Origin of the sequence: Aeromicrobium sp. REDSEA-S38_B2 (assembly GCF_001628525.1) — a bacterium.
Lineage (GTDB): Bacteria > Actinomycetota > Actinomycetes > Propionibacteriales > Nocardioidaceae > Aeromicrobium > Aeromicrobium erythreum.
Map to the genome: position 1 here is coordinate 1 of NZ_LUNH01000016.1, position 42671 is coordinate 42671.

Sequence of the window (42671 nt, forward strand, 5' to 3'; positions counted from 1 at the left end):
CACCCCCACCCCTGTCGGCCTCGGCGCGTGCGTCGAGGCCGTCGAAGCGCTGTTCCACCCGCTGCTGCACAGCCTGCGCGAGAGCGGCGACGCGCTCGCGCCGCTGTTCGACGGCGACGTCTCCGCCGCGCAGGTCCTCGACGCCGTCCGTCCGCACGCGCTCGAGGTGCTCGCCGACGCGCACACCGTCGGCGCCGGGTTCGTCGTCTCCCCCGGCCTGCTGACCGACGAGGAGTACCTGCTGGCCTGGTGGCAGGGCGACGACCAGGGGCGCATCCCCGACTCGATCGCCCTCGTGCAGTCGACCGACTACAGCCGCCAGGAGTGGTTCCGCACGCCGCAGCGCAGCCACGCGTCGCACGTGACGGGCCCCTACATCGACTACGTCTGCACCGACGAGTTCATGCTCACCTCGACCGTCCCCGTCGAGCGCGACGGTCGGATGCTCGGCGTCATGGGGGCCGACGTGCTCGCCGAGACGGTCGAGCGCACGCTGCTGGACACCTTCCGCGCGGCGCACGCCACGCTCGTCAACGACCACGACCGCGTCGTGCTGTCCTCGCAGGTGCACCTGTTCGCGGGCGAGCCCGTCGACCGCGACGCGTTCGGCACGCACGTGCCGTGCGCGGGCCTGCCGTTCACCGTGCTGGCGTGACCCCCGTGGCCCCCGTCTCGTCGGGGTAGGCGGCGACGACGAACGTGCGCAGCCGCTCGGCCAGCGCGGCCAGCGACGCCTCGGCGGGGTGCGTGGACGACCAGGCCACGAACAGCCGCACCGCGAGGTCGGCCCCGCCGGAGCGCACGCGCAGGCCCCGCAGGCCGTACCGGACGTCGTCGGACACGACGGCCACCCCGCGCCCGGCCGCCGCGAGCGCCTGCGCCACCGTGCCGCTGCTCGCCTCCACGAGCGAGGCCGGCCAGCGCTGCTCGCGCTCGACGGCCGTGTCGAGCACCTGACGGGCGGCGAACGTCGGCGGCACGGTGACGACGTCGTGCTCGAGCAGCTCGGCCAGCCCCACGCTGCCGCGGTCGGCCCACGCGTGGTCGGCTCGCACGTACGCCCACACGGGGAGCTCGGGCAGCGCCGCCGAGCGGAGCGGACGACGGGGGCGACGGGTGGTGACGACGAGGTCGGCACCGCGGCGCATCGCGTCGTCGACGTCGAGCGCGGCCGTCTCGACGACGGACGGCGTGGGGTCGTCGTCGCGCAGGCTGGCGAGGAACGGCGAGACGACGTCGGCGAGCGTCGTGGCCGGCGCCGCGATGGTGACCCGGTCGAGGCCGCCCTCGGCCTGCACGCGGGCGGCGGTGCGCAGCGTCTCGGCCGACGCCAGCACGTCGCGGGCCAGCGGCAGGAGGCTGCGTCCCGCGGCGGACAGCACGAGCCGTCCGGCCACGCGCTCGAAGAGGTCGACGCCGAGCTCGCGCTCGAGCTGGCGGAGCTGGCGCGAGAGGGCGGGCTGCGTGACGCGCACCCGCTCGGCGGCCGCGCTCACGGTGCCCGCGTCGACGACGGCGACGAAGGACGCCAGCGTCCGGATCTCCATGGCGCCATCCTATGCACTGGATGCATGGATGTGATCGTCGATCGGCATTGGACGGCATGGGTGGGACGGGTCGAGACTGGGCACGCCGCAGCTACGGCAGCACGCCTGGACCCGTCAGGCCGACCGCGAGAGGACCCGCCATGTCCGTGCCCCAGAGACGTCACCTCACCACCCCGCTCCCCGGACCTCGGTCGCAGGAGCTGATGGCCCGCAAGAGCGCGGCCGTCGCGGGCGGCGTGGGCACGACGATGCCGGTCTTCGCGGCCCAGGCCGGCGGGGGCGTCGTCGTCGACGTCGACGGCAACAGCCTCATCGACCTCGGGTCGGGCATCGCCGTGACGACGGTCGGCAACAGCGCGCCGCGCGTGGTCGCGGCCGTGCAGGAGCAGGTCGCCGCGTTCACCCACACGTGCTTCATGGTGACCCCCTACGAGGGCTACGTCGCCGTCGCCGAGGCCCTCAACCGGCTCACCCCCGGTGACCACGAGAAGCGCACCGCGCTGTTCAACTCCGGCGCCGAGGCCGTCGAGAACGCGGTGAAGATCGCCCGCGCGCACACCGGCCGCCAGGCGGTGGTGGTCTTCGACCACGCCTACCACGGCCGGACGAACCTGACGATGGCCATGACGGCGAAGTCGATGCCGTACAAGCAGGGCTTCGGGCCGTTCGCGTCCGAGGTGTACCGGGCTCCTCTGTCGTACCCGTTCCGCGACGGCGGCCTCGACGGTGCGACTGCCGCGGCCCGCGCACTCGACGTGGTCGAGAAGCAGGTCGGCGCCGTCAACGTGGCCGCGGTCGTCGTCGAGCCCATCCAGGGCGAGGGCGGGTTCATCGAGCCCGCCCCGGGCTTCCTGCCCGCCCTGGCCGCCTGGTGCCGCGAGAACGGCGTCGTGTTCGTGGCCGACGAGGTGCAGACCGGCTTCGCCCGCACGGGCGACCTCTTCGCCTGCGACCGCGAGGGGGTCGTGCCCGACCTCGTCGTGACCGCCAAGGGCATCGCGGGCGGTCTGCCGCTCTCGGCCGTGACCGGCCGCGCCGAGATCATGGACGCACCGCACGCCGGCGGCCTCGGCGGCACGTACGGCGGCAACCCGCTCGCGTGCGCTGCGGCGCTCGCCGCGATCGAGACCGTCGAGCAGGACGGCCTGGTCGAGCGGGCCCGTGCGGTGGAGGCCTTCCTGAAGGAGCGCCTGCACGCCCTGCAGGCGCGCGACGCACGCGTGGGCGACGTGCGTGGACGCGGTGCGATGATCGCCGTCGAGCTCGTCCGCCCGGGCACCACCGACCCCGACCCCGACCTCGCCCGCGCGGTGTCGGCGGCGGCGCACGCCGAGGGCGTCATCGTGCTCACCTGCGGCACCTACGGCAACGTGCTGCGCCTCCTGCCGCCGCTGGCCATCGACGACACGCTCCTCGGCGAGGGTCTCGACGTGCTCGAGGCGGCCTTCGCCTCCACGCTGGTGGGCGCGGCCCAGTGACCACACCGACCGAGGAGCCCCCCGTGACCGGAAACCCGCTCGACGACGCCCGCTCGCAGCTGCGCGAGGCGATCGACCTGCTCGGCCTCGACGAGGGCATGTACGAGCTGCTCGCCGCCCCGCGCCGCGAGATCACCGTGAGCATCCCCCTGCGCCGCGACGACGGCAGCGTCGAGGTCATCACCGGCCACCGCGTGCAGCACAACTACTCCCGCGGCCCCGGCAAGGGCGGCCTGCGGTACGCGCCCGACGTGGACCTCGACGAGGTGCGTGCGCTCGCCATGTGGATGACCTGGAAGTGCGCGCTGCTCGACGTGCCGTACGGCGGCGCGAAGGGCGGTGTGGCCATCGACCCCCGGCACTACTCGGCCGCCGAGCTGGAGCGCGTCACGCGGCGCTACACGTCGGAGATCGCGCCACTGATCGGTCCGGCGCACGACATCCCCGCCCCCGACGTCGGCACCGACGAGCAGACGATGGCCTGGATGATGGACACCTACTCGGTGAACTTCGGCCACACCGTGCTCGGTGTCGTGACCGGCAAGCCGATCAGCCTGGGCGGGTCGCTCGGGCGCGCGTCGGCCACGTCGCGCGGGGTGGTCATCGTCGCGTTGCAGGCCCTCGCCCACGTCGGCCTCGACCCTCGCGCCGCGACGGCCGCCGTGCAGGGCTTCGGCAAGGTCGGGCGCGGCGCTGCCCGCTTCTTGGCCGACGCCGGCGTCACCGTGCGTGCCGTGAGCGACCAGTACGGCGGAGTGCAGCGCGCCGACGGCCTCGACGTCGCCGCGCTCGAGGCGCACGTCGACGCGACCGGCTCCGTCGTCGGGTTCGCCGGCGCCGAGCCGATCGAGAACGCCGACCTCCTGGAGCTCGACGTCGACCTGCTCGTGCCCGCCGCGGTGGAGGGCGTCATCAACGGCTCGAACGCCGAGCGGGTCCGCGCGCGCCTCGTCGTCGAGGGCGCGAACGGCCCGACGACGGCCGAGGCCGACGCGGTGCTCGCCGAGCGCGGCGTCGTGGTCGTGCCCGACATCCTCGCGAACGCGGGCGGCGTGATCGTCTCCTACTTCGAGTGGGTCCAGGCCAACCAGGCGTACTGGTGGACCGAGGACGAGGTCGAGGGACGCCTCGCCGACCGGATGACCGCGGCCTGGCGGCACGTGCTCGCGCACTCGCGCTCCCTCGACCTGACGCTGCGCGCGGCCGCCACCAGCCTGGCCGTCAAGCGTGTCGCCGACGCCCACCTCCAGAGAGGCCTCTACCCGTGAGCACCCGTGCCGCCGCACCCGAGTCCGACCTGTCCGACCTCGACCTGCACCTGATCGATCCCGGCAGCGGCGTGCTGGTCGGCGGGCAGTGGCGCAAGGGCGGCAACGGCACCTTCGACGTCGTCGACCCGGCCGACCTGACGGTCGTGGCGCAGGTGTCCGACGGCGACCTCGCCGACGCTACGGCCGCGGTCGACGCGGCGGAGGCCGCCTTCGCCACCTGGCGCCGGACGGCACCGCGCGAGCGGTCGGTCGTGCTGCGCCGTGCGTTCGAGCTGATGCACCGCGACGCCGACCGCCTCGCCGCGCTGATCGTCCGCGAGAACGGGAAGTCGCTCGCCGACGCACGCGGCGAGGTCGTGTACGCGGCCGAGTTCTTCCGCTGGTTCGCCGAGGAGGCCGTGCGCCCCCACGGCGACTACGGCTCCTCCCCCGCCGGCGGCACGCGCACGATCGTCACGCACCGCCCGGTCGGCGTGGCTGCGCTGGTGACGCCCTGGAACTTCCCCGCGGCGATGGCCACCCGGAAGATCGCGCCCGCGCTCGCCGCCGGGTGCACCGTGGTGCTCAAGCCGGCGGCCGAGACGCCGCTGACCGCGCTGGCGGTCGCCCGCCTGCTCGCGGAGGCCGGCGTGCCCGACGGCGTCGTCAACGTCGTGCCCACCACCGACGCGGCAGGCGTCGTCGGCCACTGGCTCGGCGACCCGCGCGTCCGCAAGATCTCGTTCACCGGGTCCACCCGGGTGGGCTCCATCCTCCTGGGCCAGGCGGCGGAGCGTGTCGTCAACGCCTCGATGGAGCTGGGCGGCAACGCACCGTTCGTCGTGGCCGACGACGCCGACCTCGACGCCGCCGTGGCCGGGGCGATGGTCGCCAAGTTCCGCGGCGGCGGGCAGGCCTGCACGGCCGCCAACCGGTTCTACGTGCACGCCGACGTCGTCGACGCGTTCGTCGAGCGCTTCGGAGCCGAGGTCGAGCAGCTGACGGTCGGTCCGGCACGGTCGGGCGCGGCGGTCGGCCCGCTGATCTCCGCAGCCGCCGTCGAGACGCTCGCCGACGTGGTCGGCGACGCCGTGGTCGCCGGGGCCCGGATCAGCCACCAGGCGCCCGTCCCCGATGCGCCGGGCCACTTCTTCGCGCCGACCGTGCTGGTCGACGTCCCCGCCGACGCCGCGATCCTCGACCACGAGCTGTTCGGGCCGGTCGCGCCGATCGTCACGTGGCGCACCGACGAGGAGCTGCTCGCCCTCGTGAACGCGAGCGAGATGGGGCTGGCCTCCTACGTCTTCTCCGGCGACCTGCAGCGAGCGATCCGCCTCGGGGAGGCGTTCGACGCCGGCATGGTCGGCGTGAACCGCGGGCTCGTCTCCGACCCCTCCGCCCCGTTCGGCGGGGTGAAGCAGAGCGGCCTCGGCCGCGAGGGCGCCCGCGAGGGCCTGGCGGAGTACACCGAGACGCAGTACCTCAGCGTCGACTGGCCGGGCTGACCCGACGATTCACGCGGGCGTGGCGGGGAACGATGCAGGCATGAGCGAACCGCAGACCGTCACCCCACGCCACCTCCGCAACCTCCTCGCCGCGTCACCCGACTGCTTCCTCGGGCTCGTCGAGGGCGAGGTCAGGGTCGTGGACGGGGGTGACGACGAGGGAGCCCTCGAGATCGTCTCCGCCGCCGACCTGCGCGACCGGGTCGGCGACGACCCGGACGACGACGTGCTCGCGGACGAGGCGGAGTCGCTCACCGTCGCCACCCAGCAGCTCGGCGGGTAGCCGTGCTGGCGACGGGGAACGACGAGCCCGAGCGCTAGGCCGGCCCTCGCTCAGAGCTTCTCGAAGACCATCGTCGCCTGGATGCGGTCGCCGCCACCCAGCCCTGAGCTCTTCGCCGACGCCGTGGTGATGGTGTGCAGGCGGTAGCCCTGCGCCGCCTGGGCGTTGATCGCACTCTCCAGCTCGGACAGGTTGCCCGACTTGGTGCCGAGGAACTTCTCCTTGAGCGTCACCTGCAGGACCACGTAGTTCATCGTCGACACCTCTCGTCACGGGAGCGCGACGGTCGCGGTCCTCAGCGGATGTCTACCGCCGCGAAGGGTCCGAGCGTGGGCGAACGGGCGAAGATCCGCCAAATCGTCACGTCAGTTCAGCCCAGCCCCGACCCCGACCCGCGCACGTGCTCGAACACCAGGCTCGTCTCGGTCGACGTGAACTCCCGCGAGGCGCTGAGGTGGTCGATGGGACGGGTGGCTGGCGGAGGCCCGGGGTCTACTTCTGGAACCTTCTCCCTCGCGGGACCCGTGGCAACCCTTACCGTCCAGTCGGCCAGCTGAGCATCGACGATTTTAGCCTCGTACCGTCGTCACGACGTATCCGAAGCGGTTGGTGACGACGGCCCTTCCCGTCCTACCGCCGACGTTGACGTCGAAGGCATACGTCCCTCGCCAGTCGTACTTCGTGTTCTTGCTATGGCTCGAGCAGCTCCAATGGAACTCATAACGCGCTCCTACGCCCCGCTTGTCGTAGGTGCAGTTCACCGGTGTTCTCCTTCCCACGGCGGTCCTACCACCGACAGCCACCGCTCTCAGACCGCTCGAAAGCCTGAAGTGGAACTGGACGGGAAGCTTGGTGTTGGCGTAACGGACCTGCGCCGTGAACCTCCCCTGAGAGTCGCTCGCCGTGAACGTCGGCGAGTCGAGTGTGAAGGTCTTGTATCCCCCGACCGCTTCGCTCGCCATGACGGTTGCACCGTCGGCTGATCGAACGGACATCGTCGCGCACCGGTCGTCGTCCGCCCCGACATCCTCCGCGACCTCAAGCGCATCGCGCGCAGTCCCATGGTCCAGTGCGATGAAAATCGTCGATACGAACGGGCACTCTCCAAGGCCCGGCGGATCGTCCGGCTCTGCTGCCGGGGCAGACCCCGCTGGAAGGAGTGCCAGCATCAACACCAGTGACCCACCCACTGCGGCACACCCCTTGAACACGAGTTCCTCCTACACCTTCTGCCGCAGCGTCGTGACCACTCCGTGCGACTCAGTCCGGTCCACATCGCCAAGGGCAGACCACACTCACGTCGACCGTCAAGATCCAGGAGCTCAGACGGAACGGACGTCCCAGGTCGACGCCGAGCCCCGCACGTGCTCGAACACCAGGCTCGTCTCGGTCGACGTGAACTCCCGCGAGGCGCTGAGGTGGTCGATGACGAAGGCGCGCAGGGCGTCCGGCGACGGGAGCGCGACCTGGATGAGGAAGTCGTCGTCGCCGGCGAGGAAGAAGACGTTGAGCACGCCGGGCAGCGCGGCGAGCCGGGGCGCGACCGAGCCGATGTCGGCGCGGGCCGCCGGCTGCAGCCGCACGGCGATCATCGCCTGGATGGGCCGACCGACGGCGGCAGGGTCGAGGTCGGCGTGGAAGCCGCGGACCACCCCGCTCGACACCAGCCGCCGCAGGCGCAGCGAGCACGTCGACGGCGCGATGCCGACCCGCTCGGCCAGCACGTTGTTCGGCACGCGGGCGTCGTCGGCGAGCACGTCGAGGAGCCGACGGTCGATGTCGTCGAGCGTGATGGCGCGCGAGCCGGTCGCGCTCGTGCCCGAGCCGTTCGACGGACCGCCCGCGACACCAGCCATGGACGAACGATAGTCGGCACCAGCGCCCCATCTCGACGATCGTGCGGACTTTTCTCCGACGGGGGGCCGGAATCTCCAGGATGGTCACCACCAGTCGATCGTCGAAGGAGTGCCATGCGCGTCGGAGTGCCGAAGGAAGTCAAGAACCACGAGTACCGCGTGGCCCTCACGCCCGTGGGCGTCCACGAGCTCGTGGCCCACGGGCACGACGTGCACGTGCAGAGGGGCGCGGGTCTCGGCTCGTCGATCACCGACGAGGAGTACGAGCGGGCGGGCGCACGCCTCCTCGACCGCGCGGAGGACGTCTGGGGCGAGGCCGAGATGGTGCTCAAGGTCAAGGAGCCCATCGCGTCGGAGTACCCGCTGCTGCGCGACGACCTGACCCTCTTCACCTACCTGCACCTCGCGGCCGACCGCCCCCTCACCGAGGCGCTCGTCGACGCCGGCACCACCGGCATCGCCTACGAGACCGTGCAGCTGCCGAGCGGCGGCCTCCCGCTGCTGTACCCGATGTCGGAGGTGGCCGGATGCCTCGCGCCGCAGGTCGGCGCGCACTCGCTGCTCAAGGCGCAGGGCGGACGCGGCGTGCTGCTCGGTGGCGTGGGCGGTGTCACCAACGCCAAGGTGGTGATCATCGGCGCGGGCGTCTCCGGCCAGAACGCCGCCAACATCGCGCTCGGCATGGGCGCCGACGTCACCCTCCTCGACACCGACCTCGAGAAGCTGCGCATGTCGTTCTGGCGCTACAACAACCAGGTGCACGGGCTCGCGTCGTCGACCTACGTCCTGGAGGAGCAGGTCCGCCAGGCCGACCTGGTCATCGGCGCGGTGCTGGTCGCCGGCGCGGCCGCCCCGAAGCTGGTGAGCAACGACCTCGTCGCGCAGATGAAGCCGGGGTCGGTGCTCGTCGACATCGCCGTCGACCAGGGCGGCTGCTTCGAGGACACCCGACCGACCACGCACGACGACCCCACGTTCACGGTGCACGGCTCGACGTTCTACTGCGTGGCGAACATGCCCGGCGCCGTCCCGCACACGTCGACCTACGCGCTGACCAACGCGACGCTGCCGTACACGGTGGCGCTCGCCGACCACGGCTGGCGCGAGGCCCTGCGCGCCGACGCGAGCCTGGCCAAGGGCCTCAACACCCACGCCGGCTCGGTCACCAACACCCCCGTGGCCGAGGCGCACGGACTCACCCCGGCGTCGCTCGAGGAGGCGCTGGCCTAGACCTCCCCCGTTGCGGAACGTCATCGCCCTTTCTTAGGACGAGAACGGGCGATGACGTTCCGAAACGAGGGAACTGCTCACGCGGGCTCGGGCTCGGCCTCCGGCTCGTCGAGCAGGTGCGACGCCTCCACGAAGTCGCGCGAGAGGGTCTTGTAGCCCTCGTGGTCGAACAGCACGGTCACGTGCTCGGCGTCGGCGTCGACGACGGCGCCCGGGCCGAAGGTCGGGTGCTCCAGGTGGGCGCCATGAGTGCCTGCGTCCGCGGACTCGACGACGCCCTCGAGGCAGCGGTCGCACACACCGCAGTCGTCGGCCTGCTGGCCGAAGTACCCGGCGACCCATGACCAGCGGCAGCGGCGGGTCTCGGCGTACTCGCGCACCATCTCCACCCGCGACTCCTCCAGCCGACGCCGTTCCTCCGCGCGCTCGACCAGCTGCTGCGCTGTCACGTCGTCCAGGCTCTCGTCCAGGTCGAGGAGGTTGAGCACGCGCGCCGCCGTGGCCCGACCGACCCCGGCGGACTCCGCGACCTCGCGCGGATCGGTGCCGACGTCGCGCGCCGCCCGCAGCACCTTCGAGACCGTGCCCCGCTTCGGCACCGCGGCCGCGAAGAAGCGTCCGAGGGCGCGGTCCTCCGGACGGTGCACGAGCGTGGCGACGGCGGGCTCCCCGTCGCGGCCCGCGCGTCCGGCCTCCTGCACGTAGGTGTCGACGGACGCCGGCGCACCGGCGTGCACGACCCAGCGGACGTCGGGCTTGTCGATGCCCATGCCGAACGCCGAGGTCGCCACGACCACCTCGACCTCGTCGGCGAAGAAGGCGTCCTGCACCTCCTGACGACGTCTGCGCGACAGGCCCGCGTGGTACGCCACGGCGTCGCGCCCCTCGGCGACCAGCAGGTCCGCCACCTCCTCCGCCGCTCGGCGCGTCCGGGTGTAGACGAGGGCCACGCCCTCGCCGACGCACTCCAGCACCTGGCGGCGCACCGCGTCGTCGTCGGACGCCTGACGCACCCGCAGCTCCAGCGTCGGCCGGACGATCGACGTCGAGACCAGGGTCGGGTCGTGCATGCCGAGCCGCTCGGAGATCGAGTCGAGCACCGGCGGCGCGGCCGTCGCGGTCAGCGCCAGGCGGACGGGCCGCCCCGACCTGTCACCGTCCGACCCGTCACGCCCCGACTCGTCGCCGCCGGAGGCGTCGAGCCGCGTGAGGAGCTCGCCCAGTCGCAGGTAGTCGGGCCGGAAGTCGTGCCCCCACTCCGACACGCAGTGCGCCTCGTCCACCACGACGAGGCCAGGCGGGCAGGCGGCGAGCGCGTCGGCCACCTCGTCGTTGGCGAGCTGCTCGGGCGAGAGGTAGAGGTAGTCGACGGAGCACGCGGCGACGTCGTCGAGCAGCGCCTGGCGCCTGCGACTGCGCACGGAGCCGTCGAGGCACTCGGCCCGGACGCCCTCGGCCTCCTCGGCGTGCGCCTGCTGGTCCGACTGCAGCGCCAGGAGCGGCGAGACGACGAGCGTCCAGCCGCCCGCGCACCGTCCGGCGACGAGGTAGACCAGCGACTTGCCCGACCCCGTCGGCGCGAGCACGACCGTGTCCCGCCCCGAGCACGCCGCGTCGATCGCCTCGGCCTGCCAGTCCTCGAGCCGTTCCACCCCGAACAGCCGAGCGATGTCGTCGTGGCTGCAGCGCGTCGTCCCCGTCATGGATCGACGGTAGGTCGGGTCGGGCGAGGCCGCCCCTCGACGTCGGGTGACGAACTCGCACGCGTGACGAGGGCCGTCGTGGGTACACGGCCGCGCGGCGGTCAGTCGGACGGAAAGGCCGAGCAGCGCTCGCACCGGCTCATCAGGTCGTGCTCGCACGTGAGCACGTGCGTGAGGAAGGCCTCGGCCGCGTCGAGCTCGGCTCTCTGGCGTCGCAGGTGCTCGAGGTGCTGCGCGATGACGTCGTCCCGGCCCTCCGCGTCGCGGTGCAGGACCAGCCGGATCTGCCACAGGCGCAGGCCGACGCGCTGGCACGACCGGACGATCTCGAGACGGTGCAGATGCTCGTCGGTGTAGACGCGGTGCCCGGCAGGCGTGCGGTCGGGCACGACAACGCCCTCGTCCTCCCAGTGCCGCAGGACGTGGGCTGCGACGCCGACCCGCTCGGCGGCTGCTCCGACTCTCACGGGACCATCGTGCCACCTTGACTTCAGGTCGACCTGAAGTCCTAGCGTGCGACGCATGTCCCCTCCCGGCCGTCTTCCTGCACCGCGGTACGTCGACCTCGACGGGGTCCGCGTCGCCACCTACGTCCTCGAGCCGTCGCGGACCGAGCCCGTCGGCGACGTCGTCCTGTGCCACGGCACGCCGTGGTCGGCGGCGGTGTGGGCGCCCGTCGCGCACGCGCTCGCGGCGACCCACCGCGTGCTGCTGTGGGACATGCCCGGCTACGGCGCCTCGATCCCCACCGGTCCCCCCGGACAGGACCCGGCGGTCGACCTCGAGGCGCAGCGACGCCGGCTCGTGACGCTCCTGCAGCACTGGGACCTGAGGGCCCCGCACGTCGTCGCGCACGACGTCGGGGGCGCCGTGGCCCTCGGAGCGCACCTGCTCGAGGGGTCGGCGTTCGCGTCGCTGTACCTGCTCGACGTCGTGACGCTCGACCCGTGGGGCTCGCCGTTCTTCCGGCTGGTCGCGGAGCACGAGGCAGTGTTCGCCGCCTTGCCCGCGCCGCTCCACGCAGCCCTCGTGCGGGAGTACGTGGCTGGCGCCATCCGGGGGTCGCTCGACGCCCACCAGGTCGACGAGCTCGTCGCCCCGTGGACCACCCCGCACGGCCAGCGCGCCTTCTACGCACAGGTCGCACGGCTGGGCCCCGCCCACACGCGGCCGGTCGTCGAGCGGCTCGGGCACACGCGCTGTCCGGTGCGCGTCGGCTGGGGTGAGCAGGACCCGTGGCTCCCGGTGGAGCAGGCGGACGAGCTCGCGGACCGGCTCGCGGGCCCCGTCGACGTGTTCACGCTCCCCGGGGCCGGGCACCTGGTGCCCCTCGAGGCACCGGACCTCCTCGTCGACGACCTCAGGCTCTGGCTCGCCCACGTCCGATGACGGCACTGGCGTCGGAGAACGTCGGGGACAAACCCGACGGCCCCGGCGGGCTCTCGCCCGACGGGGCCGTCGGTTCCAGCGTCTGGCGCTGTGGCAGGTAGAGGATTCGAACCTCTGAAGGCAATGCCGGCTGATTTACAGTCAGCTCCCTTTGGCCGCTCGGGCAACCTGCCAAGGGTGTCGACCACCGAGGTGGGCAACGACGAGAAACCATACCGCAGGCGGCTCGCCAGGGCCCAACCGGATCCGTCCGTCCGCAGGGTTGACAATCTACAACCGTTTGGTTGTAGATTGTGGTCATGAACAGCGAGCAGGACGAGGACCGGGCCGACGCCCTGTTCCACGCCCTGGCCGACCGGACCCGACGCGACATCCTGCGGCGCGTCCTGGCCGGCGAGCACTCGGTGAGCACCCTCGCCGAGCGCTACCCGATGAGCTTCGCGGCCGTGCAGAAGCACGTCGCGGTGCTCGAGCGCGCCGGTCTCGTCACCAAGCGACGGGTCGGCCGCGAGGCGCTCGCGAGCGGCGACGTCGAGGCCGTCCGGTCGGTCGGCACCCTGCTCGACGAGCTCGAGCACGTGTGGCGCGGACGCGTCGCCCGCATCGACGACCTCCTGCTCAGCACGCCCGAGGACCCCCAGCACCACACCGAACCCCCTCCCGAGGAGACCTGACATGCCCGTCACCGACGTCCAGAAGGACCTGGACCAGCGCACCCTGACCATCACCGCCGAGTTCGCCGCACCCGTGGATCGCGTGTTCGCGATCTACGCCGACCCGCGCCAGCTCGAGCGGGTGTGGGGACCGCCCTCCTTCCCCGCCACGTTCGTCGACCACGACCTGCGCGAGGGCGGCCGGGTCACCTACTACATGACCGGCCCCGAGGGGCAGCGCTTCGGCGGCTGGTGGGAGGTCACGGCGGTCGACGCCCCGCACGGCTTCGACTTCCGCGACGGGTTCGCCGACGACGACCTCCAGCCCGTCGAGGGCATGCCGGTCTCGACCAACACCTTCCGCTTCGAGCCCATCGAGGGCGGCACGCGTGCCGTGTACACGTCGACCTACGCGACGCTCGAGGCGCTGCAGCAGGTCATCGACATGGGCGTCGAGGAGGGCAGCCGCTCGGCGATCGACCAGATCGACGTGCTGCTCGCCGCCTGAGCGACGACCGGGCGCGCGCGAGCGCCTAGGCTGAGGGGTGGGACCTGCGGGTCCCACCCCTTCGCCGTCCCGACACCCATCAGGAGAGAACCCGTGGCCGACTCCTCGTTCGACATCGTCAGCAAGCTCGATCGCCAGGAGGCCGACAACGCGCTCAACCAGGCGATGAAGGAGATCTCGACGCGCTACGACTTCAAGAACACCGGCGCGCTGCTGGAGTGGAAGGGCGAGGAGGGCATCGAGATCACGGCGAACGCCGACGAGCGGGCCCTCGCCGTCCTCGAGGTGTTCAAGGAGAAGCTGATCAAGCGCGGCATCAGCCTCAAGGCGCTCGAGACCGGCGACCCGCGCCAGAGCGGCAAGGACGTCAAGATCAACGGCAGCTTCAGCCAGGGCATCAGCACCGAGCAGGCCAAAAAGGTCTCCAAGCTGATCCGCGACGAGGGCCCGAAGGGCGTCAAGGTGCAGGTGCAGGGCGAGGAGCTGCGCGTCACCAGCAAGAAGCGCGACGACCTCCAGGAGGTCATCGCGCTCCTCAAGGGCGCCGACCTCGACTTCCCCCTGCAGTTCGTCAACTACCGCTGACACGCTGCGGCCAGGTCGTCAGGTCACGACGTCCCAGAGCCAGCCGACGCTGACCACCGCGCCGACGACGAGCAGCACCAGGAGGACCGCGGCGAGCAGGAAGCAGCCGAACGCCCCGAGGGCGCCGTCGTGAGACTCGAGCACCTCGCTGTCCGGCCACTCGTCCCGCAGCGGGTGCTCGGCGAGGTGAGCGTTGGCGTGCTCGAGGTGGCAGAACGTCAGCACCTGCTCGTGACGGAAGCAGCGCTCCCCCTCGGCGTCCAGGCGCTCGGACCGGCCCACCACGATCGTGATCGCCAGGTCGGCCGTGGGGTCGACCTCACGACCGCAGCGAGCGCACCCCACGGCGGCGATCGTCCCGGCGGTGTCGGCGTGCTCGTCCATGCGTCGACCCTAGGGACCCGACCGACGATCGACCCAGCGACTTTCCTGGTCTCGGCCCGACACGACGCCCCCGCCGGACTGGTCCGGCGGGGGCGCTCTGCTGCTCGGGGTGCGAGGCGTCAGCGGTCGACGCGCACGACCGACTTGTCCTCGGCGATCTCGACGGTGACGTCGTCGTCGTTGCCGAGGTCGACCTCGACCTCGTAGGCGTGGTCGCGGTCGTCGCTGTACTCCACGTCGGTGACCCGACCCTCGCCGACCTCGTCGAGCGCGATCTTCTCCAGCTCGCTGCGCAGGTCGGCGTCGTCGACCGGGCCGTCGAGCGGCGCGGCCGAGGCCGAGGTGTCGGCCGTGGCTGCCGGGGCCGACGTCGCGGCGGGACGGACGTCGTCGTCATCGTCGTCGTCCGAGCCGCAGGCGCTCACGCCGAGCGCGAGGACGAGGGCGGTGGCGGTCGCGGCGAGGGCGCGCAGGGTCGTCATGGAGAGCTCCTTCGTTCGGTGGATGACCCTCATCGAATCGGTGGACCGTGAGAACCGCATGACGAACGGATGAGAGCGTTCTCACGCAGCGGCCCGAGCGGGCGCCCTCCCTCGCGTCCACGGCCACACCAGCAGCGCCCAGACCGCGGCGACCACGACGATCTCGACCGCCACGTACCAGGGCCATGCCGGGAGCACGTCGAGCAGCGACGCCCGGTTCGGCTTGCCGTTGAGGTAGCCGTAGTTGGTGTCCATCAGCGCGTTGTAGGCCATGACCGCCGCCGCCCACGCGAGCGTGATGACGACCGTGCGGCGGTAGGTCCCCCACGTCGGCAGGACGCGCAGGCCGGCGACGAGGTACACCGCGGCCCAGACGATCAGCACGTGCATGGCCCAGAACATGACGAAGCGCGGTTCGGGCCAGGCGGACGACAGGTCGGGGGTGGCCATGCCCTGCGTCGTCAGCGTCAGGCCCCACAGGTAGGTGACCGTCGACGTGAGGCGCGAGCGCGTCCACAGCGCGTGCACCGCAAACATCCACGCGAGGTCGCAGAGCTGGAACGGCAACGAGGTGCGCGGGTTCCACTCGCCGGGCAGGAGCTGCAGCACCTGCAGCGGGACGGTGACGGCCACGATGCCGAGCGCGAGCACCCGGCTGGTCGTCGCCTCCGCGGTCGTGCCGCGGACCCGACGACCGAGCAGGACCACGGGGACCAGACCGATCGCGAACAGCGCGAGGACGACCAGGTGGCTCGTGCCGTACGCCTGGAAGTCGCCCGAGGCCAGCAGCGTGGTGCCGTCGATGTCCACGCGCGCAGCGTAGCCCGGTCAGGTGGCGCGGCGGGCGATCGTGACCGCGAAGTCGGCGTCGGCGGTCAGGGGTCGCAGGTCCCACGTCGCGAACCGCTGCTCCACCGCGAACCCGGCGGCCGCGAGGTGCTCGTCGAGGTCGGCGAGGCCGTAGTGCCGGTCGAGCCGGAAGCCGAGCACGAGCGCACCGTCGTCGACCACGTGGCGGGCGAGGTTCGCGACCACCTCCTGCTCCGTGCCGGGCGCGAGGAAGACCATCACGTTCCCCGCCGAGACGACGACGTCGAACGTCGCGCCGAGGTCGACGTCGAGCAGGTCGGCGACCAGCCACGTCGGGCCAGGACGCGTCGCGCGGGCCTCCGCGACGAGCACCTCGTCGGCGTCGACGCCGACGACGTCGTGGCCGCGGTGGTGCAGCGCGCCACCGAGGCGACCGGCCCCGCAGCCGGCGTCGAGGATGCGCGCGCCGGGCGGACCAGCCGCCCCCGGCCCGGCACCCCCGCCGGGCCGCTCCGCCGCCCCCGGCCCAGCACCCCCGCCGCGCCTCGGCGCCAGCGCGTCGACGAACCGCGCCTCCCCCTCCAGGTCGGCACCCTCGGCCTCGAGGTCGCGGAAGCGGTCGCGGTACCAGGTCGAGTGGCCCTCGTCGGTGTCGGTGAACCAGCGCGGCGTCGGCATGCGTCCATGGTCGCGCAGGTTGATCCTCGCCGGGCGTGCGCGCTTACGTGGGGCCCCACCCAAACCAGCTCCCCCACCGCAAACACCCGCCCCAACCGCACGTTTACGTGGGGCCCACGCAAACGCGCACCGGGGGCGGGCCTAGGCTGCGCTGGTGGCGGAGGTGGAGGAGCGGACCGGGAGCGGGTTGCCGTACGGGATCGGGGCGTACCTCTGCTGGGGGCTGTTCCCGCTCTACTGGCCGCTGCTGGAGCCGGCCGGGCCGCTCGAGGTGCTCGCGCACCGCATCGTCTGGTCGCTGGCGTTCGTGCTCGTGCTCATCGGCGTCACCCGACGCTGGGGCCGCTTCCGTGACATCGCCCGCGACCGCACGCTCATGCTGTTCCTCGCGCTCGCGTCGGTGACCATCGCCCTGAACTGGGGTGGATTCATCTGGGGCGTCACGAACGGGCACGTCATCGAGACGTCGCTCGGATACTTCATCAACCCGCTCGTCACCGTGCTGCTCGGCGTGCTCGTGCTCAAGGAGACGCTGCGGCCCGCGCAGTGGGTGGCCGTCGGCATCGGGTTCGTCGCCGTCGTCGTCCTCACCGTCGACTACGGACGACTGCCGTGGATCGCACTGCTCGTCGCCGGCTCGTTCGCCACCTACGGATTCCTCAAGAAGCGCGCGTCCCTCGGCGCGTTCGAGGGCCTCGGCATGGAGACGCTGATCCTCGCGCCGTTCGCGCTCGCCTTCCTCGTCGTCCTGCAGCTGCGCGGCGACCTCACGTTCGGGCACGCCGGGGCCGGCAACGCCGCCCTGCTGGCGGGCACGGGCGTCGTGACGGCCATCCCGCTGCTGATGTTCGCCGCCGCCGCCACCCGGCTCTCGCTCACGACGATCGGCCTGCTGCAGTACCTCGGCCCGTTCATCCAGTTCCTGCTCGGGCTCCTCGTGTTCCACGAGGCCATGAGCACGGCGCGCTGGATCGGGTTCGCGCTCGTGTGGGCGGCGCTCGTCATCTTCACCGTCGACGCGATCACGAGCCGACGTAGAGCACCGCGGCCGGTCGTCACCGCCTGAGCAGCACCCCGGCGACGCGACGCTCAGGCGACGCGGTCGGCCAGGCTGTCGCAGAGCGCCTCGAGGGCGCGGCGGGCCGGCACGTCGGGCAGGTCGGCCAGCAGGGCGCGCGCCGCGTCGGCCTCGGCCTGCACGTACGCCCGCGCCTGCGCCATCGCCGGGTGCACCCGCAGCGCGGCCAGCACCTCCGCGACGACCGTCTCGTCCTCGATCGGGCCCGACAGCCGCTCGCGCAGCTGCGCGTCGGCCGGGTCGTCGCCGCGCAGCGCGAGCAGCGTCGGCAGCGTCGGCACGCCCTCGCGCAGGTCGGTGCCCGGCGTCTTGCCCGAGTCGTCGCTGTCGCTCGCGATGTCGAGCACGTCGTCGCTCAGCTGGAACGCGACCCCGATCCGCTCGCCGAACTCGGTGAGCGCCGCCTCCACGTCGTCGCCCGCACGCGACGCCCGCGCGCCGAAGCGCGCCGACGTGGCGATCAGCGACCCGGTCTTGTCGGCCACCACGTCGAGGTAGTGCTGCAGCGCGTCCTCGCCCTCGGCCGGACCCACGGTCTCGCGGATCTGCCCCCGGACGAGACGCGAGAAGGTCTCGGCCTGGATGCGCACGGCCTCGGTGCCGAGGGTCGAGACCAGCTCCGACGCCTGCGCGAACAGGTAGTCACCCACGAGGATCGCCAGCGAGTTGCCCCAGCGGTCGTTCGCGCTCGGAGCGCCCCGGCGCAGCGGAGCCTCGTCCATCACGTCGTCGTGGTACAGCGTGGCCAGGTGGGTCAGCTCGACGACGAGCGCCGACGGGACGACGTCAGGGTGGTCGGCGTCGCCCAGCTGCGCCGCCAGCACGACGAGGAGCGGGCGGAAGCGCTTGCCCCCGGCGTTCACGAGATGGGCGGCGGCCTCCGCGATGAACGCGTCGGGACTGTCGACGGCCGCGGCGAGCCGTGCCTCGACGGCCTCCACGCCACGGCGCACGCGCTCCTCGAGCTCCGGCTCGTCGAACGAGAATCCCAGCGACACGTCCCGGCTCCTGGTCACAGTCGGCTCAGCGCACGAAGGTTCCCGCGTGCTGAGCGAGGTCGAGCACCGGACCTGGGAGGATGCCCAGGACCAGCGTGCCCGCAGCGGCTGCTGCGATGACCACCGTAGTCAAGACGCTGGGAAGCGCCACGGTCGGGCCGTCGCCGACGGGGTCGGTGAAGAACATCAGCACGATCACCCGCACGTAGAAGTAGGCCGCCACGGCACTCGTCAGGACGCCCGCGACCACCAGGGCGCCGTAGCCGCCCGACCATGCCGCGCTGAACACGCTCCACTTGCCGATGAAGCCGCCGGTGAGCGGGATCCCCGCGAACGACAGCATGAACAGCGCGAAGGACCCGGCCAGGAACGGCGACTCCTTGCCCAGTCCCGCCCAGCGCGACAGGTGCGTGGTCTCGCCTCCCGCGTCACGCACGACCGTCACCACCGCGAACGCGCCGATCGAGGAGACACCGTAGACGCCCAGGTAGAACAGCAGGCCGGAGACCGACGTGATGCGCTCGGAGTCGGCCACGTAGGCGCCGGCCAGACCGACCAGGAGGAACCCGGCGTGCGCGACGGAGGAGTAGGCCAGCATGCGCTTGACGTCCGTCTGCGCGATCGCGACCAGCGAGCCCACCACCATCGTCAGCAGCGCCACGACCCACAGCAGCGGCCGCCAGTCCCACGACGCCCCGCCGAACGCGACGAACAGCACGCGCATGAACGCGACGAACGCCGCCGCCTTGGTGCCCGCGGCCATGAAGGCCGTCACCGGCGTCGGCGCACCCTGGTAGACGTCGGGCGTCCACTGGTGGAAGGGCACCGCGCCGACCTTGAACAGCATGCCGACGCTGATCAGGCCGATCGCCGCGAGGAGCAGGTGCTCCCCGCCGGTGCGGCTGGTCACCGCCGTGTCGACGTCGGCCAGGCGGAAGCTGCCCGCGTAGCCGTAGGCGAGCGCCACGCCGTAGAGGAAGAACACGGACGAGAACGCGCCGAGCAGGAAGTACTTGAGCGACGCCTCCTGGCTGATGAGCCGCCGACGCCGGGCCAGCCCGCACAGCAGGTACAGCGGCAGGCTCATGACCTCCAGGCCGACGAACATCGTGACGAGGTCGTTCGCCGACGCGAACAGCATCATGCCCGCGAGCGCGAACAGCAGCAGGGGGAAGGTCTCGGTGTGCTCGAGGCGCAGGCGGGTCGCCTCCGCCTCGCCGCCCGACCCCGGCGGGTCGACCGCGCGACCCGTGAAGGCGCTGAGCCCGCCGTCGAGCCGCCGCTCGGCGAAGAGCGCGAGGCTGAGCAGCGCGAACACCAGCAGCAGCCCCCACGTGAGCACGCCGGGTCCGTCGACCGTCACCGCGCCCTCGGCCACGGGGGTGCCGCGGCCGACGACGTCGCCGTCGACGCGGTCGAGCGACACGTACACGCGGACGGTGTCGAGGAGTGCGGCGAGCAGGCCCAGGCCGGCCAGCACCGCCTGCGCGGTGAACCGGGTGCGCCGCGGCCAGAACGTCTCCACGAGCACGGCGACCATGGCGACCCCCGCGACGACGAGCAGCGGGGACAGCAGCGACCACTCGATCGTGGGCGCGGGGATGTCGGGCCGGTCGGCCAGCAGCAGCGTCGCCATCAGTGACCACCCTCCGTCGCGGGGAGCTCGCTCATCGGCGCGTAGGAGCCGGAGAAGGAGATGCCGTCGAGGTCGGCCGGGGTGCGGGGCGGCGGGTCACCGACCCCCACGTGGCTCACCACCTCGTCGACGGCGGGGTTCACGAGGTCGAGCAGCGGCTGCGGGAAGAAGCCGAGCCCGACGATGAGCACGACCGCGGGGGCCAGCGCCGCCACCTCGCGGTGGTCGAGGTCGCGCAGGTGCTCGACCTCGGGCTGCAGCGGACCGGTCATGGTCCGCTGGTACATGATGAGGATGTACAGCGCCGCGAGCACGATGCCGAGCGTGGCGAGCACCGCCGCCGGCACCGAGCGCGTGAACGTGCCCGCGAGCACCATGAACTCGCTCACGAACGGCGCGAGTCCCGGCAGCGACAGGCTCGACAGGCCGGCCAGCAGGAGGATGCCGGACAGCACCGGCGCGACCTTCTGCACGCCGCCGAAGTCGCTGATGCTGGCGGAGCCACGACGGGCGACCATCATGCCGGTCACGAGGAACAGCGCCGCGGTCGAGAGCCCGTGGTTGAACATGTAGAGCGTCGACCCGGCCGTCGCCGTGTGGGTGAAGGTGAAGATGCCGAGGATGATGAAGCCGAAGTGCGACACCGACGTGAACGCCACCAGCCGGCGGACGTCGTCCTGGCCGATCGCGAGCAGCGCGCCGTAGAGGATGCTGACCACCGCGAGCGTGATGACCACGGGGCTGGCCCACTCCGACGCCCCCGGGAACAGCTCGAGGCACCACCGCAGCATGCCGAACGTGCCGACCTTGTCGATGATGCTGACCATCAGCACCGACGTCGCCGGCGTGGCGGTGCCGGCAGCGTCGGGCAGCCACGTGTGGAACGGGAACAGCGGGGCCTTGATCGCGAACGCCGCCATGAACCCGAGGAACAGCAGCCGCTCCGTGGTCGTGCCGACGTCGAGCCCCGAGAGGTCCGACAGCAGGTAGGTCGGGTCGCCGGCGCGGGCGGTGACGACGTACAGGCCGACGATCGAGGCGAGCATGAGCAGGCCACCGACCAGGTTGTAGATGAGGAACTTCACGGCGGCGTAGGTGCGACCCGCGCCGCCGTAGGAACCGATGAGGAAGTAGATCGGGATCAGCGTCGCCTCGAACAGCACGTAGAACAGGAAGGCGTCGGTCGCGCAGAAGACACCGATCGCGAGCGCCTCCAGGACGAGCATCCAGGCGAGGTAGGAGTTGACGCTGCGGGCCGCGGGCAGGCGGTCCGCCCACGCGGCGAGGAGGACGATCGGCACGAGCACCGTCGTGAGGAGCACGAGCGTGAGGCCGATGCCGTTGACCCCGAGCGCGTAGTGCACGCCGAGCGGACCGATCCACTCGTGCTGCTCGGTCAGCTGGTAGCCGCCGGCCCCGACGTCGAACCGCGACGTGACGTACAGCGCGAGCGCGAGCGCCACGAGCGACGTCGCCAGCGCGACGACCTTGACCGCCCGGGCGGCGGCGGCCGTGCGCGGCATCAGCGTGACGACCAGCGCACCGACGAGCGGGGTGGCGGCGAGGACGGACAGGATCATGCGAGCGTCACCGCCAGGAGTGCGAGCACCACGACGAGCGAGCCGACGAGGATGCTGAGGGCGTAGCTGCGGACGTAGCCCGTCTGGGGCGTGCGCAGGAACTGGGACGTGTCGCCGAGCCGGTCGGCGAGTCCACGGACGAGGCCGTCGACGAGCCGTGCGTCGAGGAAGACCAGCACCCGCGTGAGGTGTCGCACGGGCCGCACCACGAGCGTGTCGTTGACCGCGTTGCCGTAGAGCTCGTGTCGGCCGGCGCGGGTGAGCACCGAGACGTCGGCGTCGGCGGGCGCGGTCGGGGCGATCGGCGAGCGCGTGTACGTGGACCAGGCGAGCGCGACGCCCACCGCGACCACCGCCGTGACGATGATCGACATGCCCCAGGCGGGCACCGCGAGCTCGTGGTGCTCGGTGTGCCCGACCACCGGCTCGAGCCAGTGCTCGATCCACCCGCCCAGCACGAGCACGCCGCCCAGGACCGACAGCGCGGCCAGCACCACCAGCGGCACCGTCATCACGCGCGGCGACTCGTGAGGGTGCACGTCGTCGAGCCAGCGCTTCGGCGACGTGAAGGTCATGACCATGAGCCGCGTCATGTAGAACGCCGTCACCCCGGCGCCGAGCAGGGCGGCCAGGCCGATCCAGAACGACTCCCCGAAGGCCGCCTCGATGATCTTGTCCTTGGAGAAGAAGCCCGAGAAGCCGGGGAAGCCGATGATCGCGAGGTAGCCGAGCCCGAAGGTCGCGAACGTGACAGGCATCGCCCGACGGAGCGCGCCGTAGTGCCGCATGTCGACGTCGTCGCTCATCCCATGCATGACCGAGCCGGCACCGAGGAACATGTTGGCCTTGAAGAAGCCGTGCGTGATGAGGTGGAAGATCGCGAACGCGTAGCCCGCAGGTCCCAGCCCGGCCGCCAGCATCATGTAGCCGATCTGGCTCATCGTGGAGCCGGCGAGCGCCTTCTTGATGTCGTCCTTCGTGCAGCCGATCCATGCACCGGCGAGCAGCGTGACCAGGCCGACCACCACCACCGCCGTCTGCGCGACCGGCGCCGCGTCGAAGATGCCGTTGCTGCGGACCACCAGGTAGACGCCGGCGGTGACCATGGTGGCCGCGTGGATGAGCGCCGACACCGGCGTCGGACCCTCCATCGCGTCCAGGAGCCAGGCCTGCAGCGGCACCTGGGCGGACTTGCCGCACGCGCCCAGCAGCAGGAGCAGCCCCAGCGCCGTCGCGACCGACTCGCTCGCCTGCCCCGCGACCGTCGCGTTCACCACCTGGATCGACGACGTCCCGAGCTGCGCGAACATCAGCATGATCGCCAGCGCCATGCCGACGTCGCCCACGCGGTTGAGCACGAACGCCTTCTTGGCCGCCGCGGCCGCCGACGGCTTGTGCTGCCAGAACCCGATGAGCAGGTACGACGCCAGCCCCACGCCCTCCCAGCCGAGGAACAGCACCAGGTAGTCGTCGGCCAGCACGAGCGTGAGCATGGCCGCGACGAAGAGGTTCAGGTACGCGAAGAAGCGACGACGGCGCACGTCGTGCGCCATGTAGCCGATCGAGTAGACGTGGATGAGCGTGCCCACCCCGGTGACCAGCAGCACGAACAACGCCGACAACGGGTCGAACCGGTACGCCATGTCGACGTGGAACGGCCCCGACGAGATCCAGGTGAACAACGTGCCGGCCACCGACCGGTCGCCCTCGGGACGACCGAGCAGCTGCACGAACGCCACCAGGCCGATGCCGAACGACACCGCCGACGCGACCGTGCCCACCAGATGACCGACCCGGTCACCCTCCTTGCCCCACACGAGCAGGCCGAGACCGCTCACGAGCGGCACCACCACGACCAGCCAGACGAGATCGAGCACGCCCGCCCCCTAGAGCTTCAGCAGGCTCGCGTCGTCGACCGAGGTCGTGCGACGCGTGCTGTAGATGGACACGATGATCGCCAGCCCCACCACGACCTCGGCGGCCGCGACGACCATGACGAAGAACGCCGCGATCTGGCCGTCGAGCGTGCCGTGCTGGCGCGAGAACGTCACGAGCGCGAGGTTCGTCGCGTTCAGCATCAGCTCGACGCACATGAACACGACGATCGCGTTGCGGCGCACCAGCACGCCGACGGCACCGATGGTGAAGAGGATCATCGACAGGGTCAGGTACTCGTTCACTCGTCCCCCTCCCGGCCCACGGCCCCGGACCCCCGCCGAGGCCCACCGTCCCGGCCCACGGCCCCAGCCCCGGCGTCCTCGTCGTCCTCGCGACGGAGCTGGCGCGAGACCACGTGGATATCGTCGTCGAACCCGTCGCGCAGCTGCCCGCGCGCCACGATGCTCGGCGACACCGAGTCCGTCGCCGGGCTGCCGTCGGGCAGCGGGGCGGGGGTGTCGACCGCGTTGTGCCGCGCGAACACGCCAGGCGTCGGCGGGTTGCCGGGGTGGCGGCCCGTCGTCGCGTACTCGGCCATGCGGTCGCGCGCGATGTCGGCCTGGCTGCGCCGCGGCGTCAGCGCCTCGCGGTGCGCCAGCACCATGGCCCCGAGCACCGCCGTCACCAGCAGGGCCGCGGTGAGCTGCATGGCCACCACGTACGGGCCGAACATCAGCGCGGCCAGCCCGTAGACGTTGCCGTCCTCGTTCGCCGAGCGCAGACCCGTCACCGGCCCCAGCGTCGTCTGCCCGACCGCCGTCACCAGCACGAACCCGAAGCCCAGACCGGCCACCGTGGCCGCCAGCCGCTGGCCGCGGATCGTCTCGGTCAACGACTCCCGCGACTCGACGCCCACCAGCATGAGCACGAACAGGAACAGCATCATGATCGCGCCGGTGTAGACGATGATCTGCACCGCGAACAGGAACGGGGCACCCTGCGCCGCGTACAGCACCGCCAGCCCCACCATCACGACGGCCACGCTGAGCGCGGCGTGCACGGCCTTGCGGGCGAACAGCAGCCCCAGGGCCGCCACCACCACGACGGGCGCGACGATCCAGAACGCGGTCACTCGGTCGCCTCCCCGTGCGTGACCTCGACGACCGGCAGCGTCTTGCCCGCGTAGTAGTCGTGGTGGTCGTCGCTGATCAGCATCGCGTGCGGCGGCTCGACCATGCCGGGCAGCAGCGGCGCCAGCAGGTCGGACTTCTCGTAGATGAGGTCGGCGCGGTTGTCGTCGGCCAGCTCGTACTCGTTGGTCATCGTCAGGGCGCGCGTCGGGCACGCCTCGATGCACAGCCCGCAGAGGATGCAGCGCAGGTAGTTGATCTGGTAGACGCGGCCGTACCGCTCCCCCGGGCTGAAGCGCTCCCCTCCCCCGTCGGTGCCGTCGGAGGTGCCGTTCGAGGCGCCCTCGACGTAGATCGCGTCGGCCGGGCACGCCCAGGCGCACAGCTCGCAGCCCACGCACTTCTCGAGCCCGTCGGGCCAGCGGTTCAGCTGGTGCCGGCCGTGGAACCGGGGCGCCGTGGGCCGCTTCTCGAACGGGTACTGCTCCGTCACGGGCTTGCGAAACATCGTGCGGAACGTGACGCCGAAGCCGGCGATCGGGTCCCACAGCGTCTCCTTCAGGCTGCCTCCGCCGTTGGTGTCGCTCATCGTCGGACGCCCTCCTTCTGGTTCCAGGTCTGCTCGGGCATGGGCGGCGTGGGGTAGGAGCCGCCACCGTGGTCGGTCGGCGCAGGCGCGTCGACCTCCGCCGTCTGCTCGGGGTCGGACGGCTTCCGCTCGGGCAGGAGCAGGCTCACCAGCAGCACCGCGGCGGCCACCCCGGCCGCGACGAACAGCGTGCGCTGGTCGAAGGTGCCGTCGGTCATGCCCTTGCGGACGACGATGACGGCGACGATCCAGACCAGCGAGATCGGGATGAGCACCTTCCAGCCGAAGGCCATGAACTGGTCGTAGCGCATCCGGGGCAGGGTGCCGCGCAGCCAGATGAACAGGAAGATGAAGCCCAGCGTCTTGCCGAGGAACCACAGCACCGGCCAGTAGCCCTCGTTCGCACCCGGCCACAGCGTGCCGATGCCGAACGGGGCGCGCCAGCCGCCGAGGAACAGCGTCGTCGCGATCGCCGAGACCGTGACCATGTTGATGTACTCGGCCAGGAAGAACAGCGCGAACTTCAGCGACGAGTACTCGGTGTGGAAGCCGCCGACCAGCTCGCCCTCGGCCTCCGGCAGGTCGAACGGGGCCCGGTTCGTCTCCCCGACCATGGCGATGACGTAGATGATGAACGACGGCAGCAGCGGCAGGAAGTACCAGACGTCCTCCTGGGCGGCGACGATCTCGCTCGTCGACATCGTGCCCGCGTAGAGGAAGACGGTGACGAAGCTCAGGCCCATCGCCACCTCGTAGGAGATGACCTGGGCGCTCGAGCGCAGCCCGCCGAGGAGGGAGTAGGTGGAGCCCGACGACCAGCCGGCGAGCACGATCCCGTAGACGCCGATCGAGGTGACCGCCAGGACGTACAGCACGGCGACCGGCATGTCGGTGAGCTGCAGCGGCGTGACGGTGTCGGTGAACGGGATCCGCACCTCCGGACCGAACGGGATGACCGCCCAGGCCAGGAACGCGGGGATGGTGGCGATGATCGGCGCCAGCACGTAGACGACCTTGTCGGCCGCCTTGACGACGATGTCCTCCTTGAGCGCCAGCTTCACGCCGTCGGCCAGCGACTGCAGGAGCCCGAAGGGTCCGTGCACGTTGGGGCCGACGCGGTGCTGCATGCGCGCCACCACGCGGCGCTCGAACCAGATGTTGAACAGCGTGTAGACCACGAGGATCACGAAGACCAGCAGCGCCTTCAGCGCCACCACCCAGAACGCCTCGTTGCCGAATGCCTCGCTCATGCCTGCTCACCTCCTGGCAGCAGGCGGACGGTGGAGCCGTGGTCGGCGCCCAGCGTGCCGCGCAGGTGGACACCGTTGTTGCCCGGTGCCCACACGACGCCGTCGGGCAGGTCGGCCACCTCGGTGGGGAACGACGCGCTGCCGAGGTCGGTGGCGATCGTGGCGACGTCGCCCACCTCGACGCCGGCAGCGGCGAGGGTGGCGGCGGAGGCCTTCAGCACCGCACGACGGGCGGTGGCGCGGTAGCGGTCCTGGCCGTCCTGGAGCCGTCCGTCGTCGACGAGCTGGCGCCAGGTGGCGAGCACGACCGCGCCGCCGGGCCGCGGCTCCTCGAGGGCTGGCTGCTCGCGGGCGGGCACGTCGGGGGCGGGCAGCGGCTCGCCGTCCCAGGGGCCGAGGTCGCGCATGCTCCGCATCGCGCCCGCCGTGGTGCGAAAGCCCAGCGGCGCACCGAGCTCCTCGGCGACGCCTGCGAGCACGCGGACGTCGGTGAGCGAGCCGGGCACCTCCAACACGGTGCCGAACGGGCGCAGGCGACCCTCCCAGGTGACGAACGTGCCCGACTTCTCGACCGGCGGCGCCACCGGGAGGACGACGTCGGCGACACGGGTCACGTCGCTCTCACGCACCTCGAGGCTCACGACGAAGTCGGCGGCGGCCAGGGCCTCGCGCGCCAGGGCGGCGTCGGGGAGGTCGTCGAGCTCCACGCCGCCGACCACCAGGGCACGCAGCTGCCCCTCGGCCACGGCCCGGAGCATCGCCGTGGTGTCGCGCCCGGTCTGCGCGGGCACGGAGCGCACGCCCCACGCCGCGGCGAGGTCGGCGCGTGCCTCGGCGTCGGCGACGGGCCGGCCGCCGGGCAGCAGGGTCGGCAGGCAGCCGGTCTCCACGGCGCCGCGGTCGCCGGCGCGGCGCGGCACCCACGCGAGACGGGCGCCGGTGCGCTCGGCCAGCCGGACCGCGGCGCTGAACGCACCGGGCGACGACGCGAGCCGCTCTCCCAGCAGCACAACGGCGCGGGGGTCGAGACCCACGCCGGCCGAGCCGTCGCCGTCCTGGATCGCGTCGAGGGCCGAGGCCTCCTCGCCAGGTCGGGCGGCCAGCAGCTCGCCACCGCACTTGGCGAGGCCGCGCGTGGTGTGCGAGCCGACCGCCACGACGCGCACGCCGTGCCGCGACGCCTTGCGCAGCCTCAGGAACAGCGTGCCGGCCTCGTCCTCGGGCTCGAGTCCGACGAGCAGCACGGTCGACGCCGACTCGAGGTCGCGCGTGGCGACGTCCTGGCGGGTGGCCACGCGAGCGGCGAGGAACGCCGACTCCTCCGCCGAGTGCGGACGTGCGCGGAAGTCGATGTCGTTGGTGCCCAGCGCCACCCGGGCGAACACGCTGTAGGCGTAGGCGTCCTCGGCGGTCAGGCGTCCGCCGGGCAGCACGCCGACCTTGCCTGCGGCCTCGCGCAGCCCTGCTGCGGCTGCGGCGAGGGCCCCGGGCCACGACGTCGGCACGAGCTCGCCGGTGCCGGGGTCGCGCACCAGCGGCGTGCGCAGCCGGTCGTCCTGACGGCTCCACGTGAACGCGAAGCGGTCCTTGTCGGTGACCCACTCCTCGTTGACCTCGGGGTCGTCGCCGGCGAGGCGCCGCATGACGGCACCCCGGCGGTGGTCGACGCGGATCGCGGCACCGCACGCGTCGTGCTCGGCCACGCTCGGCGTCGAGACGAGGTCGAAGGGCCGCGAGCGGAACCGGTAGTCGGCGCTGGTGAGCGCGCCCACGGGGCAGATCTGGATGGTGTTGCCCGAGAAGTAGGAGTGGAACGGCTGCTCGCCACCCCCCTCACCGTCAGCACCGGCACGGTCGCCGAACGCCTCGGCGTCGACGGACGGCCCGATCCCGACCTGCTGGCGCGCGCCACGCTCGACGAGCGCGATGAACGGGTCGCCCGCGATCTGCTCGGAGAACCGCGTGCAGCGTGCGCACAGCACGCAGCGCTCGCGGTCGAGCAGCACCTGCTCGGAGACGGCCAACGGCTTCGGGAACGTCCGCTTGGTCTCCGCGAAGCGGCTCTCGCCCCGCCCGTGACTCATCGCCTGGTTCTGCAGCGGGCACTCCCCGCCCTTGTCGCACACCGGGCAGTCGAGCGGGTGGTTGACGAGGAGGAGCTCCATGGTGCCGTGCTGCGCCTTCTCGGCCACCGGCGACGTCACCTGCGTCCGCACGACCATGCCGGGCGCCACCTCGAGCGTGCAGGAGGCCTGGGGCTTGGGGAACCCGCGCCCGTTGCCCGCGTCGGGCACCTCGACGAGGCACTGCCGGCAGGCGCCGACCGGCTCGAGCAAGGGGTGGTCGCAGAATCGCGGGATCTCGGTGCCCACCAGCTCGGCGGCGCGGATGACGAGCGTGCCCTTCGGCACGCTCACCTCGACGTCGTCGATGGTCAGGGTGACGAGGTCGACCGGGGTCTGGGTCTCGCGGGACGCCTCGACGGTCATGCGCTCACCTCCGCGGCGAAGAGCGTGGACGCGGCGGGCGGGAACAGCTCCGCCGACGAGGTGTGCATCCCCGCCTCGAACTCGTCGCGGAAGTGCCGGACGGCCGAGGTGATCGGACTGGTCGCGCCGTCGCCGAGGGCGCAGAAGGACCGGCCGAGGATGTTGTCGCAGAGGTCGAGCAGCAGCTCGACGTCGCCCGCACGACCCTGGCCCGCGTCGAGACGCTGCAGCACCTGGACCAGCCACCAGGTGCCCTCACGGCACGGCGTGCACTTGCCGCACGACTCGTGCTTGTAGAACTCCGTCCAGCGCAGCACGCACCGCACCACCGACGTCGTCTGGTCGAAGACCTGCAGCGCCTTGGTGCCGAGCATCGAGCCGGCTGCGCCGACGCCCTCGTAGTCGAGGGGGACGTCGAGGTGCTCGGCCGTGAGGATCGGCGTGGACGAGCCGCCCGGGGTCCAGAACTTCAGCTCGGCACCGTCGCGCAGGCCACCGCCGAGGTCGAGCAGCTCGCGCAGCGTGGTGCCGAGCGGCGCCTCGTACTGGCCGGGCCGCTTCACGTGGCCCGACAGCGAGTACAGCGTGAACCCCTTGGACTTCTCGGTGCCCATCGAGCCGAACCACTCGACGCCGCCGCGGACGATGGCCGGCACCGACGCGATCGACTCGACGTTGTTGATGACCGTCGGGCTGGCGTAGAGACCCTCGACCGCGGGGAACGGCGGCCGCAGCCGCGGCTGGCCGCGCCGACCCTCGAGCGAGTCGAGCAACGCCGTCTCCTCGCCGCAGATGTAGGCGCCGGCACCGGCGTGGATGACCAGGTCGACGCGCCGGCCGGAGCCCATCACGTCGGCCCCGAGGTAGCCGGCCTCGTAGGCCTCGCGGCACGCGGCACGCAGGCGTCGCACGACGTGCAACACCTCGCCGCGCACGTAGACGAACGCCTGCTCCGCGCGAATGGCGAGGCTGGCGATGACGACGCCCTCGATCAGCTCGTGCGGGTTGGCCATCATGAGCGGGATGTCCTTGCAGGTGCCCGGCTCGGACTCGTCGGCGTTGACCACCAGGTACTTGGGGTTCGGGTTCTCCTGGGGGATGAAGCTCCACTTCATGCCCGTAGGGAATCCGGCGCCGCCGCGCCCGCGCAGCCCGGCGTCCTTGACGAGCGTGACGATCTCGTCGGGCGCCATGTCGAGGGCGGTGCGCAGCGCGCTGTAGCCGTCGCGCGCCTCGTAGGCCTCGCGTGTCCACGAGCGCTCGTCGGCCCAGCCCCGGCTCAGCACCGGTGTCAGTGTGTCAGCCATCCGCGGAACCTCCGCCCTTCACGTCGGCGGCCGACTCCTCGGCCACCGTCTCGTCCTCGGCCCGACGCGTGTCGGCCTCCGCTTCGGCTGTGTCCTTTTCCGCCCACGGCCCGGAACCCCCGCCGGGCTCCTTCTCCGCCCGCGGCCCGGAACCCCCGCCGGGGCCGTGGTCCTGCGTCCCGGTGTCGGCCACCGGGGGGATCGGGGGTGCCGACCAGCCGCGCTCCTGGGCGATCCGCAGACCGGCCAGGGACGCGTCGCCCGCCGACGGGCCCTCGTCGGCGCGGCCGTCCTCGAACCCGGCCAGCACGCGCTCGGCGTCGCGCCAGCTGGTGATCGTGGCGCCGCGGGAGGCCTGCACCGGCTCGCCCGCACGCAACCGGTCGACGAGGTCGACGGCCGACTCCGGCGTCTGGCGGTCGAGAAACTCCCAGTTGACCGTGAGCACCGGCGCGTAGTCGCAGGCGGCGTTGCACTCGATCCGCTCGAGGGTGACCTGGCCGTCGGCGGTCGTCTCGTCGTTCCCGACGTCGAGGTGGTCGCTCAACCGCTCGAAGATCGCGTCGCCGCCCATCACCGCGCACAGCGTGTTGGTGCAGACGCCGACGTGGTGCGTGCCCATCGTGCGCCGCTTGTACATCGTGTAGAAGGTGGCGACGCCCGACACCTCCGCCGTGGTCAGGCCGAGGAGCTCAGCGCAGGTCTCGACGCCCTCGCTGGTGACGCTGCCCTGCACCGACTGGACGAGGTGCAGCATCGGCAGCAGCGCCGACCGCGCCTGCGGGTAGCGGCCCATCAGCTCGCGCAGCTCCGCGGTCGTGGCCTCGTCGAGCGGAGGCGTGACGCCCTGGCTCATCGGTCCACCCCGCCCATGACCGGGTCGATGCTGGCGATGGCGACGATGACGTCGGACAACATGCCGCCCTCGCTCATGATCGACGTGCCCTGCAGGTTGACGAAGCTCGGGTCGCGGAAGTGCACCCGGTAGGGACGGGTGCCGCCGTCGGAGACGGCGTGGCAGCCGATCTCGCCGCGCGGGGCCTCGATCGCGACGTAGGCCTGGCCGGGCGGGACCCGGAAGCCTTCGGTGACCAGCTTGAAGTGGTGGATGAGCGCCTCCATCGACTCGCCCATGATGTGGCGGATGTGCTCGGCGGAGTTGCCCTGCCCGTCGCTGCCGACGCTGAGCCGGGCCGGCCACGCGATCTTCGGGTCGTCGACCATGACGGGCGCACCGGCGGTGTCCTCGAGCCGGTCGATCGCCTGCTCGACGATGCGCAGCGACTGCCACATCTCCTCCAGCCGCACGCGGAAGCGGCCGTAGGCGTCGGGCTCGTCCCAGGTGACGACGTCGAAGTCGTAGGTGTCGTAGCCCCAGTACGGCTGCGTGCGTCGCAGGTCCCAGTCGTAGCCGGTGGCCCGCAGCACGGGCCCGGTGAGGCCGAGGGCGAGGCAGCCGTCGAGCTCGAGGTGCCCGACGCCCTTGAGCCGGCCCTTGAAGATCGGGTTCGCGTTGCACAGCGCGGCGTACTCCGGCAGCCGCTTGCGCAGCAGGGCGACCGTGCCGCGCAGCTGCTCGACGACGCCGTCGGGCAGGTCCTGCGCGACGCCGCCCGGCCGGAGGTAGGCGTGGTTCATGCGCAGCCCCGAGATCGCCTCGAAGAGGTCGAGGATGAGCTCGCGGTCGCGGAAGCCGCAGGTCATGACGGTGAGGGCGCCGAGCTCCATGCCGCCGGTCGCGATGCAGACGAGGTGCGAGCTGATCCGGTTGAGCTCGAGCATGAGCACGCGGATGGTCCGGGCCCGCTCGGGCACGTCGTCCTCGACGCCGAGCAGCCGCTCGACGGCGGCGACGTAGGCGGCCTCGTTGCTGAACGGGGCCACGTAGTCCATGCGGGTGCAGAACGTCACGCCCTGCGTCCAGGTGCGGTACTCCATGTTCTTCTCGATGCCGGTGTGCAGGTAGCCGATCCCGGGTCGGGCGTCCTTCACCGTCTCGCCGTCGATCTCGAGGATGAGTCGCAGCACGCCGTGCGTCGACGGGTGCTGGGGCCCCATGTTGACGACGATCCGGTCGCCGTCGACGGCGGCCGCGTCGACGGTGTCCCAGTCCTGCCCGGTGACGGTGAAGACGGGCCCGGACGTCGACTCGCTCGTGCCGGCGTAGGCGTCGTGGGTGATGTCGGTCATCGCGTCCTCCCGAGCGCTGAGCCGTTGCCGAGTGGTCTCGATACGGCCAGCCGAGCTCCTCCGTCGCCGACTGGCCTGCTCGACCAGCAGTCGTGCCGCTGGTCGAGTAGTCGGGACCGCGAGGTACGAGCAGGTCCCGACGTATCGAGACCACCTTGCAGCCGACTACGCATGCCACTCACGAGTAGCTCCTGCGCTGGTCGGGGCTCGGGACCGTGCCGCCCTTGTACTCCACGGGGATGCCGCCGAGGGGATAGTCCTTGCGCTGGGGGTGGCCCTGCCAGTCGTCGGGCATGAGGATGCGGGTGAGGGCCGGGTGGCCGTCGAAGACGATGCCGAACATGTCGTAGGCCTCCCGCTCCTGCCAGTCGGCGGTGGGATAGACGGCGACGACGCTCGGCACGTGCGGGTCGGCGTCGGGGCACGTGGTCTCGACGCGGATGCGGCGCCGGTGCGTCATGGAGAGCAGGTGGAGCACGACGTGCAGCTCGCGGCCGGTCTCGTGCGGGAAGTGCACGGCGGAGAGGCTGCTGCACAGCTCGTAGCGCAGCGCCGCGTCGTCGCGCAGGTGCCGGACGACGTCGAGCAGCGTCTCACGGCGGACGACGAAGGTGATCTCGCCGCGGTCCACCACGACGCGCTCGATGGCGTCGGTGCCGTCGGCGAGCTCGGCGAGGCGGTCGTGCACGTCGTCGAACCACCCGGGTCCGTCGCCGGGGCCGAAGGGCGGCTGGGAGGCGGGCGGCATCGCGACGGGGCGGGTGATGCCGCCGTAGCCGCTCGTGTCGCCGGTGCCGCGCACGCCGAACATGCCTTGGCGCACGTCGACGACCTCGAAGGTCTCGGTGCCTGCGGGGACGACGGGCGCGCCGCCGTCGGGGACGGGGTCGTGCGAGCGGTCCTGCGTGGTGGTGTGGTCGTCGACGGTGCGGGTCTTGTCGTCTGCCATCAGCGCATCAGGCCCTTCAGGGCCGACGTCGGCGCGGCGTCGAGGGCGGCGGCCTCGTCGGCGCGGATCTCCTCGAGTCGGTGCGCGCCGAGCTTGGTGTGCTGGATCTTGTCGTGCAGCTTGAGGATGGCGTCGATGAGCATCTCGGGGCGGGGCGGGCAGCCGGGGAGGTACATGTCGACGGGGACGACGTGGTCGACGCCCTGCACGATCGCGTAGTTGTTGAACATGCCGCCGGAGCTGGCGCAGACGCCCATGGCGAGCACGTACTTGGGCTCGGCCATCTGGTCGTAGATCTGGCGCAGGACGGGTGCCATCTTGTTGCTCACGCGGCCGGCGACGATCATCAGGTCGGCCTGGCGGGGGCTGGGGCGGAAGACCTCCATGCCGAACCGCGAGGAGTCGAACCGGGGGGCGCCGAACGTCATCATCTCGATGGCGCAGCAGGCCAGCCCGAACGTGGCGGGCCAGAACGACGCCTTGCGCATGTAGCCGGCGAGGCCCTCGACCGTCGAGAGCAGGACGCCGCTGGGCAGCTTCTCCTCGAGACCCATCAGGTCCACTCCATTCCACCGCGGCGCCACTCGTAGGCGTACGCGATCGTGACGTTGACGAGGAAGAGCAGGATCGCGAAGACGGCGAACCAGCTCATCTGGTCGAAGGCGACGGCGAAGGGGTAGAGGAAGACGATCTCGATGTCGAAGACGATGAACATCATCGCGGTGAAGAAGTACTTGACGCTGACCTTGCCGCCGCCGTCGGGGAGCGGGCTGGGCTCGATGCCGGACTCGTAGCGGTCGAGCTTGGCGCGGTTGTACCGCTTCGGCCCGGTGAGCGGCGCGATCGCGATGCTGAACACGGCGAACCCGGCCGCGAGGGCGCCCAGGACGAGGACCGGTGTGTACTCGTTCACCGTCACCTCCAGCATGTGTGGGCGTGGGGTCTTCCCGAGGTCGTGACCTTGTGAACTACTTCACAACGTGACCTGCGCCTCACTCTACGCCCGCCGAGGGGCGTGTGTAACTGAGGTCACACTAAGTCGAGGTGCGGAGTCCGGTGAGGTGGTGTTTGCGCAGGTCAGACGTGGTGTGGCTCGCCCGTGACGACGTGGTCGGCGTGTCCGAGAGCCTCGAGGAGGAGGCGACGCAGGTGTCCGCCGACGAGCGTGTACCGCACGCGGCGGCCCTCGCGGTGCGCCTCGACGAGTCCGGCCAGTCGCAGCTTCGCCAGGTGCTGGCTCACCGACGTCCGGCTCGCGCCGACCGTGTCGGCGAGCGTGGTGACGTCGGCGTCCTGACGGGCCAGCACCCACAGCAGGTGCAGGCGGGTGCGGTCGGAGAGCAGGCCGAACACCTCCGACGCCTCGGCCAGGCGCTCGGGCGTCGGCTCGACGTCGTGCCGCAGGCTGGGCGCAGGCTCGATCGCCCGCCCGCCCCTGCCGCCGTCGCTCACGTCGTCATTGTGTCGCAGCCAGGGTCGCGCAGGGGTCGGCGCGCCGGTCGCCCCGGTCAGGCGTGTCCCCCGTGCGCGTTTGCGTGGGGCCCCACGCAAACGCGCACTCACGCCGCATGTCTGCGGTGGGCGGAGCCTGTTTGCGTGGGGCCCCACGCAAACAGGCGGGAGCGGGAGGGGTGGGGGCGCAGCGCCCCGACGAGGGCGACGGCGGCGAGCCCACCCAGGACGGCGAGGGCCAGCCGTGGCGACGTCTGCACGGCCACGAGCCCGGCGAGCGGGTAGGTGAGCAGGTAGCAGGCGTGCGACCAGGCGAAGTGTCCGGCGAACAGGAGCGTCAGGCGTCGACCCTCGCCCTGCGCGCGCAGCACCTGCCCCGACGGCGTGAGGACGAGCGACGACCCCAGGCCAAGGACGGCCCACGTCGCGACGAGCCCAGCACCCCCGTCGCCCACTGCCGCGGCGACGAGCAGCGCGAGGGCCACGACGCCCCCACCCCAGCACATCGGGGTCCACGGCTCCCCCGTCCAACGCGAGACGAGCACCGCACCGACCACCGAGCCGGCCCCGAACACGGCGAGCACGACACCGACCTCGGACTCGCCCCAGCCGACGTCGGCCACCAGCGTCGCCGTGAGGACGAGGGCCGACGCGTAGGCGCAGGCCGCGACGAGGTCGAGCAGGAGCAGCCGGCGCAGGTCGGCCACCCGCACGAACGTCACGAACCCGCCGCTGCGCTCCTCCCGACCTCCGGCCGGCGTCGCGGCGGCGGGCGGTCGTGCGGCCAGCACCCAGACCAGCGAGCCGACGAAGCCGACGGCGGACAGCAGGAACAGCGAGCGGGCGTCGACCAGCACGAGCGCCAGCGCCGCGACGGCGGGACTCACCACCGCCTCGGCGTCGCAGGCGACCCGCGACAGCGACAGCGCCTGCCGGTAGTCGTCCTCCTCCGGCAGCACCCGCGGCAGGAGGGCCTGGTAGGCAGGCGTGAACCCGGCCGACGCCGCCTGCAGCACCAGGACGAGCACGTAGACCTGCCAGGTGGCGTCCACGAGCGGCAGCGACGCCGCGACCGCGACGCGCACGACGTCGGCCCCGACGAGCACGCGCACCGGCGCCCACCCGGCGGTCAGCCGCGCGATCCAGGGCGACAGCGCGACGTAGGCGACGATCTTGACCGTCATCGCCGTCGCCAGCACCCCGGCCGCCTGCGGTCCCGCGAGGTCGGCGGCGAGCAGGGCGAGCGCGACGGTCAGCACGCCCGTGCCGAGCAGCCCGCTCAGCTGGGCGGCGAAGAGCCGGGCGTAGCGCGGGTGGCGGCGCAGCGTCGTGAGCACAGTTCATTGTGTGCACATCCGCGCACATGTGCAAGCGACAAGCGCCGTGCGTCGTGGACGGGGCGTCGCCGGCTGCGGTCGGTCTCGGCCTGCTGGTGCGCTGCCTCGGCTCGCGCTGGAGGTGGCCTCCGAGAAGGCCTCGACCGGCTGGCTGGGAGCGGCGTCTGGTCGGGTTCTCGGGGTGCGGGCTGGGTGGGCGGTAGGTGACGCGCGTGTCCCTGGGCTCGGAGGTAGGTGACGCGTGGAATGAGAGGCTCTTACCGCGCGTCACCTACCTCCGCCTCCGCAGGAAGCGCGCGCCACCTACCGCCCCCACGCCGCACCCGGCCGCAGCCCGGGGCCCCCCGAGCATCGCGCCATCGGCCCGGTCGAGGCCTCTCGAAGACCACACCCAGCGCGGGCCGAGGCAGCGCACCGGCGGGTCGAGGACCGTCACAGGCGGCGCACCAACAGGCCGGGACGGACCGCGACCGGCGCATCGCCCGACGGGACCACCGCAGGCGACGCACCAGCAGGTCCGGACGGACGAACGTCAGGGGCGGAAGGAGTGGTGCAGCGCCACGATGCCGCCCGAGAGGTTGTGCCACTCCACGCGACCCCAGCCCGCCTCGACCATGCGCAGGGCAAGGCCCTTCTGGTCGGGCCAGGCGCGGATCGACTCCGCCAGGTAGACGTACGACTCCGGGTTCGACGACGTCCGACGCGCGATCGACGGCAGCGCCCGCATCAGGTAGTTCGAGTAGACCGCCGCGAACGGCTCCCACGTGGGCGTGGAGAACTCGCACACGACGATCCGACCGCCCGGTCGGGTCACGCGTCGCAGCTCGCGCAGACCCTGCAGCGGGTCGTGGATGTTGCGCAGGCCGAAGGAGATCGTCACCGCGTCGAAGGAGGCGTCGGCGAACGGCAGGCGCATGCCGTCACCGGCGACGAACGGCAGGTGCGCGAACCGGCGGCGGCCCTCCTGCAGCATGCCGAGGGAGAAGTCGCAGGGCACGACCGTGGCGCCCGCCTCGCGGAACGGTTCGCTGGAGGTCCCGGTGCCGGCGGCGAGGTCGAGGATGCGCTCGCCCGGCTTCGGGGCCACGAGGTCGACGACCTTGCGACGCCACCGGCGGTCCTGACCGAGGGACAGCACGTCGTTCGTCACGTCGTAGCGCTGGGCGACGGTGTCGAACATGCGCGCGACGTCGCGGGGCTCCTTGTCCAGTCCGGCTCGGCTCACCCCGCAAGCGTCCCACGAGTAGGCTCGATCGGGTGACGAGCCCTCCCCCCGTGGCAGCTGCGGCGAGCCCCCTGCCGTCGCCGCTCGTCGCCCGCACCGTCGAGGTCGACGACCCCGGACCGCTGCTCGCGCTGCTGCACCGCGACACCGACGCGGTCGCCTGGGTGCACCACGGCGACGGTCTGGTCGGCTGGGGTCGCGCGGCGTCGCTGTCCGTCGACGGACCCGACCGGTTCGACCGCGCGCACCGCTGGTGGCGCGAGGTCACGCGGCACAGCGTCACGCGCGACGAGGTGCACGTGCCCGGCAGCGGACTTGTGGCATTCGGCAGCTTCGCGTTCGCCGACGACGGCCGCGGCAGCAGCCTCGTCGTGCCCGAGGTGGTCGTGGGCCGCCGCGACGGACGCAGCTGGGTCACGGTCGTCGGCACGTCGATCTCCTCCCCGCCGTCGCTCACGCCCACCGACCCGCCGCAGCACCCGCACGGCGTGGAGCTCGTCGACGGGTCGGTCGACAGCGACGCCTGGCAGGACGTGGTGGCCGAGGCGGTGCGCCGCATCTCCGCCGGCCAGCTCGACAAGGTCGTGCTCGCCCGCGACCTGGTCGCCGAGCTCGACACGCCGCTCGACGTCCGCTCGCCGCTGCGCCGGCTGGCCCGCGACTACCCCGGATGCTGGACATTCCACGTCGACGGCTTCTTCGGGTCCACGCCGGAGATGCTGGTGCGTCTCGAGCGCGGGCTGGTGACGTCGCGCGTCCTGGCCGGCACGATCCGCCGCACGGGCGACGACACCCGCGACCTCGCGCTCGCCGCGTCACTGGCCCGCTCGAGCAAGGACCTCGAGGAGCACGAGTACGCCGTCCGGTCGGTCGCCGAGGCGCTGGCACCGCACTGCTCGAGCACGAACGTGCCCGACGCGCCGTTCGTGCTGCACCTGCCCAACGTGATGCACCTGGCCACCGACGTGACGGCCGTGCTGCGGGGCGACGCGAGCGCGCTGAACCTCGTGGCCGCCCTGCACCCGTCGGCGGCGGTCGGCGGGACGCCCACCGACGCGGCCGTCGCGCTCATCGCGGAGATCGAGGGTCTCGACCGCGGACGCTACGCCGGCCCGGTGGGGTGGATCGGTGCGGAGGGCGACGGCGAGTGGGGCATCGGCCTACGGTCGGCGCAGCTGGAGGACGAGGGCCGCCGCGTGCGCCTGTTCGCGGGCTGCGGCATCGTCGCCGACTCGGTGCCGGCCGACGAGCTGGCCGAGAGCCAGGCCAAGCTCGTCCCCGTGCGCGACGCCCTGGCCTGAACCTCTCCCGTTTCGGACACCTCCGGGGCGCTCTCGCGCCGAGAACGCCCCGGAAGCGTCCACCACTCAGGGCTTGAGCGTCTTCTTGCCGCCGTGCAGCAGCGTGACGATGAGGTTCAGACCCTTCTCGTCCTTCACGGTCCGCTTGAACGACGTGAGGTTCAGCGGCGGTGCGTAGCGCTGCCGGGTGATGGCCTTGGCGTACGTGAACTCCTTCAGGCCGTCGGGACCGTGGATGCGGCCGAAGCCCGACTCCCCGACACCGCCGAACGGCAGGCCGGGCACGCCGGCGAAGGTGATGATGCCGTTGACCGACGTCATGCCCGAGCGGATGCGTCGGGCGATCTCCACGCCATGGCGCTTGGAGAACACGGCGCCGGCGAGCCCGTACTTGCCGGCGTTCGTGAGTCGGACGGCCTCGTCCATGTCGCGCACCGGGTTGATCGCGAGCGTCGGGCCGAAGGTCTCCTCGGTGATCGCCGTCGACGTCTCGGGCACGTGGGTGAGGATCGTCGGCTGCACGAACCGCTCCCCGACCGCGTCGGCACCACCGACGACGGCCGTGGCGCCCCGGTCGAGCGCGTCCTGGACGTGACCGCGGATGACGTCGACCTGCGACGGCATGGTGATCGGCCCGATCTTGGCGCCCGCGTCGGTCCCGGCGCGCAGCCCCTTGGCCTGCTCGGTGATCTCGGCGACGAACGCGTCGAAGACCTTCTCGTGCACGTAGACGCGCTCGGTGCCGATGCACGTCTGGCCCGCGTTGGACATGCCGCCCCACAGCGCGGCCTCGGCGGCCTTGGCGATGTTGGCGTCCTCGTCGACGATGAGCGAGTCCTTGCCGCCCGCCTCGATGACGACGGGGGTGAGCCGCTCGGCGCACGCCGCCATGACCTTCTTGCCGGTGGCCGTAGAGCCGGTGAACGCCAGCTTGTCGACACCGGAGGTGCACAGCGCGGCACCCGTGGCACCCAGGCCCGTGATCGCCTGCAGCACCGGGATGCCGCCGACGACCTCGGCGAACGTCTCGGCGAGCCACACGCCGACACCCGGCGTGTACTCGCTCGGCTTGAACACCACGGTGTTGCCGGCCGCCAGCGCGTAGGCGATCGAACCCATCGGGGTGAAGACCGGGTAGTTCCACGGGCCGATGACGCCCACGACGCCGAGCGGCTTGTACTCCACCGTCGACTTCTGGTTGGCCATGACGAGGCCGGAGGCCACGCGTTGCGGGCCGAGCACCTTCTTGGCGTGCTTGGCGGCCCACGCGACGTGGTCGATGGCGAGCGCGATCTCGAGCTGGGCGTCGGGGATCGGCTTCCCGGTCTCGCGGTGCGACAGCTCCGACAGCTGCGCGATCCGGCGCGTGATGACGCTGCGCCACGTGAGCAGGTGCTCCGCGCGCTCGTCGAACGTGAGGTTGCCCCACCAGGCGGCGGCGTCGCGGGCCCGCTCGACCGCGAGGGCGACGTCCTCCGGACCCGCGACGGGGTGCACACCGACGAGGTCCCCGGTGGCCGGGTCGAGCGACTCGAAGGTCTCGACGCCGTCGGCCGGGACCGAGGCGGAGGTGGGCGGCGGGGACGGGTGGCGGTCGAACGTCGAGGTCATCGGGACTCCTTCAGCAGGTCGGCGGCCTTCTCGCCGACCATGATCGTGGGGGCGTTGGTGTTGCCACGCGGGACCGCGGGCATGACGGACGCGTCGGCCACGCGCAGACCCTCGACGCCGCGCACGCGCAGCTGCGGGTCGACGACGCTCTCGTCGCCGGTGCCCATCGCACAGGTGGCCACGGGGTGGTAGAGCGTCTGGCAGAGCCGGTTGATCGAGGCGTACACCTGCTCGTCGGTCGGGTCGAGCGACGCGGGCTCCCACGGCGCCTTCACGTACCGGGCCAGGGGACCGTCCTTGAGGATCTCGCAGGCGCGGCGGATGCCGGCGGCGAGCGCCTCGAGGTCGGCGCGGTCGTCGAGGTAGCCGGCCTCGATCTCCGGCTTCCAGCTCGGGTCGGCCGACCGCAGCCGCACGTGGCCGCGGCTCTGCACGCGCACCAGGGTCGCGGCGAGGGTGAGGGCCGGCTGCGTGGGCTCGTGCAGTCCGTTGTCCCAGAAGCCGGTGGGCGCGAAGTGGAACTGCAGGTCGGGCAGGTCGAGGTCGTCGCGCGAGGTGAAGAACGCGCCGGCCTCGGCGACGTTCGACGTGAGCGGACCCCGACCCAGCTTCTGGGCCTTCAGCAGCTGCGGCAGGTTGAGCGACGCGGCGATGTCGGTCGTGCCCTGGGTGTGCGCGAGGACGCCGGAGACCGGGTGGTCCTGCAGGTTCTGCCCGACGCCGGGCAGGTCGACCTGCACGTCGATGCCGTGGTCCTTCAGGTGGGCGGTGGGGCCGATGCCCGACACCATGAGGAGCTGGGGGCTGTTGATGGCGCCGCCCGCGAGGACGACCTCGGCGTTCACGCGCACCGTCTCGGTGAACGCGCCCCGCCGGTAGGTGACGCCGACGGCGCGCTTGGCGCCCTTCGCGCCCTCGAGGTCGATCGACGTCACGAACGCCTCGGTGCGCAGCACCAGGTTCGGGCGCGACAGGGCCGGACGGATGTACGCGTCGGCGACCGACCAGCGTCGACCCTTGCGGCAGGTGACCTGGTAGAGCCCGGCCCCCTCCTGCTCCGCGCCGTTGAAGTCGTCGGTGCGCTTCATGCCGTTCGCGACGGCCGACTCGACGAACGCGTGGCTCAGCTCGTGGTCGTGGCGGCGGTCCTCGACGTGCAGGGGGCCGTCGTTGCCGTGGAAGGAGTTGCGCAGGCGCTGGTTGCCCTCCGACCGCACGAAGTAGGGCAGCACGTCGTCGTAGCCCCAGCCGTCCGCGCCGTAGGCGTCGCGCCACTCGTCGTAGTCGGCGTGGTTGCCGCGGATGTAGATCATCGCGTTCATCGAGGTGCAGCCGCCGAGCGCCTTCATGCGCGGCCAGTCGGCGCGACGGTTGCCGAGGTGCTTCTGCGGCGTGGTCTGGTAGCCCCAGTCCCACGACGTCTTGAACAGCGTCGAGAACCCGGCCGGCAGGTGGATCATGTCGTCGTCGTCCATCGGCCCGGCCTCGAGGAGCAGGACGCGGACGTCGGGGTCCTCCGTGAGTCGCGCGGCGACCACGCCGCCGCCGCTGCCCGACCCGATCACCACGTAGTCGAAGGTCTCGATCCCCATGCCCGTCCTCTCGTCGGCGCGCACGTGACGCACACCACTCACCGTACCGCCGGCATGGTTGCTGCCACCAGGACTGTCACGGTTTCTCGACTGCTGGACGGGATCAATCGACGCAACGCCGTCGGCGCTCAGTCGTCGGCGAGCGCAGCCGCCGTCGCGGAGCGCAGAGCGGCGTCGAGGGCGCGCCGGTCGTCACGTCGCAGGACCACCTCGACCACCTCCAGCCCACCGGTCGGCAAGGCGAGCGCGGCCGCCAGCCCGGCGGGCTCCACGCGTCGGTGCGCCACGCGGTAGCCGGCGCAGAGGGCCCCCAGGTCGGCGCCGGTGGGTGTGGCGAACACGCGCTCGAACGCGTCGGCGTGCTCGGGCCCGCCCTGCTCGAGCGTGGAGAAGATGGCACCGCCGTCGTCGTTGACCACGACGACCGTGAGGTCGGGCCGCGGCTCGTCGGGCCCGATCAACATGCCGTTGCTGCCGTGCAGGAAGGTCAGGTCGCCCATCAGCGCCAGGGCCCGGCTGGAGTCGCGGGCAAGGGCCGCGCCGACCGCCGTCGACACGGTGCCGTCGATGCCGGCGAGGCCGCGGTTGGCCACGACGTAGCGACGCTCGCCCACCGTCCAGGGCCGCGCGACGACGTCGAGGTCGCGGATCGGCTGAGACGCGCCCACGACGAGCAGGCCGTCGGGCGGGAGCGCCTCGGCGACGGTGCGCGCGACGGCCAGGCCGCTGTCGGGGTGG

43 protein-coding genes and 1 tRNA gene are annotated in these 42671 nt (G+C 72.1%); 12 read left to right on the forward strand and 32 right to left on the reverse strand.

The annotated features are described in order from the left end of the window. Positions 1–655: cache domain-containing protein (locus A6Q81_RS03695; protein ID WP_286689581.1), on the forward strand; the 655-nt coding region annotated here is incomplete at its 5' end. Here A6Q81_RS03695 and A6Q81_RS03700 read toward each other — a convergent pair. Continuing rightward, a complete protein-coding gene (locus tag A6Q81_RS03700) occupies positions 639–1547 on the reverse strand; it encodes a LysR family transcriptional regulator (RefSeq protein ID WP_286689582.1) in 909 nt (302 codons plus the stop codon). The genes A6Q81_RS03695 and A6Q81_RS03700 overlap by 17 nt on opposite strands. A 140-nt stretch (positions 1548–1687) precedes the next feature. Between A6Q81_RS03700 and gabT the strand changes: the two genes are divergently transcribed. The 4 genes from gabT (at position 1688) to A6Q81_RS03720 (ending at position 6063) form a co-directional block, all read left to right on the forward strand. Then, positions 1688–3025: a 4-aminobutyrate--2-oxoglutarate transaminase gene (gene gabT / locus A6Q81_RS03705; RefSeq protein WP_067854664.1), complete on the forward strand. Its 1338-nt coding sequence runs from the start codon at positions 1688–1690 to the stop codon at positions 3023–3025. A 23-nt stretch (positions 3026–3048) separates the two neighbouring features. Next, positions 3049–4293 (forward strand): Glu/Leu/Phe/Val family dehydrogenase, encoded by a 1245-nt coding sequence (locus A6Q81_RS03710; RefSeq protein WP_202967704.1) that lies wholly within the window; start codon positions 3049–3051, stop codon positions 4291–4293. 71 nt (positions 4294–4364) lie between these two features. Next, a complete protein-coding gene (locus tag A6Q81_RS03715) occupies positions 4365–5780 on the forward strand; it encodes an NAD-dependent succinate-semialdehyde dehydrogenase (RefSeq protein ID WP_502692801.1) in 1416 nt (471 codons plus the stop codon). Positions 5781–5820: 40 nt separating this feature from the next. Then, on the forward strand, positions 5821–6063 hold the full coding sequence (locus A6Q81_RS03720) for a hypothetical protein (RefSeq protein WP_286689583.1): 243 nt from the start codon (positions 5821–5823) through the stop codon (positions 6061–6063). Between the two features lie 50 nt (positions 6064–6113). Here the strand turns inward: A6Q81_RS03720 and A6Q81_RS03725 are convergent, their stop codons facing one another. The 3 genes from A6Q81_RS03725 to A6Q81_RS03735 all read right to left on the reverse strand — a co-directional run bounded on the left by A6Q81_RS03725 (position 6114) and on the right by A6Q81_RS03735 (position 7919). Then, positions 6114–6317: a DUF4177 domain-containing protein gene (locus A6Q81_RS03725; protein ID WP_286689584.1), complete on the reverse strand. Its 204-nt coding sequence runs from the start codon at positions 6315–6317 to the stop codon at positions 6114–6116. Between the two features lie 315 nt (positions 6318–6632). After that, a complete protein-coding gene (locus A6Q81_RS03730; protein ID WP_286689585.1) occupies positions 6633–7274 on the reverse strand; it encodes a hypothetical protein in 642 nt (213 codons plus the stop codon). 111 nt (positions 7275–7385) lie between these two features. Next, positions 7386–7919 (reverse strand): Lrp/AsnC family transcriptional regulator, encoded by a 534-nt coding sequence (locus tag A6Q81_RS03735; protein WP_286689586.1) that lies wholly within the window; start codon positions 7917–7919, stop codon positions 7386–7388. Positions 7920–8033: 114 nt separating this feature from the next. Here A6Q81_RS03735 and ald point away from each other — a divergent pair, with 114 nt between their 5' ends. Next, the gene (ald, locus tag A6Q81_RS03740) at positions 8034–9149 is read left to right on the forward strand and encodes an alanine dehydrogenase (RefSeq protein ID WP_286689587.1); all 1116 of its coding nucleotides are present in this window, start codon (positions 8034–8036) and stop codon (positions 9147–9149) included. A 77-nt stretch (positions 9150–9226) separates the two neighbouring features. Here the strand turns inward: ald and A6Q81_RS03745 are convergent, their stop codons facing one another. Both A6Q81_RS03745 and A6Q81_RS03750 read right to left on the reverse strand, forming a co-directional pair. Then, positions 9227–10852: a RecQ family ATP-dependent DNA helicase gene (locus tag A6Q81_RS03745; RefSeq protein WP_067854653.1), complete on the reverse strand. Its 1626-nt coding sequence runs from the start codon at positions 10850–10852 to the stop codon at positions 9227–9229. Between the two features lie 101 nt (positions 10853–10953). Beyond that, positions 10954–11319, reverse strand: a complete 366-nt coding sequence (locus tag A6Q81_RS03750) for a MerR family transcriptional regulator (RefSeq protein WP_067854650.1) — start codon at positions 11317–11319, stop codon at positions 10954–10956. A 55-nt stretch (positions 11320–11374) separates the two neighbouring features. Between A6Q81_RS03750 and A6Q81_RS03755 the strand changes: the two genes are divergently transcribed. Next, on the forward strand, positions 11375–12241 hold the full coding sequence (locus A6Q81_RS03755) for an alpha/beta fold hydrolase (protein ID WP_067854647.1): 867 nt from the start codon (positions 11375–11377) through the stop codon (positions 12239–12241). Positions 12242–12332: 91 nt separating this feature from the next. On the opposite strand, the gene A6Q81_RS03760 is transcribed toward A6Q81_RS03755, so the two are convergent. Next, a tRNA-Tyr gene (locus A6Q81_RS03760) sits at positions 12333–12414 on the reverse strand. Positions 12415–12540: 126 nt separating this feature from the next. Between A6Q81_RS03760 and A6Q81_RS03765 the strand changes: the two genes are divergently transcribed. The 3 genes from A6Q81_RS03765 (at position 12541) to A6Q81_RS03775 (ending at position 13987) form a co-directional block, all read left to right on the forward strand. Beyond that, positions 12541–12915: an ArsR/SmtB family transcription factor gene (locus A6Q81_RS03765; protein WP_067861295.1), complete on the forward strand. Its 375-nt coding sequence runs from the start codon at positions 12541–12543 to the stop codon at positions 12913–12915. A gap of 1 nt (position 12916) precedes the next feature. Beyond that, the gene (locus A6Q81_RS03770; RefSeq protein ID WP_067854644.1) at positions 12917–13402 is read left to right on the forward strand and encodes an SRPBCC family protein; all 486 of its coding nucleotides are present in this window, start codon (positions 12917–12919) and stop codon (positions 13400–13402) included. Positions 13403–13495: 93 nt separating this feature from the next. After that, positions 13496–13987, forward strand: a complete 492-nt coding sequence (locus A6Q81_RS03775; RefSeq protein ID WP_067854641.1) for a YajQ family cyclic di-GMP-binding protein — start codon at positions 13496–13498, stop codon at positions 13985–13987. Between the two features lie 18 nt (positions 13988–14005). On the opposite strand, the gene A6Q81_RS03780 is transcribed toward A6Q81_RS03775, so the two are convergent. From A6Q81_RS03780 to A6Q81_RS03795, 4 genes are all read right to left on the reverse strand, one after another. Beyond that, positions 14006–14371, reverse strand: coding sequence for a hypothetical protein (locus A6Q81_RS03780; protein WP_067854638.1), 366 nt, complete (start codon positions 14369–14371; stop codon positions 14006–14008). 119 nt (positions 14372–14490) lie between these two features. Next, complete coding sequence (locus tag A6Q81_RS03785; RefSeq protein ID WP_067854635.1) at positions 14491–14853, reverse strand: hypothetical protein; 363 nt, start codon at positions 14851–14853, stop codon at positions 14491–14493. 81 nt (positions 14854–14934) lie between these two features. Next, the gene (locus A6Q81_RS03790) at positions 14935–15663 is read right to left on the reverse strand and encodes a YwaF family protein (protein ID WP_286689588.1); all 729 of its coding nucleotides are present in this window, start codon (positions 15661–15663) and stop codon (positions 14935–14937) included. Positions 15664–15681: 18 nt separating this feature from the next. Then, positions 15682–16341 carry a class I SAM-dependent methyltransferase gene (locus tag A6Q81_RS03795; RefSeq protein WP_286689589.1) on the reverse strand — a complete coding sequence of 220 codons (660 nt, stop codon included), beginning with the start codon at positions 16339–16341 and terminating at the stop codon, positions 15682–15684. Between the two features lie 154 nt (positions 16342–16495). Between A6Q81_RS03795 and rarD the strand changes: the two genes are divergently transcribed. Next, complete coding sequence (rarD, locus tag A6Q81_RS03800) at positions 16496–17407, forward strand: EamA family transporter RarD (protein WP_236749808.1); 912 nt, start codon at positions 16496–16498, stop codon at positions 17405–17407. Between the two features lie 23 nt (positions 17408–17430). On the opposite strand, the gene A6Q81_RS03805 is transcribed toward rarD, so the two are convergent. The 18 genes from A6Q81_RS03805 to A6Q81_RS03890 form a co-directional block, all read right to left on the reverse strand. Beyond that, the gene (locus tag A6Q81_RS03805; protein ID WP_202967703.1) at positions 17431–18417 is read right to left on the reverse strand and encodes a polyprenyl synthetase family protein; all 987 of its coding nucleotides are present in this window, start codon (positions 18415–18417) and stop codon (positions 17431–17433) included. Between the two features lie 25 nt (positions 18418–18442). Continuing rightward, positions 18443–20053: an NADH-quinone oxidoreductase subunit NuoN gene (nuoN, locus tag A6Q81_RS03810; protein WP_067854629.1), complete on the reverse strand. Its 1611-nt coding sequence runs from the start codon at positions 20051–20053 to the stop codon at positions 18443–18445. Further along, positions 20053–21633, reverse strand: a complete 1581-nt coding sequence (locus A6Q81_RS03815) for an NADH-quinone oxidoreductase subunit M (RefSeq protein ID WP_083516222.1) — start codon at positions 21631–21633, stop codon at positions 20053–20055. Before A6Q81_RS03815 ends, nuoN begins: the two co-directional genes overlap by 1 nt. Continuing rightward, positions 21630–23510, reverse strand: a complete 1881-nt coding sequence (gene nuoL / locus A6Q81_RS03820; protein WP_067854626.1) for an NADH-quinone oxidoreductase subunit L — start codon at positions 23508–23510, stop codon at positions 21630–21632. Before nuoL ends, A6Q81_RS03815 begins: the two co-directional genes overlap by 4 nt. 9 nt (positions 23511–23519) lie before the next feature. After that, positions 23520–23813: an NADH-quinone oxidoreductase subunit NuoK gene (nuoK, locus tag A6Q81_RS03825; RefSeq protein WP_083516221.1), complete on the reverse strand. Its 294-nt coding sequence runs from the start codon at positions 23811–23813 to the stop codon at positions 23520–23522. Continuing rightward, positions 23810–24643 (reverse strand): NADH-quinone oxidoreductase subunit J, encoded by an 834-nt coding sequence (locus A6Q81_RS03830; RefSeq protein ID WP_067854623.1) that lies wholly within the window; start codon positions 24641–24643, stop codon positions 23810–23812. The genes nuoK and A6Q81_RS03830 overlap by 4 nt, the downstream gene beginning before the upstream one ends. After that, positions 24640–25230 carry an NADH-quinone oxidoreductase subunit NuoI gene (gene nuoI / locus A6Q81_RS03835; protein WP_067854620.1) on the reverse strand — a complete coding sequence of 197 codons (591 nt, stop codon included), beginning with the start codon at positions 25228–25230 and terminating at the stop codon, positions 24640–24642. Before nuoI ends, A6Q81_RS03830 begins: the two co-directional genes overlap by 4 nt. Beyond that, positions 25227–26480: an NADH-quinone oxidoreductase subunit NuoH gene (gene nuoH, locus A6Q81_RS03840; RefSeq protein WP_286689590.1), complete on the reverse strand. Its 1254-nt coding sequence runs from the start codon at positions 26478–26480 to the stop codon at positions 25227–25229. The genes nuoI and nuoH overlap by 4 nt, the downstream gene beginning before the upstream one ends. Beyond that, positions 26477–28969: an NADH-quinone oxidoreductase subunit G gene (locus A6Q81_RS03845; RefSeq protein ID WP_067854614.1), complete on the reverse strand. Its 2493-nt coding sequence runs from the start codon at positions 28967–28969 to the stop codon at positions 26477–26479. Before A6Q81_RS03845 ends, nuoH begins: the two co-directional genes overlap by 4 nt. Continuing rightward, positions 28966–30276 carry an NADH-quinone oxidoreductase subunit NuoF gene (nuoF, locus tag A6Q81_RS03850; RefSeq protein ID WP_067854611.1) on the reverse strand — a complete coding sequence of 437 codons (1311 nt, stop codon included), beginning with the start codon at positions 30274–30276 and terminating at the stop codon, positions 28966–28968. Before nuoF ends, A6Q81_RS03845 begins: the two co-directional genes overlap by 4 nt. Further along, the gene (gene nuoE / locus A6Q81_RS03855) at positions 30269–31132 is read right to left on the reverse strand and encodes an NADH-quinone oxidoreductase subunit NuoE (RefSeq protein ID WP_067854609.1); all 864 of its coding nucleotides are present in this window, start codon (positions 31130–31132) and stop codon (positions 30269–30271) included. Before nuoE ends, nuoF begins: the two co-directional genes overlap by 8 nt. Further along, entirely contained in the window at positions 31129–32466 is a 1338-nt protein-coding gene (locus A6Q81_RS03860; protein ID WP_286689591.1) for an NADH-quinone oxidoreductase subunit D, read from the reverse strand. Before A6Q81_RS03860 ends, nuoE begins: the two co-directional genes overlap by 4 nt. Before the next feature lie 178 nt (positions 32467–32644). Further along, positions 32645–33415, reverse strand: a complete 771-nt coding sequence (locus tag A6Q81_RS03865; protein WP_067854603.1) for an NADH-quinone oxidoreductase subunit C — start codon at positions 33413–33415, stop codon at positions 32645–32647. Further along, positions 33415–33969: a NuoB/complex I 20 kDa subunit family protein gene (locus tag A6Q81_RS03870; RefSeq protein WP_067854600.1), complete on the reverse strand. Its 555-nt coding sequence runs from the start codon at positions 33967–33969 to the stop codon at positions 33415–33417. The genes A6Q81_RS03865 and A6Q81_RS03870 overlap by 1 nt, the downstream gene beginning before the upstream one ends. Further along, on the reverse strand, positions 33969–34328 hold the full coding sequence (locus A6Q81_RS03875; RefSeq protein WP_067861288.1) for an NADH-quinone oxidoreductase subunit A: 360 nt from the start codon (positions 34326–34328) through the stop codon (positions 33969–33971). The genes A6Q81_RS03870 and A6Q81_RS03875 overlap by 1 nt, the downstream gene beginning before the upstream one ends. Before the next feature lie 164 nt (positions 34329–34492). Beyond that, positions 34493–34867, reverse strand: coding sequence for an ArsR/SmtB family transcription factor (locus tag A6Q81_RS03880; RefSeq protein ID WP_236749807.1), 375 nt, complete (start codon positions 34865–34867; stop codon positions 34493–34495). Between the two features lie 107 nt (positions 34868–34974). Next, entirely contained in the window at positions 34975–36204 is a 1230-nt protein-coding gene (locus tag A6Q81_RS03885; protein ID WP_286689592.1) for an MFS transporter, read from the reverse strand. A gap of 532 nt (positions 36205–36736) precedes the next feature. Further along, positions 36737–37429, reverse strand: a complete 693-nt coding sequence (locus tag A6Q81_RS03890; RefSeq protein ID WP_067854595.1) for a demethylmenaquinone methyltransferase — start codon at positions 37427–37429, stop codon at positions 36737–36739. Between the two features lie 32 nt (positions 37430–37461). Between A6Q81_RS03890 and A6Q81_RS03895 the strand changes: the two genes are divergently transcribed. Next, positions 37462–38730: an isochorismate synthase gene (locus tag A6Q81_RS03895; RefSeq protein ID WP_067854592.1), complete on the forward strand. Its 1269-nt coding sequence runs from the start codon at positions 37462–37464 to the stop codon at positions 38728–38730. A gap of 66 nt (positions 38731–38796) precedes the next feature. Here the strand turns inward: A6Q81_RS03895 and A6Q81_RS03900 are convergent, their stop codons facing one another. The 3 genes from A6Q81_RS03900 to A6Q81_RS03910 all read right to left on the reverse strand — a co-directional run. Further along, positions 38797–40341 carry an aldehyde dehydrogenase family protein gene (locus tag A6Q81_RS03900; RefSeq protein WP_067854590.1) on the reverse strand — a complete coding sequence of 515 codons (1545 nt, stop codon included), beginning with the start codon at positions 40339–40341 and terminating at the stop codon, positions 38797–38799. Further along, positions 40338–41933: a GMC family oxidoreductase gene (locus A6Q81_RS03905; RefSeq protein WP_286689593.1), complete on the reverse strand. Its 1596-nt coding sequence runs from the start codon at positions 41931–41933 to the stop codon at positions 40338–40340. Before A6Q81_RS03905 ends, A6Q81_RS03900 begins: the two co-directional genes overlap by 4 nt. 128 nt (positions 41934–42061) lie before the next feature. Next, a partial coding sequence (locus tag A6Q81_RS03910; RefSeq protein WP_286689594.1) for a thiamine pyrophosphate-binding protein occupies positions 42062–42671 on the reverse strand: 610 nt, incomplete at its 5' end.

Bases quoted from the DNA above. Each gene is read 5' to 3' on its own strand.
- A6Q81_RS03845 (WP_067854614.1), bottom strand. From the start codon at position 28,969: ATGACCGTCGAGGCGTCCCGCGAGACCCAGACCCCGGTCGACCTCGTC.
- nuoN (WP_067854629.1), bottom strand. From the start codon at position 20,053: ATGGCGACGCTGCTGCTGGCCGACCGGCCCGACATCCCCGCGCCCACG.
- A6Q81_RS03815 (WP_083516222.1), bottom strand. From the start codon at position 21,633: ATGATCCTGTCCGTCCTCGCCGCCACCCCGCTCGTCGGTGCGCTGGTC.
- A6Q81_RS03865 (WP_067854603.1), bottom strand. From the start codon at position 33,415: ATGGCAGACGACAAGACCCGCACCGTCGACGACCACACCACCACGCAG.
- A6Q81_RS03765 (WP_067861295.1), top strand. From the start codon at position 12,541: ATGAACAGCGAGCAGGACGAGGACCGGGCCGACGCCCTGTTCCACGCC.
- gabT (WP_067854664.1), top strand. From the start codon at position 1,688: ATGTCCGTGCCCCAGAGACGTCACCTCACCACCCCGCTCCCCGGACCT.
- A6Q81_RS03785 (WP_067854635.1), bottom strand. From the start codon at position 14,853: ATGACGACCCTGCGCGCCCTCGCCGCGACCGCCACCGCCCTCGTCCTC.
- A6Q81_RS03900 (WP_067854590.1), bottom strand. From the start codon at position 40,341: ATGACCTCGACGTTCGACCGCCACCCGTCCCCGCCGCCCACCTCCGCC.
- A6Q81_RS03860 (WP_286689591.1), bottom strand. From the start codon at position 32,466: ATGACCGACATCACCCACGACGCCTACGCCGGCACGAGCGAGTCGACG.
- A6Q81_RS03770 (WP_067854644.1), top strand. From the start codon at position 12,917: ATGCCCGTCACCGACGTCCAGAAGGACCTGGACCAGCGCACCCTGACC.
- A6Q81_RS03905 (WP_286689593.1), bottom strand. From the start codon at position 41,933: ATGGGGATCGAGACCTTCGACTACGTGGTGATCGGGTCGGGCAGCGGC.
- A6Q81_RS03780 (WP_067854638.1), bottom strand. From the start codon at position 14,371: ATGGACGAGCACGCCGACACCGCCGGGACGATCGCCGCCGTGGGGTGC.
- A6Q81_RS03745 (WP_067854653.1), bottom strand. From the start codon at position 10,852: ATGACGGGGACGACGCGCTGCAGCCACGACGACATCGCTCGGCTGTTC.
- A6Q81_RS03725 (WP_286689584.1), bottom strand. From the start codon at position 6,317: ATGAACTACGTGGTCCTGCAGGTGACGCTCAAGGAGAAGTTCCTCGGC.
- A6Q81_RS03735 (WP_286689586.1), bottom strand. From the start codon at position 7,919: ATGGCTGGTGTCGCGGGCGGTCCGTCGAACGGCTCGGGCACGAGCGCG.
- nuoE (WP_067854609.1), bottom strand. From the start codon at position 31,132: ATGAGCCAGGGCGTCACGCCTCCGCTCGACGAGGCCACGACCGCGGAG.
- A6Q81_RS03720 (WP_286689583.1), top strand. From the start codon at position 5,821: ATGAGCGAACCGCAGACCGTCACCCCACGCCACCTCCGCAACCTCCTC.
- A6Q81_RS03755 (WP_067854647.1), top strand. From the start codon at position 11,375: ATGTCCCCTCCCGGCCGTCTTCCTGCACCGCGGTACGTCGACCTCGAC.
- nuoH (WP_286689590.1), bottom strand. From the start codon at position 26,480: ATGAGCGAGGCATTCGGCAACGAGGCGTTCTGGGTGGTGGCGCTGAAG.
- A6Q81_RS03700 (WP_286689582.1), bottom strand. From the start codon at position 1,547: ATGGAGATCCGGACGCTGGCGTCCTTCGTCGCCGTCGTCGACGCGGGC.
- A6Q81_RS03870 (WP_067854600.1), bottom strand. From the start codon at position 33,969: ATGGGTCTCGAGGAGAAGCTGCCCAGCGGCGTCCTGCTCTCGACGGTC.
- A6Q81_RS03795 (WP_286689589.1), bottom strand. From the start codon at position 16,341: ATGCCGACGCCGCGCTGGTTCACCGACACCGACGAGGGCCACTCGACC.
- nuoI (WP_067854620.1), bottom strand. From the start codon at position 25,230: ATGAGCGACACCAACGGCGGAGGCAGCCTGAAGGAGACGCTGTGGGAC.
- ald (WP_286689587.1), top strand. From the start codon at position 8,034: ATGCGCGTCGGAGTGCCGAAGGAAGTCAAGAACCACGAGTACCGCGTG.
- nuoF (WP_067854611.1), bottom strand. From the start codon at position 30,276: ATGGCTGACACACTGACACCGGTGCTGAGCCGGGGCTGGGCCGACGAG.